At 70.7% G+C, this 46,121-nt stretch carries 37 protein-coding genes and 1 pseudogene; 21 read left to right on the top strand and 17 right to left on the bottom strand.

Features of this window, described 5'->3' with window-relative positions:
• Positions 1-119: 119 nt before the first annotated feature.
• Positions 120-1,031: a rhomboid family intramembrane serine protease gene (locus tag D8M39_RS12860; protein ID WP_238693888.1), complete on the top strand. Its 912-nt coding sequence runs from the start codon at positions 120-122 to the stop codon at positions 1,029-1,031.
• 465 nt (positions 1,032-1,496) lie between these two features.
• Entirely contained in the window at positions 1,497-2,747 is a 1,251-nt protein-coding gene (locus tag D8M39_RS00760; protein WP_055086142.1) for an MFS transporter, read from the top strand.
• A 322-nt stretch (positions 2,748-3,069) separates the two neighbouring features.
• Here D8M39_RS00760 and D8M39_RS00765 read toward each other — a convergent pair whose 3' ends face one another.
• Together D8M39_RS00765 and D8M39_RS00770 are read right to left on the bottom strand one after the other, a co-directional pair.
• Positions 3,070-3,762, bottom strand: coding sequence for a hypothetical protein (locus tag D8M39_RS00765; protein ID WP_055086144.1), 693 nt, complete (start codon positions 3,760-3,762; stop codon positions 3,070-3,072).
• A gap of 16 nt (positions 3,763-3,778) precedes the next feature.
• On the bottom strand, positions 3,779-4,933 hold the full coding sequence (locus D8M39_RS00770; protein WP_126874183.1) for an esterase family protein: 1,155 nt from the start codon (positions 4,931-4,933) through the stop codon (positions 3,779-3,781).
• A 153-nt stretch (positions 4,934-5,086) separates the two neighbouring features.
• Between D8M39_RS00770 and lysX the strand changes: the two genes are divergently transcribed.
• The gene (lysX, locus tag D8M39_RS00775) at positions 5,087-8,422 is read left to right on the top strand and encodes a bifunctional lysylphosphatidylglycerol synthetase/lysine--tRNA ligase LysX (protein ID WP_126874184.1); all 3,336 of its coding nucleotides are present in this window, start codon (positions 5,087-5,089) and stop codon (positions 8,420-8,422) included.
• 64 nt (positions 8,423-8,486) lie between these two features.
• On the top strand, positions 8,487-9,155 hold the full coding sequence (locus D8M39_RS00780) for a DedA family protein (protein WP_238693890.1): 669 nt from the start codon (positions 8,487-8,489) through the stop codon (positions 9,153-9,155).
• Here D8M39_RS00780 and D8M39_RS00785 read toward each other — a convergent pair.
• Positions 9,145-10,146, bottom strand: a complete 1,002-nt coding sequence (locus D8M39_RS00785; RefSeq protein WP_126874185.1) for a zinc-binding dehydrogenase — start codon at positions 10,144-10,146, stop codon at positions 9,145-9,147. The genes D8M39_RS00780 and D8M39_RS00785 overlap by 11 nt on opposite strands.
• Before the next feature lie 101 nt (positions 10,147-10,247).
• On the opposite strand from D8M39_RS00785, the gene D8M39_RS00790 reads away from it, so the two are divergent.
• Complete coding sequence (locus D8M39_RS00790) at positions 10,248-11,501, top strand: MFS transporter (protein ID WP_126874186.1); 1,254 nt, start codon at positions 10,248-10,250, stop codon at positions 11,499-11,501.
• A 100-nt stretch (positions 11,502-11,601) separates the two neighbouring features.
• On the opposite strand, the gene D8M39_RS00795 is transcribed toward D8M39_RS00790, so the two are convergent.
• On the bottom strand, positions 11,602-13,263 hold the full coding sequence (locus D8M39_RS00795; RefSeq protein ID WP_126874187.1) for a thiamine pyrophosphate-dependent enzyme: 1,662 nt from the start codon (positions 13,261-13,263) through the stop codon (positions 11,602-11,604).
• Positions 13,264-13,453: 190 nt separating this feature from the next.
• Positions 13,454-14,884: a sugar porter family MFS transporter gene (locus D8M39_RS00800; protein ID WP_126874188.1), complete on the bottom strand. Its 1,431-nt coding sequence runs from the start codon at positions 14,882-14,884 to the stop codon at positions 13,454-13,456.
• A gap of 400 nt (positions 14,885-15,284) precedes the next feature.
• Here D8M39_RS00800 and D8M39_RS00805 point away from each other — a divergent pair, with 400 nt between their 5' ends.
• Positions 15,285-16,250 carry a phosphatase PAP2 family protein gene (locus D8M39_RS00805; protein ID WP_238693891.1) on the top strand — a complete coding sequence of 322 codons (966 nt, stop codon included), beginning with the start codon at positions 15,285-15,287 and terminating at the stop codon, positions 16,248-16,250.
• A gap of 245 nt (positions 16,251-16,495) precedes the next feature.
• Here D8M39_RS00805 and D8M39_RS00810 read toward each other — a convergent pair whose 3' ends face one another.
• The 4 genes from D8M39_RS00810 to D8M39_RS00825 form a co-directional block, all read right to left on the bottom strand.
• A complete protein-coding gene (locus tag D8M39_RS00810; protein ID WP_126874189.1) occupies positions 16,496-16,906 on the bottom strand; it encodes a universal stress protein in 411 nt (136 codons plus the stop codon).
• Between the two features lie 44 nt (positions 16,907-16,950).
• Positions 16,951-18,453: an APC family permease gene (locus tag D8M39_RS00815; protein WP_126874190.1), complete on the bottom strand. Its 1,503-nt coding sequence runs from the start codon at positions 18,451-18,453 to the stop codon at positions 16,951-16,953.
• Positions 18,454-18,745: 292 nt separating this feature from the next.
• Positions 18,746-20,257, bottom strand: coding sequence for a peptide MFS transporter (locus D8M39_RS00820; protein ID WP_055082872.1), 1,512 nt, complete (start codon positions 20,255-20,257; stop codon positions 18,746-18,748).
• Positions 20,258-20,462: 205 nt separating this feature from the next.
• Positions 20,463-21,293 carry an aldo/keto reductase gene (locus D8M39_RS00825; RefSeq protein WP_055082870.1) on the bottom strand — a complete coding sequence of 277 codons (831 nt, stop codon included), beginning with the start codon at positions 21,291-21,293 and terminating at the stop codon, positions 20,463-20,465.
• Between the two features lie 142 nt (positions 21,294-21,435).
• Here D8M39_RS00825 and D8M39_RS00830 point away from each other — a divergent pair, with 142 nt between their 5' ends.
• A complete protein-coding gene (locus D8M39_RS00830; protein ID WP_083482330.1) occupies positions 21,436-21,789 on the top strand; it encodes a hypothetical protein in 354 nt (117 codons plus the stop codon).
• A gap of 8 nt (positions 21,790-21,797) precedes the next feature.
• Here D8M39_RS00830 and D8M39_RS00835 read toward each other — a convergent pair whose 3' ends face one another.
• The gene (locus D8M39_RS00835; RefSeq protein WP_126874191.1) at positions 21,798-22,592 is read right to left on the bottom strand and encodes a hypothetical protein; all 795 of its coding nucleotides are present in this window, start codon (positions 22,590-22,592) and stop codon (positions 21,798-21,800) included.
• Positions 22,593-22,637: 45 nt separating this feature from the next.
• Here D8M39_RS00835 and D8M39_RS12790 point away from each other — a divergent pair, with 45 nt between their 5' ends.
• The 11 genes from D8M39_RS12790 (at position 22,638) to D8M39_RS00885 (ending at position 34,303) form a co-directional block, all read left to right on the top strand.
• Positions 22,638-22,973 carry an MFS transporter gene (locus tag D8M39_RS12790; protein ID WP_202975510.1) on the top strand — a complete coding sequence of 112 codons (336 nt, stop codon included), beginning with the start codon at positions 22,638-22,640 and terminating at the stop codon, positions 22,971-22,973.
• Positions 22,974-23,954, top strand: a complete 981-nt coding sequence (locus tag D8M39_RS00840) for an MFS transporter (protein WP_202975509.1) — start codon at positions 22,974-22,976, stop codon at positions 23,952-23,954.
• Positions 23,955-24,046: 92 nt separating this feature from the next.
• The gene (locus D8M39_RS00845) at positions 24,047-24,532 is read left to right on the top strand and encodes a MarR family winged helix-turn-helix transcriptional regulator (RefSeq protein WP_055082882.1); all 486 of its coding nucleotides are present in this window, start codon (positions 24,047-24,049) and stop codon (positions 24,530-24,532) included.
• 56 nt (positions 24,533-24,588) lie between these two features.
• Positions 24,589-26,610, top strand: coding sequence for an ABC transporter ATP-binding protein (locus D8M39_RS00850; protein ID WP_371413718.1), 2,022 nt, complete (start codon positions 24,589-24,591; stop codon positions 26,608-26,610).
• On the top strand, positions 26,607-27,248 hold the full coding sequence (locus D8M39_RS00855; protein ID WP_126874192.1) for a DUF421 domain-containing protein: 642 nt from the start codon (positions 26,607-26,609) through the stop codon (positions 27,246-27,248). Before D8M39_RS00850 ends, D8M39_RS00855 begins: the two co-directional genes overlap by 4 nt.
• Before the next feature lie 50 nt (positions 27,249-27,298).
• Positions 27,299-28,510 carry an ABC transporter ATP-binding protein gene (locus D8M39_RS00860; RefSeq protein WP_055083275.1) on the top strand — a complete coding sequence of 404 codons (1,212 nt, stop codon included), beginning with the start codon at positions 27,299-27,301 and terminating at the stop codon, positions 28,508-28,510.
• Positions 28,507-29,265 carry an ABC transporter permease gene (locus D8M39_RS00865; RefSeq protein ID WP_055083277.1) on the top strand — a complete coding sequence of 253 codons (759 nt, stop codon included), beginning with the start codon at positions 28,507-28,509 and terminating at the stop codon, positions 29,263-29,265. Before D8M39_RS00860 ends, D8M39_RS00865 begins: the two co-directional genes overlap by 4 nt.
• Positions 29,262-29,939, top strand: coding sequence for an ABC transporter permease (locus D8M39_RS00870; RefSeq protein ID WP_055083279.1), 678 nt, complete (start codon positions 29,262-29,264; stop codon positions 29,937-29,939). Before D8M39_RS00865 ends, D8M39_RS00870 begins: the two co-directional genes overlap by 4 nt.
• Complete coding sequence (locus tag D8M39_RS00875) at positions 29,936-30,898, top strand: ABC transporter substrate-binding protein (RefSeq protein WP_126874193.1); 963 nt, start codon at positions 29,936-29,938, stop codon at positions 30,896-30,898. The genes D8M39_RS00870 and D8M39_RS00875 overlap by 4 nt, the downstream gene beginning before the upstream one ends.
• A gap of 399 nt (positions 30,899-31,297) precedes the next feature.
• Positions 31,298-33,262 carry an alpha-amylase family protein gene (locus tag D8M39_RS00880; RefSeq protein ID WP_126874194.1) on the top strand — a complete coding sequence of 655 codons (1,965 nt, stop codon included), beginning with the start codon at positions 31,298-31,300 and terminating at the stop codon, positions 33,260-33,262.
• A 429-nt stretch (positions 33,263-33,691) separates the two neighbouring features.
• On the top strand, positions 33,692-34,303 hold the full coding sequence (locus D8M39_RS00885) for a hypothetical protein (protein ID WP_055083285.1): 612 nt from the start codon (positions 33,692-33,694) through the stop codon (positions 34,301-34,303).
• Positions 34,304-34,321: 18 nt separating this feature from the next.
• Here D8M39_RS00885 and D8M39_RS00890 read toward each other — a convergent pair whose 3' ends face one another.
• A complete protein-coding gene (locus tag D8M39_RS00890) occupies positions 34,322-34,876 on the bottom strand; it encodes a GNAT family N-acetyltransferase (protein WP_238693892.1) in 555 nt (184 codons plus the stop codon).
• Positions 34,877-34,994: 118 nt separating this feature from the next.
• On the opposite strand from D8M39_RS00890, the gene D8M39_RS00895 reads away from it, so the two are divergent.
• Both D8M39_RS00895 and D8M39_RS00900 read left to right on the top strand, forming a co-directional pair.
• Positions 34,995-35,615, top strand: a complete 621-nt coding sequence (locus D8M39_RS00895; protein ID WP_094393241.1) for a superoxide dismutase — start codon at positions 34,995-34,997, stop codon at positions 35,613-35,615.
• Positions 35,616-35,825: 210 nt separating this feature from the next.
• A complete protein-coding gene (locus D8M39_RS00900; protein WP_094393240.1) occupies positions 35,826-36,803 on the top strand; it encodes a D-glycerate dehydrogenase in 978 nt (325 codons plus the stop codon).
• 43 nt (positions 36,804-36,846) lie between these two features.
• Here D8M39_RS00900 and D8M39_RS00905 read toward each other — a convergent pair whose 3' ends face one another.
• From D8M39_RS00905 to D8M39_RS00925, 5 genes are read right to left on the bottom strand one after another with little or no spacing between them, the layout of a single operon-like run.
• Positions 36,847-38,016 carry a cysteine desulfurase family protein gene (locus D8M39_RS00905; protein ID WP_126874195.1) on the bottom strand — a complete coding sequence of 390 codons (1,170 nt, stop codon included), beginning with the start codon at positions 38,014-38,016 and terminating at the stop codon, positions 36,847-36,849.
• A 34-nt stretch (positions 38,017-38,050) separates the two neighbouring features.
• Positions 38,051-38,950: a carboxylating nicotinate-nucleotide diphosphorylase gene (gene nadC, locus D8M39_RS00910; protein WP_094393239.1), complete on the bottom strand. Its 900-nt coding sequence runs from the start codon at positions 38,948-38,950 to the stop codon at positions 38,051-38,053.
• Positions 38,928-40,730 (bottom strand): L-aspartate oxidase, encoded by a 1,803-nt coding sequence (gene nadB / locus D8M39_RS00915; RefSeq protein WP_238693893.1) that lies wholly within the window; start codon positions 40,728-40,730, stop codon positions 38,928-38,930. The genes nadC and nadB overlap by 23 nt, the downstream gene beginning before the upstream one ends.
• Entirely contained in the window at positions 40,723-42,054 is a 1,332-nt protein-coding gene (gene nadA, locus D8M39_RS00920; RefSeq protein ID WP_094393238.1) for a quinolinate synthase NadA, read from the bottom strand. The genes nadB and nadA overlap by 8 nt, the downstream gene beginning before the upstream one ends.
• Positions 42,051-42,749 (bottom strand): NUDIX domain-containing protein, encoded by a 699-nt coding sequence (locus D8M39_RS00925; protein WP_055083301.1) that lies wholly within the window; start codon positions 42,747-42,749, stop codon positions 42,051-42,053. Before D8M39_RS00925 ends, nadA begins: the two co-directional genes overlap by 4 nt.
• A 305-nt stretch (positions 42,750-43,054) precedes the next feature.
• Here D8M39_RS00925 and D8M39_RS00930 point away from each other — a divergent pair, with 305 nt between their 5' ends.
• Positions 43,055-44,617: an AbgT family transporter gene (locus tag D8M39_RS00930; protein ID WP_094393237.1), complete on the top strand. Its 1,563-nt coding sequence runs from the start codon at positions 43,055-43,057 to the stop codon at positions 44,615-44,617.
• Between the two features lie 249 nt (positions 44,618-44,866).
• Here D8M39_RS00930 and D8M39_RS12600 read toward each other — a convergent pair.
• Positions 44,867-46,121: pseudogene (locus tag D8M39_RS12600) on the bottom strand (hypothetical protein); the annotation flags it as partial.

Here is a 46,121-nt window from a genome sequence, read left to right on the forward strand (position 1 = left end):
CGCCCCCTCTCATGAAGCCCACCCGGTTCTCCGGGTGGGCTTCACGCGTACCCGGGCCCCTGCGCAGCCTGCAGGATCACCGCAGCCCCGCTCCCACCAGTGAACATGCCGGAGAAAACATGAATCCACACTCACCCGACGAACCCCGCGACGAGACGCCCGCCGACGGCACGCCCCAGGAGCCCACGCCCGCTGACCGTACCCCCTGGGGTGGCGCCTCCTCCGGTGGGGTCCCGCACGAGACGCCGGCGTCCGGTTCCGCTCCCGACGGCGAGCTGCCGGGCGGCGGGCCCGTCCCCGCCCCGCAGTACGGCCAGTACCTCCCGGGCCACGGTGCTGCCGGTCCCCGCGCCGACGGCGAGCCGTACGGAGCGCAGAACCCGTATGGCGTGCAGCGTCCGCAGGGCGTGGCGGCACCGGGACCCCACGATCCGCGCCGCCCCGTGGGGGCCCCGGCGCGGCGTCGTCGTACCGGGATGCCCGTGACCTGGTGGCTCATCGGGATCTGCGTGGGGGTCTGGGGTGCGCAGTGGCTCGTGGCGCTGCTGACGCCCTACAGCCTGGTCAGGGTGCTCGGCTACGTTCCAGCCCTGACCTGGGACGAGCCGTGGCGGATGCTGACGAGCGGTTTCCTCCACTCGATGCCCTCGCCGCTGCACCTGCTGCTGAACATGTACACGCTGTACCTCTTCGGGCGGATGCTCGAGCCGCTGCTCGGCACGTGGCGCATGCTCGTGCTCTTCCTGCTCTCGGTGCTGGGCGGCTCGGTGGGGGTGCTGCTGCTGGGCGATCCGTGGGTGGTCGTGATCGGTGCCTCGGGCGGCATCTTCGGACTCTTCGGGGCGATGTTCGTGTTCATGCGCCACTTCAAGAGCGACATGACACCGATCGTGGTGCTGATCGTGATCAACCTGGTCTTCGGCTTCGTGGTGGGGGGCGTCGCCTGGCAGGCCCACGTGGGTGGTCTGGTGGTGGGCGGTCTCGTGGCGCTCGCCATGCTCCCGGGGCTGCGGCGCAGCCCCCTCGCCTGACTGTCCACAGGGGTTGTCCACACCTGTTAACAACTTACACACCTGTAATTCCACAGCTGTGAACACCCCTGTGGACAGCGGTATCCCGGGCGTCCTGGCCTCATCCGCACACATGTTAATCGAGATATGCACAATCTTCTCCACACCTGTGGAAAACCTTCGTGCACCGCATGGGGAGAACCGGGTTCGCGTGTGACATCCACAACTCGTGTGCGGGAGCGCGAATAAACTGTGCGGCGGGGGCGTTCCATGGATTCAGGCCCCAGGCCAGGCACGCCTCGACGACGCGGCACCCCGGAACCCACCCCTCCCCGACATCCAGCCGGCACGGCAGTGCCGCGGGAGGGCCCAGGCTCCGGTCGGCGTGCACTGCTCAGCCCCTTCCTCAGTGCGCGCCCAGTCCCGATCCCCGCGGCGTCCCGATCGCCCGGGTCACCTCGAGAACCCCGGAAAGGCCGCGTCTCCATGACCCAGCTGACTCCTGCCCGCCGCCGACTCGCCCTCTTCGCCCTCGCACTGGGCGGCTTCGGCATCGGCTGCACGGAATTCGCCTCCATGGGCCTGCTCCCGCAGATCGCCCAGAACCTCCTGCCCGACCTCTACGGATCCTCCCCCGAGACCGGCATTGCCCACGCCGGATGGCTCGTGAGCGCGTACGCGGTGGGCGTGGTGGTGGGTGCCCCCGTGATCTCCTTCCTGGGGGCGAAGTCCTCCCGCACCGTGATGCTGCTCGTGATGGCCTCCGCCCTGCTGGCGGGCAGCCTGGCCTCCGCGCTCGCGCCGTCCTTCGCGGGGCTGCTGGTGATCCGCTTCCTCGCGGGACTGCCCCACGGGGCGTACTTCGGCCTCGCGTCCCTCGTCGCGGCCACCGTGATGGGCCCGGGCAACCAGGCCAAGGGTGTGGCGCTGGCACTGTCGGGCCTCACGGTCGCCAACGTGGTGGGCGTGCCCGTGATGACGGCGATCGGCCAGGCCTACGGCTGGCGCGCCGCGTACGGGGTGGTGAGCGTGGTCTTCGCCGTGACCGTGATCGGCCTGTGGCTGACGGTCCCGCGGCAGGCCCCGCTGCCCGGTGCCACCCGCCGCGGTGAGCTGAAGGCCTTCACCCTCCCCCAGGTCTGGATCGTCATGGGCGTGGCCGGTGTGGGCTTCGGCGGCTTCTTCGCGATCTACAGCTACCTCTCCCAGATGGGCCGCGAGCTCGCGGGACTGCCCGCGGGTGCCATCCCGTGGCTGCTGGCCGTGGTGGGCGTGGGCATGACGATCGGCAACATCGTGGGCGGCATCAGCGCCGACCGCAGCGCCCGCCGCACGATGGCCGTGGGGTTCCCGGCGCTCGCCGTGGTGCTGCTGCTGATGGGCGCGCTGGGCGGCTCGCCCGTGGGGATCTTCGTGGCGGGGTTCCTGATGTCCCTGGTCAACTCCTACATCATGCCGAGCATCCAGAGCTGGCTGATCACCGCCGCACGCGGCGCGCAGCTGATGGGTGCGTCCCTGAACCACGCGGCGTTCAACGTGGCCAACTCGATCGGCGCGCTGCTCGGCGGCGCCGTGATCTCGGCCGGGTTCGGCTACCGCTCCCCGGCGCTCGTCGCGTGCGCGCTGTCGATCGTGGGCGGGCTGCTGGCGCTGGCGGGCGTCCAGCGGCAGAAGCGGGACCGGCGGCGCCGCGTGGAGTCCGGTTTTCCCGTGACCTCCTCGCAGCAAGCGGTCTGAGCAGGTTTGGACGGCGACGCCGCTCGGCCCCCGTGGTCCCGCGCGGCGGGTGACCGGAGGGGCGGGCTACCGCACGGCGGGTGGCCGGAGGGCGGACTTCCGCACGCCGAACGGCGGGTGATCTGACCCCGGGTGGTCGTAGGGGCGGCGGTCGTGTGTGCCCTGGCTGGACGAAGGTCGGCGGCACGCCGGGGGACGGACCAGCGCACGCCGGGCGGCCGCAGGGATAGTGGCCGTGCGCCCGCTGGCCGGACAGAGGGCGGCGGTACGCAGGGGTGACCCCAGGCAGGGTGGCGGCGCGGCGGCGTCGTCGTGACGTGGCTCAGCGGACCAGGAAGTGCCCCGCGAGCAGGTAGGCGCCCGAGTCCAGGGCCATCAGCAGCGCCGCGAGAGCGAGCAGCCACGTGACGAGCAGGTTCACCCACGGGGAGACCGTGTCCCACGCGCGGCGCATGATCCGGGAGAAACGCTCCTGCCTGCCGACCGCCGTGAGCGCCACGAGCAGGGTCAGGGGCAGCTGGCTCAGCAGGGCCCAGACGATCCATCCGACGACTGCCCAGGTGAGCGGACGCGCGGAGGCGACCGCCACGTGGACGTCGAACGGGAGATCGAGGACCACGATGGCCACGAAGACGCACGCCGTGGCGTAGAGGGCCCACAGAGTGGTGGCCGGTTTCTTCTCGGGGGCCTGTGCGCCACGGGCACGACGGCGGGCGAGCGCCCGCCACACGGCGTAGCCACCGACCACGACCGCGAGGCCGAGCTCGATCCTCGCGGAGATGCTGCCCTGCCGGATCAGGTGCCACCAGTCGACCTCCTGCAGCCGCGGGCCCATCACCAGGGTGAGGGTCAGACCCCACGCCGCGGTGCCACCGAGCAGCAGCAACGAGGACCCCACCATGTGCCGGCGCCGGACACCGGCGCCGAGAGCCGCGGCCATGATCACCATGGGTGCTGGGTCGAAGCCGGCCACGGCGGTTCCGAGGACGGTCAGGGTGTATTCCCACACGGTCATATTCGCGGGCCGCCGGTCAGCTCGCCACCGGTGCGAAGGCCGGGGAGGTCTTGCCCAGCCACGTCAGCCCCGGGTCCAGCTGGGCCTCCCACAGGGCCACGCGGTGCCCTCCAGTCTGCGAGATGTTGCTGGAGAGCCCCGTGGGCGCGGAGACGGAGCCCTCAAAGCCGCGGACCGCCTTCACAGAGATCGAGTCCTCGCCGCCCGAGAAGAACCAGATGCCCACGTCTGGCTTCTCGCGCGCCACGACCTTCGCAAGGTCGTACGAGGCGGGGTTCGCCGTCTTCCACTCCTGGCCCCTGGTGTACATGGGCGCGAAGTATCCCGCGAGGTTCACGCTGCGGGACCAGATCTCCGGGTGGCGCACGGTGAACATGGAGGAGCACCAGCCGCCCGCGCTGTAGCCCAGAGTGGCCCACGCGTCCCGGTCCGTGGAGACCCGCAGATTGCCGCGGATCCAGGAGACGACGTCCGTGCTCACGTAGGTCTCCCACTTGCCGTGGGTGCTGTCCACGCACTCGGTGTCGTTGTTGCCGGGGTAGACGTCCGGGATCACGACGATCGACTCTCGCAGGGTGGAGTCGCCCACGTTCGCCTTGATGTGGTGGGCGATGTCCATGGCCTGGGTGTAGGTCCGCACGTCCCCCGGGAAGCCGGTGAACGCCGTGATCACCGGATAGGTTCGCTGGGGCTCATGCATGTAGGAGGGCGGCAGCCACACCGTGGCGTCCTCGGTGATCCCGGACTGCCTGCCTGTGATCTTCAGGTAGGCCCACTGGCCCGAGGTGTTGGAGGGATCCAGCTGGGAACCGAAGGACGCGTTGCGGGTGGGCTGGCTCTGTCCCGTGCTGTAGACCGCGTGCGGGAGCTCCTTGACCGCCTTCACGGCCACCATGGCGGCCCCGGCGTCCGTGGTGGTCACCGGGCCCCCGCCGCTGGAGAGCAGGTCCCCCCAGCTGGAGTACCACTGGTTGTCCATGTTCAGCTTCAGGAAGCAGACTGCGAGCACCAGCAGGCACACGAGCACCAGGCACACGAGCTGCAGGACATACTTGAGGACCCCGGGGCGGCGCTGGCGTGGCAGCACCAGGACGGTGACGGCCACCAGCACCACCGCGACCGCGGTGACCGTGATGAACAGGGGCCACCCGTTCAGTTCGAAGAACGCCATTGCGAAGTGCTCGTTTCCAGTGGTTTCCCACGTATCTTGTCAGCAGTGCCGAGCCGCCGGACGTAGGACGTACTCAGCGGTGCCGGTTCGGCACACAGCATAGGGACAACCGACCCGGCCGGAACGCTCTGCCGGGCCCTCGAAGGGGAGTTGATGGGTAACACCCAGGTGGTACGCGGCAGGCGCACACGGGACGTCAGGACCGCCACGGCCCGGCAGGAGCGCTGGGCACGAATCCTTATCTGGATCTTCGCGCTGGCCACGGCGGCGGGTGTGGTGCTGCTGCTGCTGCACTGGGTCACCCGGGTCAACCCGCTGCCGAGCATCCTCTTCGGAACCCTCAACCTCCCCGTGGCGCCGTCCCTGGTCTCCGTGGTGGTGCTCGGGCTGCTGACGGGCGCGCTCGTGCGGCGCAAGCGGATCGCCCTGGTACTGGTGGGCACCACCCAGGTGGTGGGTGTCACCTGGTCGGTGCTCATGCTGGTGCTGCGCGCCGTGGTCCCGGACCTGCCGCACCACGGCCCCTTCCCGGTGTGGGTCAGTCCCATGCTCGACGCGGTCGCCGTGGCGGTGGGCATCGCCGCACTGGGCCTGCTGTGGTGGCTGCGCCCCGCGTTCCCTGCCCGCACCGAGTCCCGGGGTGCACTCGCCGCGCTGGCGATGCTGGTGGGCGGCGTGGTCCTCACGGTCGCGGCCACGCACGCGCTGCTGCTCGCGACCACCAGCTCGGCCATCGACGACTGGAACGTCCTGGGGGAGGCGCTCGTGCGCAGCCTCGGGTGGGCGGGCCCGCGACGTCGCTACCTCAGCACCGTGCCGCCCTGGCTCCCCGAGCTCACCTCGGCCCTGCTGGCCCTGACCATCGTGCTTGCCGTGCTGATCTTCCTGCGCTCCAGCTCCCGCTCGGCCGCGTGGCGGCCCGAGGACGAGGTGGCGGTGCGCTCGCTGCTGCGCGAGTTCGGGGGTGAGGACTCCCTGGGGTACTTCGCCACGCGGCGGGACAAGTCCGCAGTGTTCTCCGCGGACGGCCGGGCCTGCGTGACGTTCCGGGTAGTCGGGCAGGTCTCGATCGCCTCCGGAGACCCGGTGGGCGATCCCGCGGTGTGGCCGGACGCCATCCGGCGTTGGCTCGACCGTGCCCACCACTACGGTCTGCTGCCCGCGGTCACCTCCGCCTCGGAACGTGCGGCACGGGCATATGCGGAAGCGGGCCTCAGCGTGCTCGTCATGGGGGACGAGGCCGTCCTGCACCCGGACCGCTACTCCCTGGCCAACTCGTCCATGACGCCGGTGCGCCGGGCCGTTCGGCGAGCGCGCCGTGCCGGGCTGGTCACGGAGATCGCCCGCCACCAGGACTTCCCGCCGGAGGAGCTGACGCGGCTGGGTGTGCTCGCGGACCAGTGGCGTGGCGATGAGCCGGACCGCGGGTTCTCCATGGCCCTGAACAGGTGGGGGGATCCGGCTGACGGGCAGTGCCTGCTGGTGGTGGCCCGGGACGAGCACGGGGCCGAGCAGGGGCTGCTCTCCTTCGTGCCGTGGGGCCGCGGCGGGCTGTCCCTGGACGTGATGCGCCGGGCACCGCACACCCCGAACGGCGTCACCGAGCTGATGGTCACGGACCTGATGGAGCACTGCGCATCGCACGGGATCAGACGGGTCTCCCTGAACTTCGCGATGTTCCGCGGGGTCTTCGAGGACTCCGAGAAACTGGGTGCGGGCGTGATCACCCGGTTCAACTCCTCGGTGCTGGGCTACATGGACCGCTTCTTCCAGCTGGAGAGCCTCTACCGCTCCAACGCCAAGTACCTGCCCGAGTGGGTACCGCGCTACGCGTGCTTCGACGGTGTCCTGGCCCTGCCCCGCATGGCCGTGGCGACCGCCCAGGTGGAGGGCTTCCTGCCCGCGGTGTTCGTGCGCACGCCCCCGCAGCCGGAGCTCGACGCGGGGACGCTCGAGCAGATCCTGGAGATCCAGCACGAGCCGGCGCCCATGCGGGTGCTCGCGCCCCGGCGCTCGCAGCAGACGCGCCACCGCATGCGCCACGCCCGTGCCCTGGCCCGCGACGGGGTCAACCCGTACCCCGTGGGGCTGGCCCCTGCGGAGACCGTCGCGCACACGCAGGCCGCGCGCCTGCGAGGCGACGCGGCGTCGTCGTCGGAGGTGCGGACCAGCGGGCGGGTGCGGCGGTTCCGCGACTTCGGCGGCGTGGGCTTCGTGGACCTCACCGACGGCGGCGTGACCGTCCAGGTGCTCGTGGACCGCGCACGCGTGGACTCCACGTGGTCCACGATCCGGCGCAACCTGGACGTGGGGGACCTCCTGGTGGTGGACGGTCGGTGGGGGAACTCTCGCACGGGGACGGAGTCCATTCTCGCGCGGCGCGTGACCGTGGCGGCGAAGGCCCTGCAACCGGTGCCCTACAGCGGTTTCGAGAACCCCGAGCAGCGGCTGCGCAGACGCTCCCTGGACCTGCTGGTGCACCCGCACGGGATGGACCTGCTGCGGCAGCGCTCGCAGGCCGTGGACACCGTCCGCCGGCTGCTGCAGGAGGAGGGGTACCGGGAGGTCGAGACGCCCGTGCTGAACACCGTGCACGGCGGCGCCTCCGCCCGGCCGTTCCGCACGTTCATCAACGCGTACGGCATGGACCTCACACTGCGCATCGCCCCGGAGCTGTACCTGAAGCGGCTGCTCGTGGCGGGAAGCGGGCCGATCTTCGAGGTGGCCCGCAACTTCCGCAACGAGGGCGCGGACGCCACCCACAACCCCGAGTTCACGGCGCTGGAGGCGTACCACCCGTACGCGGACTACACGGTCATGCGGCAGCTGACCGAGCGCCTGGTCAAGGCCGTGGCCACGGCACTGCACGGTGCGCCCGTACTGCCGCTGCGGGACGTCCACGCCCCGGACGCCGAGCCCACCCCCACGGACGTCTCCGGGCCGTGGCCCGTGGTCACCGTGACGGACGCCGTGAGCCGGGCCGTGGGGCGCGAGATCTCGATCCGAACGGACTTCGAGGTGCTGCTGCAGGCGGCGGCGGCGCATGACGTGGAGATCGGCCCGGGCATGGGTCCCGGCGCCGTGCTCGAGGCCCTCTACGAGGAGCTCGTGGAGCCGCTCACGGTGTTCCCCACGTTCTACTGCGACTTCCCCGAGGAGACCTCGCCGCTGACCGCGCCGCACCGCAGCGAGCCGGGGCTCGTGGAGCGCTGGGACCTGGTGGTCAACGGGATGGAGCTGGGCACCGCGTACTCGGAGCTGACCGACCCCGTGGTGCAGCGCCACCGGCTCACGGAGCAGTCCCTCAAGGCCACGGCGGGGGATCCGGAGGCCATGGAGGTGGACGACGACTTCCTGGACGCCCTCGAGGTGGGCATGCCACCCGCCGGCGGGCTGGGGATCGGACTAGACCGGCTGGTCATGCTCATGACGGCCACCTCCATCCGGGAGGTGCTGGGGTTCCCGTTCGTGAAGCCGCAGAAGAACTGAGGGATCCTGCGTGCGGGGGCGACTCACCCGCACGGCCCGGCGAGGGAAGGCATACTAGGACACCATGACCCCTGAACTGATGCACACGGCGGGGCTGCTCACCCCGGAACTGCTCCCCCTGGGGGATCCAGCCCAGCTGCTCGAACAACTGGGCCCGTGGGCGCTCGCGGGGACTGCCCTGATGGTGTTCATCGAGTCCGGCCTGCTGTTCCCCTTCCTGCCCGGCGACTCGCTGCTCTTCGCGTGCGGGCTGCTGCACCAGGCGCTGCACATCCCGCTGTGGCTCATGATCCTCGTGCCGTTCCTCGCGGCCGTGGCCGGTGACCAGGTGGGCTACTACCTGGGCCACAGGTTCGGACGGCGGTTCTTCTCCGACGACGCCCGGTTCCTGAAGACCAAGTACCTCACCCAGACCGAGGACTTCTTCCTGAAGTACGGCGGCCGGGCGATCGTGCTCGCGCGCTTCGTGCCGATCGTGCGCACGTACGTCCCCCTGGTGGCCGGCACCGCGCGGCACCCGTACCGCCAGTTCGTGGGGTGGAACATCCTGGGAGGCTTCCTGTGGGTGACCATCATGGTGGTGGCCGGCTCCCTGCTGGGCGGCTTCCCCTTCATCCGGGACAACGTGGACCTGATCGCCGTGCTGATCGTGGCGCTGTCCCTGATCCCGGTGGGGCTGCAGATCCTCACGAGCCTGCGGGAGCGGCGTCGGGAGCAGGACGCTACGGAGTGATCGTGAACTTCACGTTCCCGTCACCGCCGCGCTCCGCGATCCGCAGCACCTGGCCCGTCTCCTCGAGGGTGTGCACGGGGCCCAGGCAGTAGTCCACGTCCACCTCGCCGTCCCGGATGCGGCGCACGGCCTCGTGGAAGGACACCAGTCCGGGCTCGGACTGAGCCGCGACCGAGCCCTGCAGGCGCACGCACTTGCGGAAGACCTCGTAGATGGGGACGGGGGCGGGATCGAAGTTCTCGTACAGCCCGAACCACCCCACGATGCCGCGGTGGGCAACGACCTCCACAGCCTCCGCCCGCAGCGCGTCCGACCCTACGGCCTCGATCACGAGGTCCGCCCCCGCGTTGCCAGTGAGCTCGGAGACGACCTCCGGCAGGCTCTCGTCCGGCACCAGGACCGTGCGGGCGCCGAGTCGGCGGGCGATGTCCAGGCGGTGCTGCTGGGTGTCCGAGACGATCACCTGCTCGAAGCCGCGCAGCAGGGCGTCCTGCAGGAAGAAGAGGCCGGCCGAGCCCGCGCCCATGATCACGCACGTGCCCGCGTGGCGCTCGGGGACCTCGCGGGGCCAGTAGAGGTTCATCGCGTAGAGGCACGTGCCCATCTGCTGCGCCATCATGTACCGGCGCATGGTGGTGAGGTCCTCCGGGTCCACCTCCGGGGGCAGCGCGACCGCGTGGTCCTCGTCCAGCAGGATGAACTCGGCGAATGTGCCGCCCAGCTCACCCGGCGGCACGCACAGCACCGGTGTGCCCACGGGGAACTTCTCCGAACGGGAGGACACGACCACGCCCACCCCTTCGTGGCCGGGATAGCCCGCGAGCTCCGGGCCGCGGGGGTGCAGTGTCCCGTGCAGGGCGGAGTGCAGGTCCGAGCCGCACACAGAGGCCGCCACCACGCGGGCCACGAACTCTCCGTCCCGCGTGGCCTCCGGTTCGGGCCACTGTTCGACGTTGACAATCCCGGTGGCCGGGACATGGGTTGCGCGCACGGTGTGCTCCTCGGGGCAGTGGGGCGGGTTCTCGGTCCCACGGTAGGCCATGGTGTGGGCCCTGCCCACGAGGTGCCGCGCCCGGCCGGTAGCCTGTGATGGTGCCTCTGCCCCGAGCCCTCAGACCATTCTCCTCCCGGGCCTACACCGTGCTGGTGCTGGCCATGTGCGTGAGCGTCTTCGGCTCCGGGCTCTGGGCCGTGGCACTCGTGGCCCGCGTGATGGCCCTCGGGGGCTCGGCGGTGGACCTCTCCCTCGTCACCTCGGCCGGTGCGGTCGGTGCGGTGGTCTTCGTGCTCGTGGGCGGGGTGGCCGCGGACCGCTTCCCGCTGCCCGTGATCCTGCGCTGCGTGGAGCTCGCCAACCTCACCACCGCCCTGGCCATCGTCGTGCTGACCTGGACTGACACCCTCGCCCTGTGGCACCTGGCGCTCGCCGCGTTCGTGTTCTCGGGCGCCGTGGGCTTCTTCTACCCCGCCTACTCGGCCGCCCTTCCCCGCGTCCTGCCCCCGGAGCAGCTGCTCGCGGCCAACGGTGTGGAGGGCACAGCCCGCCCGCTGCTGCAGCTCGCCGCTGGCCCCGCGGTGGGCGGAGTCCTCACGGGGCTCGCCCTGCCGGGTGCCCCGGTGCTGGCGATCGCGGTGGCCCACGGGATCGCGCTCTTCTTCATGCTGCGGCTCCGGCTCCCGGAGCGCGACGTCGCTCCCGTGGACGACGGCGCGCCCGCCCGGTCCTCCGCCCTGCGGGACCTCGTGGAGGGGTTCCGCTACTGCCTGCGCACGCCCTGGCTGCTGTGGACGCTGCTGTGGGCCATGAGCGCCGTGTTCCTCTTCACGGGCCCCCTGGAGGTGCTCGTGCCGTTCCTGGTGGTGGATCGCCTGGGCGGCACGGTGGCGGGCTACGGTGCGATGCTCGGGCTCTACGGGGTCTCCACGGCCGTGGGCGCGAGCATCATGGCGTCCTTCCAGCTGCCGCGCAAGTACCTGACCACCATGATCTGGCTCTGGGGCTTCGGCACGCTGCCGTTCGGACTCGTGGGCAGCACGCACTCGTGGTGGGTCATGGCACTCGCGCTGTGCGTGTTCGGGGCCACCGGTGGAGCGGGCCAGGTGATCTGGGGGACACTGCTGCAGCGCCGGGTTCCGGGGCACATGCTGGGTCGAATCTCCTCCCTGGACTTCTTCGTCTCGCTCTCCCTCATGCCGGTCTCCATGGCCTTGGCCGGCCCGGTGTCCCAGGTGCTGCCGCCCGAGGCGGTGTTCTGGGGCGTCGCGGTGCTCACCCCCGCGCTGGGTGTTGCCGCGGTGCTGGTGGGGCGCATGCATCGGGACCAGCTCGAGCACCCCCTGCGCTGAGGCCGCGCCCCTTCCCAGGGACGACGACATCGCGGTGCCCCTCCCGTCGAAGGGGGCGCCGCGGCGGCGTCATCGTCCGGGATGAACCCAACACGAACAGTCAGTATGCTTTGCGGCGCTGCTCCACAATGAGGTGGATCAGGGCGAAGATGTGCTCCTCGTCGATCGCGCGGCAGGCCTGCTCGAGGGCCGCGGGGATCTCCGACTCCCGCTCCACGCGCACCCCGAAGCCGTGGAAGGCGCGGGCCATGGCTGCGAAGTCCGGGTTCTTCAGCTGCGTGCCGGAGACGTGCCCCGGGTACTGCACCTCCTGGTGGGTGCGGATGGTGCCGTACTCCTGGTTGTCCATCACGATCACGAGCGGGGTGGCACCGTACTGCGCGGCGGTAGCGATCTCCTGGCCGTTCATCAGGAACTCCCCGTCCCCGGCGATCGAGACCACCCGGCGCCCGGGGTGGTTGAGGGAGGCGGCGACTGCGGAGGGTATCGAGTAGCCCATGGAACCATTGCGGGCCGAGATCATCGACGCGTAGCCGTTGGTGGGGAAGTAGCGGTGCGCCCAGTTGGTGTGCTCACCTGCCCCGAACGTGACCATGGCATCCTCGGGAAGCGTGGCCACGAGGTTCGCCATCATGGTGTCCATCCTGGCCGGGCCGTCCTCGGGGTGGGTCTCGGTGGGCGCGGAGAACTTCTCCTGCTGGCGCCGCATACGGGAGCACCAGTCCCGCCACACGTCCTTGACCGGCAGCTCCATGCGCACGAGGTCTCGCACGAAGACATCCGGTTTGGCCACGATCTGGTAGGTCACGGGCCCGGACCGGCCGCGCATGGAGGGGTCCATGGTCACGATGAAGTTGTGCTTGGACCAGTCCTGGCGCACCAGGAAGCCGTTCGTGATCACGTCGCCGGGGACGGTTCCCACGAAGACCAGCAGGTCCGTCTCCTCCAGGAGGTCCACGGTGGGCTTGGGGCGCCCGTAGCCGATCGGCCCCACGTAGGAGGGGGAGCCGAACGGCACGGTCCCCTCGCAGCGCCACTCCGCGGCGGCCGGGATGTGGTGCTGCTCCAGCCAACCGGTGAACTTCTCCGCGCCCTCCGTGGTCCAGTCGTTGCCGCCGAAGACGAACAGCGGCTTGCTGGACTCCTGGAGGGCCGTCTCCAGGGCCTTCCAGTCCTCCACGGTCATGCCCCCGCCCGCCACGGGGATCTCGGGGTGCAGCGCAGGGTCGATCTTCCGAGTGATGATGTCCTCCGGCAGCCCCACCACCACGGGTCCGGGGCGTCCGGAGCGCGCCGCGAACATGGCCTCCGCCACGTACTCGGACGCGCGCTCCGCGTGGTCCAGGACCATCACCCGCTTGGCGCCGGACGCGAACCACGAGTGGGGGTCGAATTCCTGGAAGGCCTCCTTCTCCCGGTGCTCGAACGGGATGAGACCCACGAAGAGCACCATGGGGGTGGAGTCCTGCCACGCCGTGTGCAGCCCCACGTGCGCGTTGGCCGCACCCGGGCCGCGGGTCACCATGGCCACGCCCGGCACGGTGTTCATCTTCCCGTCCGCCTCCGCCATGTACGCGGCACCGCCCTCCTGGCGGCACACCACCGTCTCGATGGGTGAATTGTGCAGCCCGTCCAGCACGTCCAGATAGCTCTCGCCCGGGACCACGTAGGCCCGCTGCACCCCGTGGGCTGCGAGGGAGTCGACGATCACGTGGCCCGCGGACTTGCGGTCCGTGGAACGTGTGGCTGTGGGATGCGTCATGGGATGCTCTCTTTTCGCCGTTGAAGTTCGAGTGATCACCACGGGGGCGATCCCTGTGAGGTGTGTCTCATGAGATGTGTCTCGAAAATACCCGAACCCGGCGGTAACTACGTCATTGTGGCGCCGCCCATGACGATGCCCCGGTCCGCGTGGCGGATCCGGGGCATCGTGGTGGTGCTGGGGAAGGGGATCAGGCCCGCATGTCCTCGAGCTCCACGTTGTTGGTCTCCCGCACCATCTTCACGGTGAAGACCAGGGACACCAGCGCGAAGAACGCGTAGATGCCGTAGGTCAGGCCCAGCGAGTAGTTGGACAGGGACGGGAAGGAGACAGTGACGCCCCAGTTGGCGATCCACTGCACGGCCCCTGCGACCGCCAGGGCGGCACCGCGGATGTGGTTGGGGAACATCTCGCCCAGCAGGACCCACATGAGCGGACCCCACGAGACGCCGAAGAACACCACGAAGAGGTTGGCGGCGATCAGCGCGAGCGGGCCGGCCACGGGGCCGAGGTCCGGGGTGAGCTGGCCGTCCACCATGACCTTGTTGGCCGTGGCGAAGACGACCGCGAGGACCGCCAGGGAGGCGGTCATCCCGGCCGAGCCCACGAGCAGCAGGGGACGGCGGCCGATGCGGTCGACCAGGAAGATGGCCACGATCGTGACCAGCACGTTGACCACGGAGGTGGCCACCGAGATGGTGAAGGAGTCCGACTCCTTGAAGCCCACGGACTCCCACAGCACGTTGGAGTAGTAGAAGATCACGTTGATGCCCACGAACTGCTGCAGCGCGGCGAGGCCGATGCCCACCCACACCACGGGCTTGAGCCCGGCCAGGGAACCGCGCAGGTCCGCGAAGCGGGGCTTGCGCTCGTTGTTGACGGTGCTCTCGATCTTCGCCACTCGGGAGTCCACGGCCTCGTCGCCGTGGATGCGGGAGAGAACGGCGCGCGCCTCGTCCGGGCGGCCCGCGGAGACCAGGTACCGCGGGGACTCGGGGATCATGAACGCACCCACGCCGTAGCCGACGGCGGGCACGGCCATGATGAGGAACATCCAGCGCCACGCGGCCAGGCCGAACCACAGCTCCTGGGCGGCGCCGCCGGCCCAGTTGGCGAGCAGGGCGTCGATCAGCAGGGACAGGAAGATGCCGAGCACGATCCCCATCTGCTGCAGGGAGCCGAGGCGGCCGCGCAGGTGGGCCGGTGCGACCTCGGCGATGTACGCCGGGGCGATCACGGAGGCCACGCCCACGCCGATGCCGCCCACCACTCGCCAGAAGACGAGCCACTCGATGGACTGGGTGAGGGCGCAGCCGATCGCGGAGAGCAGGAACAGCAGCGCCGCGACCTTCATGATCGGGATGCGCCCCGTGCGGTCTGCGATGCGCGAGCCGAAGAACGCGCAGACCGCCGCACCCAGCAGGGCTGCGGCGACCGCGAAGCCGAGGGGGCCGGGGCCGACGTCGAACGTGGACTGGATGGAGGAGACCGCGCAGTTGATCACGGCGGAGTCGTACCCGAAGAGGAGACCACCGAAGGCGGCCACGGTCGTGATGCGGATGACCGCGCCGGTGTTCGTCTGGTGACGTTCCGGCAGATGTGCTTGCCCTGGATGACTCATCCCGCAGCTCCCTTGCTGTGCAGTGTCGAACCCTCTGAGAGTCCCACGCCCGGGAAGACGCCGAGCCTCCGGAGAGTCACCGGGGGCAGGGGCGCGTCGCTGCGGGTCTCCCGGGCCCGGTGGACCCGGGTGGAGCGGCTGCCGGGGAAGGACAGTGCCCCAAGAGTAGGACGGGCACAGGGGAAAGTAAACGAACCCTGCGGTGGGTCCTCGGCGTGGCGTGCGCGGCATGCTCGACACCTGAACTGATGACATTCCAAAACGGATATAAAACCGTTTTGATCTGTTTTCTCAGTCTTCGTTTCACGTGAAACATCATGTCGCTTCATGTTTTTGTTCCCTGCGCGTCACGACACGCCGGGATCAGGATTCACTCGGTGTCCCGTGTCACCATGGGGTCATGACCACTCCGGCGCAGTACACTTCCCCCTCGCCGGGCGGGTCCCCGTGGCAGTTGCCGCAGTTGCGACACCGCGTGGCCGTTCCCCTCGTCACCGTGCTCCTCACGGCGACGATCGGTCGGTTGCTGGTGTTGTCACCGCAGGTCACCGACGCGGAGACCGCACTGCTCGAGGGGCTGTCCCAGCATCGCAACGCCCTCCTGGACGCCCTGGCCTCGGCGGTGCAGCTCGCACTGTCCAACGGCGCAGTCGTCCTCGTCGTGGCCGCCGTCATCGGCTGGCTTGCAGTCGTGAGACGACGCCCCCTGGACGCCACGGGATTCGGCATCCTCGCCCTCGCGGGTTGGGGAGCGGTGGGCCTCGTGAAGGTCCTCGTGGATCGTCCGCGTCCCACCTTCCTCACGGGCGACCCCCTGAGCCCGGTGTCCGGTTCCCTGTCCTTCCCCTCCTCGCACACGGGTGCGGCGGTGGCGATCGTCCTGGCACTGAGCCTGGTCGCGTCGAGCCGTCGTGCCCGGCGCAGCATCCTGCTGTGGGGAACGCTCGCCACGGTGCTCGTGGGCGCAGCCCGCGTCTACTCCGGGGCGCACTACCCCCTGGACGTCCTCGCGGCGCTGCCGGTGGCCGCCGTGGGCGTGATGGTCGGGGCCAGCGTGGCCAACACCGTGGTTCCCGCCCTCGCCTTCGGGTTCTCCTGGCAGCAGGCCGGGGTCACGCCGCGGCTGCCCGCCACGGCGGATGCGGCGGCTCGGAAATCCGCTGGCGGAACCCGGTCCGCCCAGGCTCCGGCGGCCCGCTCCACGGCGGCACGAACCACCCGCTCCACGGCGGCCACGGCGCGCGCACAGGCTGAGACCCGGCGCGGCACCCGCTCCACGGAGGAGCAGCCGGCGGCGCCCGCCGCCCGCACGGCCCCCTACGACGTCGCGGCTCACACCGGTCACCGCTCCGACCGCGCGGCCTGAGACTTCTTCTACCCCCCCAGCCACGAACGACGGCGGGCCGGACCTTTCGAGGTCCGGCCCGCCGTCGTTCATGAGGACCCGTCGTTCACGGGGCCCGTCGTTCCTGGGAACCTATCGTTCGTGGGGATGGTCGTCAGTGGCGGAGTGCGCCGTCGCCCGGCGGCGCGAGAACCGCGGGGGCGACGGCGTGCATCACCCGGCGGGGACGCCGCGGGGTGCGGGGCCCGCCGCCCTCGGCCTCCCGCTCAGTCGGTGCCGTAGTCGGCCTTCACGCACAGGACGGGGCAGCCCGCCTCGAGCAGCAGGCGCTGCGTGGTGGGCGCCATGATCAGCTTGCCCACGGGCGTGCGCCTGCGGGTGCCGATCACGAGCAGCTGGGTGTGGGTGCGGTCCGTGACGTCCAGGATGATGTCCGCGGGGTCGGCGTCGTCGGCCACGGGCACGAGCTCGTACGGGACCCCGCTCTCGTCCAGAGCGGCGCGGTCCTCGGTGAGTGCCGACTGGGTGTCCTCGGGGCTCGTGTGCCTGCCCCACCGCTTCGTGTGGTGCCCCTGGACGACCACGAGCTCCGCGGAGCGCAGGGACGCCTCCGCGATGCCGGCGCGCAGGGCGGCCCGGCCAGCGGGGGTGGGAAGGTATCCGACAACAATCTTCATGGCGTCTCCTGGTCGTGTGGGGTCTTCGGCGGGGGTCTGCGCGCTCACCGGTCGATGTCCTCGAGGTGCGCGATGTCCTCCGGGTGCTGGAAGCGCGTGCGGCGCCCGGTGACCAGGCGGCCGTAGAGGAAGTTCACGAGCCACAGCACCACGCCCAGCGCGAGCAGCACGAGCGCGATCTGGTACTCGATGGTGTCCTGCGCCCACGGTCCCAGCAGGAACGCGCACGTGACGGCACCCAGGTAGGGCAGGATGCGCGGGGCGTGGAAGTACTTGTGGCCCTCCTGGGAGTGGTCACGGCGCAGGATGATCGCGGCGATGTTGACCACCGTGAACACCCCCAGCAGCAGCAGCGCGGTGGTGCCGCCGAGCGCGGACGCGGTGCCCTTGCCCATGGCGTTGTTGACCAGGATGATCAGCACCATTCCGAGCGCGGTGGTGAAGATGATGGCCGTCCACGGGGTCCGGCGGCCCGGGAGGACCTTGCCCAGGAACCCGGGGATCACGCCCTGCTTGGCCATGCCGTACAGCAGGCGCGAGGCCATGAGCATGTTGATCAGCGCCGTGTTCGCCACCGCGAAGATGGTGAGGAACGGGTAGATGGTGTCGATGGGAACGCCCGGCGCACCGATCCGCACCACGTCCAGCAGCGGGGTGGTGGACTCGCCGAGCTCCCCGATGGGGACGATCGCCACGGTGAACAGGGACACCACGACGTAGATGACACCGGTGATGCACAGGCCGATGAGCATCACGCGCGGGAAGTTGCGGGTGGGGTCCTTGGTCTCCTCCACCATGTTGACGGAGTCCTCGAAGCCCACGAAGGAGAAGAACGCCAGAGAGGTCACGGCGGTCAGGGCCATGAACATGCCCTTGTCGTCAGAGGTCTCGAAGACCACGGTGCGGCTGAAGTCCGCGTTGCCCTGGAACGCGGCCCAGAAACCCACGAGGATCACGATGAGCAGGCCGGTGAGCTCGATGACCGTGAGCACCACGTTGAGCTTCACGGACCCGGACACCCCGCGCAGGTTGATCAGTGCCAGCAGCGCCATGAACGTCACCGCCACCACGGTGATGCCCAGCGGGCTCATGTCCAGGTGGAAGCCCTTGGCGAAGTTGGACGCCACGGTGCTGGAGGCGGTGGCCGCGGACGTGAGCCCGGAGCACAGCACCGCGAAGGTCACCAGGAACGTGAGGAAGTGCAGCCCGAAGGCCTTGTGCGTGTAGAGCGCCGCACCGGAGGCCCCGGGGTACTTGGTCACCAGCTCCAGGTAGGAGAAGGCGGTGATCGTGGCGACCACGAAGGCCACGAGGATCGGGGCCCACGCGGCGCCGCCGATCTCCCCGGCGATGTTTCCCGTGAGGGCATACACGCCCGTGCCCAGGATGTCTCCCACGATGAACAGCAGCAGCAGGCCCGGGCCCATGACCCGCTTGAGCTCGTGGCTCTGCCCGCTGGAGTCGGTGGTGTCGCCTGCTCCCGCCGTCGTGGTGCTTGTGTCCTTCGAGGCCGAGGTGGCGCCCCGCGAGGGTGATGGATCGCTCATGGTCTCCTCCACGGAGGGGCCCTGTGGGATCCACTCCGGATGTCTGGTCCGGTCACACGCGCGTGTGACCTGCGGCTCATGCGTACAGGCAACCATAAGGGATGGGGAGTAGTGGCGGGAGCATCGGCGCGGAGCCGGGCGTGCGGCGTCGTCGCCCCGGAGGAGGGACGGCGTCGTCCAGGGAGAGAAGCGGTGCCGTCGTCCGGGACGGGAGCGGGCGACGTCGTCGAGGAAGGAGACGCGCCCCGCACCGTGGAAACGGTGCGGGGCGCGCTGGTGCGGGAAGAGACGGTCAGCGGATGCCGCGCATCAGCTTCAGGATGGGCTTGGACACGAGGAGCATGACGACGCCGAGCACGATGGTGATCGCGCCCATGGTGCCGAAGTACCCCACTTCGTTCTCCGCGGAGTAGAACTCCGCGAGCGAGCCCGACAGGGCGGTGCCCAGGGCCACGGAGAGGTTGTACAGCGCGATCATCTGCACGGGGAACTTCCGCGGCGCGAGCTTGGTGGCCAGGGAGAGGCCCACCGGGGAGAGGAACAGCTCGCCCAGGGTCGCGAAGAACAGCACGAGCACGATCCACCCGATGAACACGGAGGGCGTGTGCGCCTGCGTGATGAAGGTCAGGAACGCCACGCCGATCAGCAGCAGCGCCACCCCGAACTTCACGGGGGTGCTCGGCTGACGGGTGCCCAGCTTGGTCCACGCCGCCGCGAACACCATGCCCAGCAGGACGATGAACACGGGGTTGATGGACTGGGTCAGGGAGGGCTTGAACTCGAAGCCCCACAGGTTGAGGTTCAGTCGGGTGTCCGCGTAGATGGCGAGCACGGTGAACTGCTGCTGGAACAGCGAGAAGAATGCCGCGGTGGCAATGAACAGGGGGATGAAGGCGATCACCCGGGAGTGCTCGTCCGGGGAGAGGTCCTTGTCCCGCAGCATGGTGGTGAAGAGGATGACGGCGGCCACCACGACCACCAGGATCACGGCGTCGGAGAGGTTGCCCGGGTTCAGGATCCCGGTGAAGACCAGGACGAGGACGACGGCCACGAAGGCCAGTGCGATGCCGATCCACGTGCCGTACTGCGAGCGGGGCAGCGGGTTGGCCACGGTGTGCACCGTGGCGGGCAGGCCCTTGCGGGTGAGGAGGTACTGGGTCAGGCCGAAGGCCATGAAGATCGCGGCGAGGCCGAAGCCCATGTGGAAGCCCCACTTGGCCCACGCGAAGCCGGTGAGCAGGGGCCCGAACAGGCCACCGATGTTCACGCCCATGTAGTAGATGGAGAAGCCCGCGTCACGGCGGGGGTCGTCACGCTCGTAGAGGGTTCCGACCAGGTTCACGCACGTGGTCTTCAGACCGCCGGAGCCCACCGCGATGCACAGCAGACCGATGGTCAGGCCGGTCACGCCCGGGACCAGCGCCAGGGCGATGTGGCCAGCCATGATGAGCACGGCCGAGGCGAGCATGGTGCGCTCCGAGCCCAGCAGCCGGTCCGCGATCCAGCCACCCAGGATCGAGCACAGGTACACCGTGCCGCCGTAGGCACCCACGATGCCGGCGGCCACGCCCTCGTCGATGCCCAGGCCGCCGTCCGCGGTGGCGTAGTACATGTAGTACAGGACCAGGGCCTGCATGCCGTAGAAGGAGAAGCGCTCCCACATCTCCACGGAGAAGAGGTTGGCCAGCATTCCGGGCTGGCCGAAGAAGGTTTTCCTGCCCGCGGGATTGTGCGGGTCGATGGCTGGCTGGGGTGTGGCCGCCGCGGTGTTCGCGCGGCTGCCGTCCGGGCTGTTCTGACTCATAACAGTCCATGATGCACCCCCGGGCGGGGTGCTCGGACCCGCGACGCACCACGGGAACGGCCCCGGGGCCCTCGTGCGAGGGCCCCGGGGCCGTTGGTCAGCACCGCGCCGAGCGGCGTGGTCAGCGCGTCAGACGCTAGCGCCGGACGGGGGTGCCGACGACGCCGCGCCGCGTGGGCGGTGCTGGGCCGTCGGTGCTCGCCGGTCAGTCGTTGAAGTCCGCCGGGTCCGGGCCGAGCCGGCCGTCCTCGCGGGTGAGGCCGTTGATCTGCTCGATCTCCTCCGCCGTGAGGGTGAGCTCCTGGGCATCCCAGTTCTGCTGGATGCGCTCCGGGGTCACGGACTTGGGGAAGACCACGTTGCCGATGGCCAGGTGCCACGCGATGATGACCTGCGCCGGGGTGGCCCCGTGCGCCTCGGCGATCCGGCCGATGGTCTCGTCCTGCAGCTCCTCCTTGCCCTGGCCCAGCGGGGACCAGGCCTCGGTGAGAATGCCGTTGCGGGCATCGATCTCGCGCATGCGCTGCTGGTTGAAGGAGGGGTGCAGCTCGATCTGGTGCACGGCCGGGACCACGCCGGTGTCCACGACGTCCTGCAGGGCCTTCTCCGTGAAGTTGGAGACGCCGATCGAGCGGGCCTTGCCGGACTCCTTGATCTCCTGGAACGCCTTCCAGGTCTCCAGGTACTTGCCCTTCTCCGGCTGCGACCAGTGGATGAGGTACAGGTCCACGTAGTCCAGGCCGAGCCGCTCGAGGGACGCGTCGATGGCCTGGAGGGCGGAGTCGTGGCCCTGGTCGTCGTTCCACAGCTTGGTGGTCACGAAGAGCTCCTCGCGGGGGATGCCGCTCTTGGCGATCGCGCGGCCCACGCCCTCCTCGTTGCCGTAGATCTTGGCGGTGTCGATGTGGCGGAAGCCCACCTGCAGGGCCTTGGCCACCACGTCCTCCGCGACGTCGGACTCCACCTGCCACACGCCGAAGCCGAGCTGGGGGATGGAGTGGCCGTCGTTGAGCTGAAGTGTCTGGTTCTTGGACATCCTGTTGGATCCTTTCTGTGACAACTACTCCCAGTCAACTGCCGCGCCGAGGATCTGACAAGCCGTTAAGTTCTCGGTGAAGTCCCTGGCCGGGCCCGGATCCCGCGCGGAGCAGCGGGGGAAACATGATGGAATGGGGGACATGAAGTTCAACTTCCGGCGTGCCAAGACCCCCGCTTATCTCACGTCCCTCGCGCTCATCGTGCTCGGCCTGATCTTCGCTGTGGCCTCGGTGGGCGTGCTCGCCTGGATCCTCACGATCCTGGGCGTGGCGCTCAACGTGATGGCCGTGAGCATCACGGCGATCGACGAGTCCCCCTCCCGTGCCCGGAGCACCGGGACGCGCGTGGTCGAGGAACCGGAAGCCGACACCGAGCAGCACGACGCCGTTCCCGCCGCCGGTTCCCGCCGGGTGGGCTCTTCCCCGCTGCGTCGTCCAGAGGATCGTCGTGCGGAGGACCGGGTGCACGCGGCGCGGGAGTCCTCCACCCGCTGAGGGGCTGATCAGTTCATGGCGGCGGCGCGGTAGATCTGCTGGACGCGCTGCTCGTCCAGGCGGGTCTCGATGCTCACGGTGTGCTCCGGGTCCGAGCGCAGGTAGCGCACCGGCCCGTGCGATCCCACGGCGAGCTTCTCCGCGTCCGCCAGTGCGTAGACCGCGTCCAGGGCGGCCGTGAACGCCGGGCCCTGCGTGGGGTTCACGCGCAGGGTGAGGTGGGCGGTCACCGTGTCCGAGACACCGTTCTCGTCGAACGGGGACTCCACGTCCAGCTCGCGCACGATGCCCACGCCGTGACCGACCACACCCGGAAGTCGCACGGCCAGGTGCCGTTGCGCCCTCGCGAAGCTGCGTCGCAGCACGGAGACCCAGGACAGTGCGGCCAGCACCAGCACCACCGCGATGAGCCCGAGCCACCAGCCGTTGCCGGTGTCCGCGAAGCGCAGGGCACTGAGCACCACCACGAGCGCGGAGACCAGGGGGATCACGAGCAGCAGGGACGCCGTGAGGCGCTCCCGCAGGGTGGGCCGGCTCGCGGCCGCGGACTCCCCGGTGGCCGTACGTTCCCCGGTGGCGGCGCGCTCGCCGGCGGGATCGGCGTCGTCGTCCGGAGCGCCGGAGGCGTCCTGCGAGGCGGAGGCCTCCTGGACACCGGGCCCGGCCGTCTCGGGGGAGCCGCCCGCCCGCTCGTCCGCGGGAGCACCGGCCGCGGGCTTCCTGCCCAGCTGACGCAGCACCGCGGCGTCGAACCCGCGGTCGTCGGAGGTCACGGGCGCGGGCCAGATGTCGAGGGAGTCCATGGCCCCCATTATGGTGGCAGGACGTCGTCGAAAGGTGGTCGCCCCGTGTCCGCTGCCCGTGCCAGCACGCCTCCCTCCACCGTCGGGAGGGGCCCGCGAGCCGGGCTGCTGCTGGTGGGGGTGCTGCTGCTGGGCGCCAACCTGCGGGCGGGCATCACCGCGGTGGGGCCCGTGATGCCGCAGATCGAGGAGCAGGTGGGGCTCAGCGCGTTCCAGGCGTCGCTGCTCGTGAGCCTGCCGCTCGTGGCGTTCGCCGCGGTCTCGCCCTTCGCGCCGCGGCTGGCGGAGGCGCTCGGGCTCGAACGGACCCTGGGCAGCGCGCTCGCCGTCCTCGCGGTGGGCATCGTGGTGCGCTCCATCCCGGGCCCCGGACTCATCTAGGTGGGGACGCTGCTGCTCGGCGCCGCGATCGCCGTGCTCAACGTGCTCATCCCGTCCCTCATCAAACGCGACTGGCCGCAGCGGATCGGCCCCATGACGGGCGTCTACCAGTCCGTCACGGCGCTGACCGCGGCCCTCGCGTCCGGGCTGGTGGTGCCCATCGCGGGCGCGGTGCCCTCCGGGTGGCGCTTCGCCCTGGGCATCTGGGCGGGCCTCGCGGTGATCGGCGTGGCCGTCCTGCTCCCCTGGATCCTGGGCACCGCCTCCGTCCGTGCGGCGACCCCGACGACGAACCCGACGTCGTCCTCCGCGGCGACCCCGACGGCGGCCGCCCCCTCCCCCGCCCCCGCGCCCGGGCGCGACGCCGCGGCGTCGCCCTCCGCGCCCGCGGCACGCCCCGACCGTGCGCAGCTGCCCCTGCGTTCACCGCTCGCGTGGCAGGTGAGCCTGTTCATGGGGCTGCAGTCCACCATCTACTACACGATGGTCACGTGGCTTCCGGCCATCCAGATCGCCAACGGGGCGAGCGCCGTGCAGGCCGGCTGGTTCCACTTCGCGTTCCAGGCGTGCGGGCTGGCCGGCACCCTGTTCTCCGCGTTCATGATCCCCCGGCTGCGGGCCCAGTCAGGACTGGGGATCCTGCTCGCGGGCGCAGGGCTGGTGGGTGTGCTGGGGCTGCTGCTCCTGCCCGGGCTGTCCCTGCTCTGGGCCCTGTGCGCGGGTTTCTGCACCGGTGGGGCGATCGTGCTGGCGATGGCCCTCTTCGGGCTGCGCACCGCCGACTACCACCAGGCGGCGGGGCTGTCCTCCATGGCCCAGAGCCTGGGCTACGTGCTCGCGGCGCTCGGACCGGTGGTGATCGGCCTGGTCAAGGACGCCACCGGCTCGTGGACGCTGCCGCTGCTGCTGCTCGCCGGGGTCGCGGTGGCGCAGGGGGTCTTCGTGGCGCTCGCCGGGCGGCCGCGCACGATCGGCGGCTGAGGTGCAGGGGCCGCCCGCAGGGCTCTCCACCCGTGTTCGCCCAGGGCCAGAAACATTTGCCGCGTCAATATATGCTGTCTACACTGCTGGGCATGAGTGAGACGAACTGGCTGTCATCCGAGGAGCGGGAGGCCTGGCTCGCGCTCGTGTCCATCATGTTCCGGCTGCCGGGCGCCATCGAGGGGCAGCTGCGCTCCGAGGAAGACATGTCTCTGGCGGAATACCTGGTGCTGGCCATGCTGAGCGAAGCTCCGGACCACCGGCACAAGATGTCTGCCCTGGCCACGGCCACCAACACCTCCCAGTCCCGGCTCTCGCGCATCGTCGCGCGCATGGAGAAGGACGGCCTGGTCACCCGGGAGGGTCGCCAGGACGACCGCCGCGTGGTGATCGCGGAGATCACCCCCGCCGGGCTGCAGCGCGTGGAGGAGGCCGCACCGGCCCACGTGCGCCACGTCCGCGAGATCGTCTTCGACCGCCTCAGCGAGGAGCAGGTGGGCCAGCTGCGGGAGATCGGCAGGGCACTGAACTGCGGCTCCAACGCCCGGGCCGCCCTCGGGATGGACTACCCGGTCTGACACCCCGCCCCCTGCGGCCCCTGTGAGGGTCTGACGCCGGGTCTACAGTGACGGGCGTGAGTATGCAGAGCGCCCAGATGGCCATGTGGCGGACCATGAAGGGGCAGGAGAACAAGGGCCGGAAGATCAGCCGGGACACCGTCCGGCGGATCGTGGACTTCGGCCGGCCGCACGGCAGGGCGATCCTCGCGTTCGTCCTGGTCTCCGTGGTCCTCGCCGTGCTGGGCGTGATCACCCCGGTGCTGGCCGGGCGCGTGGTCAACGCGATCACCGGCGGGCACGACGTCGCGGTGGTGGTCTGGCTCGCCGTCGCCATCGCGGCGGTGGCCGTGGTGGACGCGGGGCTCTCCCTGCTGAGCCGCTGGCAGTCCTCGCGGATCGGCGAGGGGCTGATCTACGACCTGCGCACGGCGGTCTACGACCACGTCCAGACCATGCCCCTGGCGTTCTTCACGCGCACCCGCACGGGCGCCCTGGTCTCGCGCCTGAACACGGACGTGATCGGTGCGCAGCGGGCCTTCGCGGGAACGCTCTCCGGGGTGGTCTCCAACCTGGTCTCCCTGCTGCTGACCGTGGGCGTGATGGCCACCATCTCGTGGCAGGTCACGGCACTGTCCCTGCTGCTGCTCCCCATCTTCCTGATCCCGGCGCGCGCCATGGGCGGCAGGCTGGCCGCACTGCAGCACCGCTCCGCGCAGTACAACGCGCAGATGTCCACGCGCATGACGGAGCGCTTCTCCGCCGGCGGCGCCACCCTGGTCAAGCTCTACGGGGACCCGGTCCAGGAGTCCCGGGAGTTCGCCGCCCGGGCGGCGGACGTCCGCGGCGTCGGCATCCGCGCCACGATGCTCCAGACCACGTTCGTCACGGCCCTGACCCTGGTCTCCGCGCTGGCCCTCGCCCTGGTCTACGGGGTGGGCGGCACACAGGCGCTGCTCGGCCACCTGGACGCCGGGTCCGTGGTGGCACTGGGCATGCTCCTCACACGGCTCTACACGCCCCTGACCATGCTCGCCAACGCCCACATGGACATCATGAGCGCGGTGGTGAGCTTCGAGCGCGTCTTCGAGGTGCTGGACATCAAGCCCCTGATCCTCGAGAGCCCCACCGCCCGGGCCCTGCCGGAGGGGCCGGTGGCCGTGGAGTTCGAGCACGTGGACTTCGCCTACCCCTCGGCGGAGCAGGTCTCCCTCGCGTCCCTGGAGGACGTGGCGGTGCTGGACTCCCGGGGCGGGGAACAGGTGCTGCACGACGTCGACTTCCGGGCCGAGCCCGGACACACGGTGGCGCTGGTGGGCTCCTCCGGTGCGGGCAAGTCCACGATCGCGCAGCTCGTGGCGCGGCTGTACGACGTCGACTCCGGCGCCGTGCGCATCGGCGGCCAGGACGTGCGCGAGACCACGTTCGAGTCCCTGCGCCACACGGTGGGCATGGTCATGCAGGACGGTCACCTCTTCCACGACACCATCCGCGCGAACCTGGGCGTGGCGCGGGAGGGCGTCACGGACGCCGAGCTGTGGGACGCCCTGGAGCGCTCCCGCCTGCGGCACGTGATCGAGTCCCTGCCGGACGGGCTGGACACCGTGGTGGGCGAGCGCGGCTACCGGCTCTCGGGTGGTGAGCGGCAACGCCTGACCATCGCCCGGCTGCTGATCGCCCACCCGCGCGTGGTGATCCTGGACGAGGCCACCTCCGCCCTCGACTCCACCAACGAGGCGCACGTGCAGGCCGCCCTGGACGAGGCCATGAACGGGCGCACCGCCGTGGTGATCGCCCACCGCCTGTCCACCATCCGCCGGGCGGACCAGATCCTGGTGATCGAGGCCGGGCGGATCGTGGAGCGCGGAACCCATGCGGAGCTGCTGGCTCGCGGCGGGCGGTACGCGGAGCTGCACGAGACGCAGTTCGCTCCCCACGAGACGCCATCGGTGACGACGCCGTCGGCCGGGTCCTGCGACGCGTGCGGGCATCTCGATGCCCGGGGTGAGCGGGAGGACGGAGGCGATCCCACGGGGTGGGGGCCGGAGCGGACGGAAGCGGGGCGGGCCGCCGACCGCGGAGCGGAAGGTCACGCGTGAGCGGGTGGGAGGAGCTGTGGTCCGAGCTGGGCATCAGCGCGCCGCACGCCCTGGCCGTGGTGCTCTCCGCGGTGGGCATCTACCTGGTCTTCCTGGTCTTCGTGCGGCTGCTCGGCCAGCGGGTGCTCTCGGCCATGTCCACGTTCGACGTGGTGATCACGGTGATGCTGGGCGCCGTGGCGGGGCGCGTGATTCTGGGCCACCCGCCCACGTTCGCGAGCGGCGTCGTGGGCCTGAGCACCCTGTTCCTGCTGGAGGTGGTCTTCGGAAGCCTGGGGGCCCGGGACCGCTGGCGGAGAGTGCTCAACGCGCCAGCGCGCGTGCTCATGGCCGGTGACAGGGTGGATCCGAAGGCCCTGCGGCGGGCCCACATCACCCGCTCGGAGCTCAACGGCGCCCTGCGCAGGGCGGGGGTGCGCTCAGTGTCCGAGGTCGCGTGCGTGGTGCACGAGTCCGGCGGCGGGCTGAGCGTGCTGCGGCGGGGCGTCCCCATCGACCCTGAGCTGCTGTGGGACGTGGCGGGGGCGGAGGACATCCCGGCGGAGTTCCTGGCGGCACCGGAGGCAGCCGAGCGGGATCCGCACGGTGCGTCCCCGGACGAGGGCCCGTCACGCGACGAAAGAAAGCGCGCTCACTGATAGTTGCGGACGGCTAGAATATTCCCACGCCAACGAAGGGACTCGGACGCATGACCGACATGGCCATCCTGTACCGCGGAGTCAGCAAGGTCTACCCGGACGGCACCACGGCCGTGGACCACCTGGACCTGGACATCCCGGCGGGCTCCCTCACGGTCTTCGTGGGCCCTTCCGGCTGCGGCAAGACCACCTCCCTGCGCATGCTCAACCGCATGGTGGAACCCACGTCCGGCACGGTGGAGATCAACGGGCAGGACGTCTCGAGCATCCCCGCCGCCAAGCTGCGGCGCTCCATGGGCTACGTGATGCAGCAGTCCGGTCTGCTGCCGCACAGGACGGTCGAGGACAACATCGCCACCGTGCCGCGCCTGAACGGTGTCTCCAAGCGCACCGCTCGCGCGGACGCCCGCCAGCTGCTCGCCTCCGTGGGCCTGGACGAGTCCCTGGCCACCCGCTACCCCGCCCAGCTCTCCGGTGGTCAGCAGCAGCGCGTGGGCGTGGCCCGGGCGCTCGCCGCGGACCCCCCGATCCTGCTGATGGACGAGCCGTTCTCCGCCGTGGACCCCGTGGTGCGCCAGGACCTGCAACGGGAGCTGCTGGACCTGCAGAAGCGGCTGCACCGCACCATCGTCTTCGTGACCCACGACATCGACGAGGCGGTGCTGCTGGGCAACCGCGTGGCGGTCTTCGCGCGCGGCGGCCGACTGGCCCAGTACGCGACCCCGGAGGAGCTGCTGCGCGCCCCGGCGGACGACTTCGTGGCGGACTTCATCGGCCGTGACCGCGGCTTCCGCTCCCTGGGATTCGACAGCGCCACCGTGGCCCTGCAGCCCGTGGCGGCGATCGTCTCCGGCACGGGGGAGCGCATCCTGCTGGGGCCGGGCATGCGGGACGGCGCCACGAGCGACGGCGGCACGGGCGACGACGGCGCGGCACCCGGCCGCCCGGCCCCGTGGCAGTCCGCCGCCGGGGACCCGGACTGGCTGCTGGTGGTGGACGACCGCCGCCACCCCCTGGGCTGGCTGCCCGTCTCTGCCTCGGGGGAGCCCGCTCCCAGCGACCAGCTGCGCGTGGGCGGCACCCTGTGGCACGACGGCGACTCGCTGCGCACCGCGCTCGACGCCGCCCTCTCCTCCCCCTCGGGGCAGGCCGTGGCCGTGCACGGAGACGGCTCCGTGGCCGGAGTGGTGCCCGGCGGGGACGTCATGCGCGCCATCGAGGAGCAGCGCTCCGCGCGCTACGACCGCCCGGAGCACCCGTGAACTGGCTGACGAACAACTGGCACACCGTCCTGGACCTCGCCGGGGCGCACCTCGTGCAGTCCGTGCTCCCCGTGGTGCTGGGGCTGCTGGTCAGCGTGCCCCTGGCCCGGCTGGCGGCGGGCAGCCGCTGGCTGCGCCCGCTGCTCGTCACGGGCTCCTCGCTGCTGTACACGATCCCCTCGCTGACCCTTTTCGTGGTGCTTCCCCTGGTCCTGGGGACCAGGATGACCTCGGTGGTCAACGTGATCGTGGCACTGACCCTGTACGTGGTGGCCATCCTCGTGCGCTCGTGCGTGGACGCCTTCGAGTCCCTGGACCGGGACGTCCTGCAGGCCGCCACGGCCATGGGGTACCGGCCCGCGCGGCGCTTCTTCGGGGTGGAGCTGCCCCTGGCGGTGCCCGTGATGGTCGCCGGCCTGCGGGTGGCCACCGTCTCGAACATCTCCATGGTCTCGGTGGGCGCGGTGATCGGCATCCAGTCGCTGGGCACCCTGTTCACGGACGGGCTGCGCCGCTCGATCGTCGCGGAGATCCTCGTGGGCATCGTGGCCACCGTGCTGATCGCCGTGGTGCTGGACCAGCTGCTGCGGCTGCTGGGACAGGTGCTCACCCGCTGGCAGCGCCCGGGGACGGGCGCGCGGGAGGCCGGCGGGCGGCGTCGTCGTGACACCCACGGCCGCGGCCGCACCGCGGGCGGCGCGCGTGACGCGACCGGAGCCCTGGCCGCCGTGGAGTCTGGGGGTGCCCGCGCATGAGTCTCGTTGCCGACGCCGCACAGTTCCTCACGGACCCCGCCAACTGGAGCGGGCCCTCCGGCATCCCCCAGCGCCTGCTCGAGCACGTGGGCTACAGCGCGCTGACCATGGTGATCGCGCTGGCCGTGGCCGTGCCGCTGGGTCTGTGGGTGGGGCACACCCGCCGCGGGGGCGGCGTGGTCGTGGGTGTGGCCGGTGCCCTGCGCGCCCTGCCCACGCTGGGCCTGCTGACCCTGTTCACGCTGCTCATGGGTCTGGGGCTGCTGCCGCCGATCCTCGCGCTGGTGCTGCTGGCCGTGCCGCCCATCCTCTCGGGGACGTACTCGGGGATCGCGGCGGTCTCGCCAGCGCTCGTGGACGCGGCCCGGTCCATGGGGATGACGGAGCGCCAGGTCCTCACGCGCGTCGAGATTCCCGTGGCGCTGCCCGTGATCCTGGGCGGGATCCGCAACGCCGCGCTGCAGGTGCTGGCCACGGTGACCATCGTGGCGTACATCAACCTGGGCGGCCTCGGCCGCTACCTGATCGACGGGCTCGCGGTGCGCGACTACGCGCGCATGCTCGGGTCCGTGGTGCTCGTGGCCGTGCTCGCACTGGCCGCGGACGCAGTGCTCGCCCTCGTACAACGCCTGGTGACGTCACCGGGTCTCGCAACGGCAGGAGATCGACCATGACCACCCCCACCTCCACCCGCCACGCAACCTGGCGCCCCGCAGCATGGGTCGCCGTGGCCTCCACGGCACTGCTCGCCCTCACCGCGTGCGGCGGCTCGGACCCCCTGGGCGGGGGCGACGACGCCGCGAGCGGCTCCTCCGACACCGTCACCGTGGGTTCGGCCGACTTCCCGGAGTCTCAGATCGTGGCGGAGCTCTACGCCGGCGTGCTGCGGGACGCCGGGGTCTCCGTGGAGACCAAGCCGGGCATCGGGGCCCGCGAGGCCTACGTGGGAGCGGTCAAGGACGGCTCCGTGGACGTTGTCCCGGACTACTCCGGCAACCTGCTGCTCTTCGCGGACAAGAACGCCACGGCCGCCTCCGCCGAGGACATCGTGAAGGCGCTGCCGGCAGCGCTCGAGGACCAGAAGCTCTCCGTGCTGGACGCCTCGAAGGCCGAGGACAAGGACGCCCTCGTGATCACGCAGGCCACCGCGGACAAGTACGGCCTGAAGAGCATCGAGGACCTCTCCTCGGTGTGCGGGGAGCTGGTCATGGCGGGGCCCCCGGAGTTCCAGGAGCGCGCCTACGGCACGAGCGGGCTCAAGAAGAAGTACGACTGCTCCTTCAAGTCCTTCCAGCCCATCAACGACGGCGGCGGGCCGCTCACCGTCCAGGCACTGACCAAGGGCGACGCCCAGGTGGCGGACATCTTCACCACCACCCCGGCCATCAAGGACCAGAAGCTCGTGGTGCTGGAGGACCCCAAGGACAACTTCATTGCCCAGCAGGTGCTACCGCTCACCGCCCCGGACCGGCTGCCGCAGAAGGCGGTGGACGCGCTCAACGAGTTCTCGTCCAAGCTGACCACGGAGGACCTCATCGACCTCAACCGCAAGGTCAGCGGGGACGAGCAGCAGAACCCCGCGGACGCCGCCAAGCAGTGGCTGGGCGACCACGGGTACGACAAGGCCTCCTGACCCGTCCTCCCTTCTCGCGCCGTTCACGTACCACCGGGTACGTGGACGGCGCGGACCTGGTGGGAGGAGTTCTGCACAGGGTTGTCCACATACGGTGAGGATTTTCCCCACCGGCCTCTGACCTGCGGTGACACCGGTGTTTCCCCCGGTGGGGGCACCGGGGACACGCCGTGGTTTCCACACCTGTGGATAACTCTGTGCACAACCTGTGGGGTTAACGCCCGGTGCCGCCCGGGTCATCTGGCGGTCACCTCCAGGTCACCGCACTGCGCGTGTCTATGCTTGACGGGATCGTCCGCCGCCGCGCGGTGGCGGTCGGACAGAGCCCGGCATCAAGGGGGATCCCGGGCACCATGACTCCCCACGGTCGTGATGCGTGCCAACCGAGGAGGCCTCCACATGCAGCATGAGCACTCGATCCCCCAGGGCCTCGACGGTCAGGAGCAGGTGCTCCAGTTCGTCAGGGAGCACCTTCTGCGGGACACCCGGGTGGACCCCGAGGACCGCGCCGTGTTCACGGGCCGCCTCACCACCCACGTGCACCGCCTGGTCACCTCCCTCTACGCCGTCTACGGCTCGGGGCCGGGGTTCTGGGACACCGTGGCCCAGGCAGTGCTGACCGCGTGGGAGGCGTTCGTGGCCCGCCCTCGGGACCTCAAGGATCTCGACCGGCGCCGCGAGGACGCCCAGCCGTGGTTCACCTCCCGGGACGCCGTGGGCGGGGTCTGCTACGTGGACCGCTTCGGCGGGGACCTTGCCGGGCTGCGGGAGCGGATCCCGTACTTCAGGGAGCTCGGGCTCACCTACCTGCACCTGATGCCCCTCTACGAGGCCCCGGAAGGCAACTCGGACGGCGGGTACGCGGTCTCCTCCTACCGGCACGTGGACCCCGCACTGGGGACCATGGCGGAGCTCGCAGAGTTCGCCGCCCTGCTGCGGGCGCAGGGGATCGCGCTGGTGCTGGACTTCGTCTTCAACCACACGTCCAACGAGCACGCATGGGCCCGGGCTGCCGCCGCGGGGGACCCGTTCTACGAGCGCTTCTACTGGATCTACCCGGACCGCACCATGCCGGACGAGTTCGAGCTCACCGCGCGCGAGATCTTCCCGGACGACCACCCGGGGGTGTTCACCCGTGTGGACAGTACCGAGGTGGGTCGCACGCTGAGCCCGCTGCACCCGGATCCCCGCTGGGTGTGGACCACGTTCCACCGTTTCCAGTGGGACCTGAACTACTCCAACCCCCACGTCTTCCACGCGATGGCCGCGGAGATGCTCTTCCTGGCCAACCACGGCGCCCAGGTGCTGCGCCTGGATGCCGTCGCCTTCATCTGGAAGCAGCTGGGCACCTCCTGCGAGTCGCAGCCCCAGGTGCACGACCTGCTGCGCGCGTTCAACGTCGTCATGGCACTGGCCGCGCCCGCGGTGGAGTTCAAGTCCGAGGCCATCGTGCACCCGGACGAGGTCATCCGCTACATCCAGCCGGACCAGTGCGCCCTGTCCTACAACCCGCTGCAGATGGCGCTCACCTGGGATGCCCTGGCCACGCGGGACGTGCGGATGCTCTCAGCAGCGCTCGCGGAGCGCCACGCCACTCCGGAGGGCACCGCCTGGGTGAACTACGTGCGCAGCCACGACGACATCGGCTGGACCTTCTCGGACGAGGACGCCGCGCGGCTGGGGATCGCCGGCCACGACCACCGCCGCTTCCTCAACGCCTTCTACACCGGCCGCCACCCGGGCAGCTTCGCCCACGGCGTCGCCTTCCAGGACAACCCCCGCACCGGCGACTGCCGCATCTGCGGGACCACGGCGTCCCTGCTGGGCCTGGAGACCGAGCCTGGCCCAGCGGTGGACCGGATTTTGCTGGCCTACTCCCTGGCCATGAGCACGGGTGGCCTGCCGCTGATCTACCTGGGGGACGAGGTGGGCCAGCTCAACGACGCCCACTGGCAGGAGAACCCGGACAATGCGCACGATGCCCGGTGGGTGCACCGACCCCTGTACTCGGAGGCGGACTACGAGCGCCGTCACGACCTCTTCTCCGTCCAGGGGCGGATCTTCGGCGGGATCCGGGGGATGATCACGGTCCGTCGCAGCACCCCGGAGTTCGACGGCACCACCCTGATCCCGTTCGACACGCACAACGACCACGTGCTGGGCTACCAGCGCCCCGGTGGGCACAGCGTGGTGCTGTGCCTGGCCAACGTGAGCGACTGGTCCCAGTTCGTCACGGGCGAGACGCTGAGCGGGTTCCTGCCCACGGCCACGTCCCTGGGCGACGACGAACGGGTGGACCTGCGCGCCGGGATCCTCCTGGAGGCCCATGGCTTCCGGTGGCTGCGAGTGCTCCCCGCGGTCTAGGAACCGGTCCGGAAACGCCCCTCCACCCCTGTCCCCCCAAAAGGGGGTAGGTCTCCGCAGATGGGTGGACAACGCCGGTTATCCACATGATTTGTCCACAGCGTGGATAAGTCACACGAGTGGGATTCGATCCGCTGTCCATACGTTTATCTGGTATCTCCCCTGGTGAGAGCGGGGTGCATCCCTGGGATGCGGCAGGGTGGCTCAGGACGTCGAAAACCTGTTCGAAAAACCCACAGCTTTTTCCACCCCTGTGGACAACTTTTATCCACCCCTGTGCACGCGTCATATGACCCCGCAGAGGGTGACGTGTCCACAAGTTTGCATCAGACTGGAAGTGCCTGGTCATCCAGGCGCACTGTCACAAGCGTGTGTCGCTGCTCGGTGGGACGAGCGGCGTGGGGAGAGGCACGCACCAAGGGGGGAAACATGTCTGCACACATCACGCGCCTGGAGAAGGACGCGCACGGATTCACCATGCTGGCCGAGCAGGACGTCCCCGTGGAGGGCGACGTCGTGGACGAGGCACTCAGCCGGCCGGCCGCACTGGGCAGGTGGTTCGATGTCCACTACGAGTGGCCAACGAGCATCGACGAGCCCCTGAACGTGGGGGCGGCACTGGAGTTCACCGCGGCCGTCGGGCCGCTGCGCTACGAGTTCATCATGATCGTGGCGGACCGCGTACCCGGGGAGTCGCTCATGCTGCGCACCACCAAGGGTCCGACCGACGCCACCGTGGAGATCACGTGGACAGAGGCCGACGGCGGTGTCCACGTGATCTTCGAGGGTGACTTCCGGCTGCGGGGTTCCCTGTGGTGGAAGTCGCCGTGGTCCCAGATGCTGGCCAGGCGCGCCGTGACCCGTGGTCTGGAGCGGATGCGGAAGGACCTGCTCTCGCATGCGCAGACACCCACGCCCGCCCTCCTCGGAAGGGCCGGCGGTGCTGCGGCCACGCCGCCGGCGGCGCAGGGCGGGTGCGTGGGGCGTGGCCGCGCGGCGCACAGGAAGCCGAGCGGGCGTCGTCGGGCGCAGAGCGTCTGAGGACACGAGCCGAGAGGCTCAGGGCAGCGGGCGTTCCATGCGCTGGACCGTGACCCAGAAGTCCGGGCCGGGCACGTGGAACGTGGCGGTGCCGCGCGGGGTGTACCCGAGGCCGGAGTAGAAGCGCTTGAGCGCGGGGTTGTTGTCGTCGCAGTCCAGGCGCGAGATGCGCCGGCCCGACGCCGCGATCACGGTCTCAGCCGCATGCAGCAGGCGTGTGCCCGTGCCGGTGCCGGTGAGGCTGCGGTCCACCGCCACGCCGTGGATGTACCCGGCGGGTTCGGGCTGCTCGCCCCAGATCTCCGGGTCCTCCCAGATCACGCGCACGCTGCCCAGCACCTCGCCGGGGCGGTCCTCGGGCTCCACGACCCACCACTCGCCGGCGGCGATCTCCCGTTCGACCTGCGCCGGGGTGAACTCGCCCTCACGCCACTGGTCGATGCCGCGGGCCTGCATCCACCGTGCCAACTCGTCGCGCAGCGCCACGATGCCCGCGGCGTGCGCGGGGGTGGCCGGAACGACGTCGGCCACGGAGGGGACGGGGGCGGCGGAGGTGCTCTGAGCGCGGTTCATGACCCCAGCGTAGGGCGCTGCGTCATGGACGTACGCTGGTGGCTGAACGTCCTTGACCCCTCTCCGGGGCCGGACGGACAGTTGAAGCATCAGGAATCCCCAGAAAGGATGATTCACCGTGGCTGAAAAGTTCACTCTCCCCGATCTTCCGTACGACTACGCAGCGCTCGAGCCGTACATCTCGGCGCAGATCATGCAGCTGCACCACGACAAGCACCACAACACGTACGTGACCGGTGCGAACACCGCGCTCGAGAAGATGGAGGAGGCTCGCGCCAACGGTGACGCCGCCGGTGCCGCGAAGCTCTCCAAGGACCTCCAGTTCAACCTGGGTGGCCACATCAACCACTCCATCTTCTGGAAGAACATGTCCCCGGACGGCGGCGACAAGCCCACCGGCGAGCTCGCCGCGGCGATCGACGAGTACTTCGGCTCGTTCGACAACTTCCGTGACCAGTTCACGGCCGTTGCCACCACCATCCAGGGCTCGGGCTGGGCCATCCTGGCGTACGAGCCGATCGAGGGGAACCTCGTGATCGAGCAGATGTACGACCAGCAGAACGGTGTCCCCGTGGCCACCATCCCGCTGCTGCAGCTGGACATGTGGGAGCACGCCTTCTACCTCGACTACCAGAACGTGAAGGCGGACTACGTCAAGGCGTTCTGGAACATCGTGAACTGGGCGGACGTCGCCGAGCGCTTCGAGAAGGCTCGCGCCGGGGCCAAGTCCCTCATCTGATCCACCCGTGATGCGCTGCTCCGTAGCGCGCACGACCCACGAAACCCCGCTCGGCCTGCGCCGCGCGGGGTTTCGTGCTTCACGTCTCTCGCCACGACGACACCGCTCTGCCGCCTGCGTGCCCCGCCGCCCCGTTGCGGGCGCTCGCCTGCCGGGCATCCCCAGGCGCCGGGCGGCGTCGTCCGTGCCCCACACCCCGAGGAGTTGTCCATGAGCACGCCCCGTTTTCTGGTGACCCAGGAGATCCCCGAGCCCGGTCCGAGCATTCTGCGCGAGGCGGGTGAGGTGGACGTGCGGCAGGGCATGAGTGCGGAGGAACTGGCGGCCGCGGTCACGAGCGGGGACTACGACGTCGTGCTGGCGCAGGTCTCCGACCGCTTCGACGCCCAGCTGCTCGCCGAGGCCCGGATCAAGGGGATCGCCAACTACGCGGTGGGCTACAACAACGTGGACGTGCCCGCCGCCGCCGAGCACGGGATTGCGGTGGGCAACACCCCGGACGTGCTCAACGACGCCACCGCGAACGTGGCCATGCTGCTGCTCCTGGGCGCCGGTCGGCGGGCGCACGAGGCGTCCGAGTACCTGCGGGAAGGGCGGTTCACGGGTCTTCACCCGGACCTGCTCGTGGGCCAGGACGTCACGGGAGCCACCCTCGGGATCGCCGGGATGGGGCGGATCGGCAAGGCCGTGGCACACAGGGCCCTCGGCTTCGGGATGCGCGTGGTTTTCACTCAGCGCCCGCCGCGCGACCGCGAGGTCTCCCAGGACGAGCTCGGGGACCTGGCGGGCAGGGTGACCCAGGTGCCGTGGGACGAGCTCGTGGAGACGAGCGACTTCCTGTCCCTGCACGTGCCGCTCACCGAGGACACCACCCATCTGGTCGATGCGGACGTGCTGCGCCGCATGAAGTCCACGGCGGTGCTCGTGAACACCGCCCGCGGGCCCGTGGTGGACGAGAAGGCCCTGGCCCACGCCCTGCGCGAGGGCGAGATCTTCGCCGCCGGCCTGGACGTCTTCGAGAACGAGCCCGCCGTGGAGCCCGAGCTGCTCGAGCTGCCCAACGCGTTCCTGCTCCCGCACGTGGGCTCGGCGGAGGTCGGCACGCGCGCCGGAATGGCGCGGATGGCCGCGGAGAACGCCGTCGCCATGGCCCGGGGAGAGAAGCCGCCGTACCCGGTGGAGGCGTAGGGGCTCTGCCCAGGAGGGTGGCGACGGCGTCGCACCCTGCCGGTCAGGTGCCGCGCAGCAGCGCTCCGACGACGTCGGCGGTCGCGGCCACGGCAGTGTCCACGTCCTGCTCGGTCGTGTCCCTGCCCAGGCTGAAGCGCACCGCCGTGCCCGCGATCTCCGGGGAGAGGCCGAGGGCCGTGAGCACGTGGGACGGCTCCGTGGAGCCCGCCGAGCACGCGGAGCCGGACGAGACCAGCACACCCCGGTTCTCCAGGTCCACGAGCACCGTCTCCCCGTTGACCCCGGGGAAGCAGAAGCTTGCGTTCGTGGCCAGGCGTGAGCCGCCGGCCAGGGGGTCCGGACCGGTGAGCAGGGCGCCCGGTACGGCGCTCAGGACGCCTCGGATCAGCCGGTCCTGGAGGGCGACGGCGCGGCGCCCGTAGTCCTCGCGCTCCGCCTCCGCGCGTTCCAGGGCCACGGCGAGACCCACCGCACCGGCCACGGTCGAGGTTCCCGAGCGGCGGCCGCGCTCGTGTCCGCCACCGCTGAGCAGCGGGCGCAGCGGCGTGCCGCGTCGGAGCCACAGCAGTCCAATGCCGGGTGGTGTCCCGATCTTGTGACCGGCGAGCGACAGCGCGCTCACCCCGAGGGCCCGCACGTCCAGGGGCAGCGTCCCCGCGGCCTGAACCGCGTCCGTGTGGAGGGGGACGTCGTGCTCCGCGGCGATCTCCGCCAGGGCGGCGACGTCCTGCACCGTTCCGACCTCGTTGTTGGCGAGCATCACGGAGGTCACGGCCACGTCGTCGTCCTCGCTGAGGACCGCGTGGAAGGCGTCCGGTGTGACCGTGCCGTCCGCGTCCACCGGGACCTGCTGCGCGGTGAAGCGGTCGTAGCGGGCGAGGTCTGCAGCGGAGTCCAGGACGGCGTGGTGCTCGACGGCGCTCGTGACCACGCGGGTCCGCGTCGTGCGTCTCTCCCGGCGGGCCAGGGCGATCCCCTTGACCGCGAGGTTGTCCGCCTCCGTGCCTCCGGACGTGAAGACGATCTCCCCGGGGTGGGCGTGCAGCACGGCGGCCACCCGCTCGCGGGCATCCTCCAGGGCCGCGGCCGCGCGGCGGCCCCGTTCGTGGTGGCTGGACGCGTTGCCGAACTCGGAGGTCAGCCACGGCCACATGGCCTCGATGACCTCCCGCCGGGGAGCGGCGGTGGCCGCGTGGTCCAGGTAGATCATGGGATGCCTTTCACGATGGGGCGGCCGTGCCGGGTCAGTCGACGGCGATGTCCAGGCCCAGGTCCAGCGCGCGGACCGAGTGGGTCAGGGCGCCCACCGAGATGACGTCCACGCCGGTGGCCGCCACGTCCCCGATGGTCTCCAGGGTGATGCCGCCGGAGGCCTCCACGGCGGCCCGGCCGTCGATCATCGCCACACCGCTGACGAGGTCCGCGCGGGAGAAGTTGTCCAGCATGACCACGTCCGCGCCCCCGGCGAGAACGTCCTCGATCTGGTCCAGACGGTCGACCTCCACCTCCATGCATGCCGTGTGGGGCATCTTCCGGCGCAGCTCCCGCAGGGCGTGGGGCAGCGAGGCCCCGCCGGCCGTGAGGACCGCCAGGTGGTTGTCCTTGAGCATCACGGCGTCCGAGAGCCCGAAGCGGTGGTTGTGGCCGCCGCCGCAGGTCACGGCGTGCTTCTCGAGCGCGCGCAGCCCCGGGGTGGTCTTGCGGGTGTCGCACACGCGGGTTCGCGTGATCGTCCCGGTGGGGAGCTTGTTGGCCCGTTCGACCTCGGCGACCGTCTTCTCCACCTCCGCGACGTAGCGCGCGGTGGTCGTTGCGATCCCGGACATGCGCTGCACCAGGTTCAGCACGGTGCGCTCGGCGCTCAGCAGGGGCCGGACGGGTCCGGAGACCGTGGCCACCACAGTCCCGGGTTCGAGGACGTCCCCGTCCGCCACGTGCAGCTGGACGGTGAGCGCGGGATCCGCAACCGCGAAGCCCGTGCGGATCACCTCCTCCCCGGCGAACACGCCGCTCTCGCGGGAGGTCACCGTGGCGGTGGCGTGCGCGTCCGCGGGAAGGGCGAGGTCCGAGGTGAGGTCACCCCACGGGGCGTCCTCCGCGAGTCCGGCGCGGATCACGGCCTCAACGGCTGAGCGGTGCAGCATGTGCTGTCCTTTCCTGGTGGTCTTCGAGTGCCGATGCGTGTGCGGCGTGAGGTGTTCCTGCGTGCGTTTCCGCGGCGTCCGCCCGGTGGTGCGCGCCGCAGGACTCCGTGCGCAGCCGCGCGGCACGGACCACCTCTCGGCCCACGGTGAGCAGGTTGTGGTCCTCGTACTCGGCCAGGGTGGCCGGGCGGCTGCCGTGCGGTCGGGGGGCGGCGCCGGGATCCTTCGCCCCTGCCTCTGAATCTGCCCTTGCGTCTGCCGCTCCCGTTGCCACCGTTGACGACGACGCCGCGAGCCACTCCTCCAGCAGCCGCTGGGACGCAGCCAGCTCGGCCTCGGCGCGGACCACTCCGGCCCCGCGCCACATGGTGGCCTGCAGGGCGGCGCGGCTGAACGGAATGTCGGGAGACCCGTCCATTCCCTGGGAGACATGCGTGGGTTCGGTGTCATGCAGCGGCGAACGCATGGTGTTCTCGACCGGCCACGAACGGGCGGAGGAGCCCTGGGCGACGAGACGTCCGGCGCGTTCACCAAACACCACCGCCTCCAGCAGGGAGTTGGAGGCCAGCCGGTTGGCTCCGTGCAGCCCGGTGGCGGCGCACTCGCCGGCCGCCCACAGCCCCGGGACGTTCGTGCGCCCGGAGGCATCTGTCAGCACACCGCCCATGAGGTAGTGGGCCGCGGGGCTCACGGGCACGAGCTCCCGGGACCACTCGATCCCGTGCTCCCGCAGCGCGGCGTCGATGGTGGGGAAGCGCCGGGCAAGGAAACCGACCCTGTCCTCGCCGTCCGGCACGGGGATCCCCGTGCAGTCGAGAAAGACCCCGGCCCCGGGTTCGGCGGAGCGCTCGGCGGCGATGGCGCGGGCCACGACGTCACGGGGTGCGAGCTCGCCGCGGGGGTCCACGCGGAGCATGAACCGCTCACCACAGTGGTTGCGCAGCACGGCACCCTCGCCCCGCACGGCCTCGGAGATCAGGAAGGACCCCGGGGTGGCCAGCGCGGTGGGGTGGAACTGCACGAACTCCATCCCCCGCACCTCCGCTCCGGCGCGCAGCGCGAGGGCGATGCCGTCCCCGGCGGCCACCGCGGGGTTCGTGGTGAACGGGTACAGCTGGCCCACGCCCCCGGTGGCGAGCACCACGTGGTTGGCGGGCAGGTCGCGGGGTTCCCCGAGGAGTCCGTCCGCGTCGACGGGCTGCACGGTCAGGCCGGTGATCTGGCCGTCGCTCAGCCGCAGTTCTGTGACCACGGTGTATTCCAATAGGGTGATGTCTCCGCGAGACGCAGCTTCCGTCGCCCGCGCGGTCAGCGCCGCCTGGATGGCGTGCCCGGTGGCGTCCCCTCCCGCGTGCAGGATGCGGGGAACGCTGTGGGCGCCCTCCAGGCCCTGCACCCAGTCAGAGGTGGGCCCGGCCACCCGGTCGAAGCGGACCCCTGCATCGGTGAGCGCGGTGATGGCTTCGGGGGAGTCCGCGACGACGCCGCGCACCACCTCTGCGTCGCAGCGCCCCGCTCCCGCGGCGAGGGTGTCGTGGACGTGCAGCTCCGGGGTGTCCTGCGACTGACCCCCGGGCAGGTCCCGCGTCATCGCGGCGATCCCGCCCTGGGCGCGGTCCGTGGCGGTGTCCGCGAGCGCGGACTTGGTCACCACGGTGACCCGGGCGCCCTCCGCCGCCGCCCGCAGCGCGGCGGTGAGCCCCGCGGCACCGGAACCCACGACGACCACGCGCGGTGCGGCGTCGTCGTGCCCGGTGGTGGGCAGCGGCGCGTCACGCACACGGCACCGCGGCGAGCATCCGCTCGAGGGCCACGGAGGCGTCCTCGGCCACGTCGGACTGCACGCTCACCTGGTTCACCACGCGCCCCTCGACCAGCTCCTCCAGGACCCACGCGAGGTAGCCCGGGTGGATCCGGTACATCGTGGAGCACGGGCAGATCACCGGGTCCAGGCAGAAGATGGTGTGCTCGGGGTGCTCGGCGGCCAGCCGGTTGACCATGTTGATCTCGGTGCCGATCGCGAAGGTCTGCCCGGGTTCCGCCGCCGCCACGGCCTTGCGGATGTGGTCCGTGGAGCCTGCGGAGTCCGCGGCGTCCACTACCTCCATGGGGCACTCCGGGTGCACGACGACGGTGCAGCCCGGGTGCTCGGCACGCGCCTGCTCGATCTGCGCCACGGTGAAGCGGCGGTGCACGGAGCAGAAGCCGTGCCACAGGATCACGCGGGCGTCCCGCAGCTGCTCGGCGGAATTGCCGCCCAGGGGCTTCCGCGGGTTCCACAGGGGCATCTGCGCGAGCGGCACGCCCATGGCCTTGGCGGTGTTGCGCCCCAGGTGCTGGTCCGGGAAGAAGAGGACGCGCTGCCCGCGCGCGAACGCCCACTTCAGGACGGTGGCGGCGTTCGAGGAGGTGCACACGATCCCGCCGTTGCGCCCGCAGAACGCCTTCAGCGCCGCCGAGGAGTTCATGTAGGTCACGGGGATGACGGAGGCGAGGGGCTCGCCGTGCTCGTCCGTGAGCACGGTGCCGTCCTCGGCCGTGGCGTGGGGACCGAGCGTGTCCACGAGGTCCGCCCAGCACTCCTCCACCGAGTCCTCGTCCGCCATGTCCGCCATGGAGCAGCCCGCGGCGGGGTTGGGCAGGATCACGGCCTGCTCGGCGGTGGAGAGGATGTCCGCGGTCTCCGCCATGAAGTGCACGCCGCAGAACACGATCGCCTCCGCTTCCGGGTGCGCCTTCGCCTGTTGCGCGAGCTGGAACGAGTCCCCGATGAAGTCCGCGTGCGCCACGATCTCGTCCCGCTGGTAGAAGTGGCCCATCACCACCGTGCGCTCGCCGAGGCTCTGCTTCGCGGCGCGGATCATGGCGTCCAGCTGCTCCGGGGTGGCGTCCCGGTAGCGCTGCGGGATGGTGGGCTGCGCGGGGGAGCCGGCCGGCACGGCGTCCTCCTGGGACGCACCGGGACCGTAGCCCTGCGCGAGCGGGGCGGGAAAGTCCCACGGCTGCTCGGCCAGCGCCGAGCTGCACGAGGCGCCCTGGGGTGACGACGTCGTGGCGTCCGGTCGGGAGGCCAGCAGGGTCAGACGGGTGGCGACGGAGGTCATGGTGTCTCCTCGGTGGAGCGGGATCGGAAGAACTCGGGAGCATCTGCGGTGGTGAAGCGGTACAGGGCCGGCGGGCGGTGCGGGGTGCCGGCCACGCGTTTGCCGGTGTCCTCCAGGCGCCCCGAGCGCAGCACGTGGCGGCGGAAGTTCGGGGGGTCCACCTCGTGACCGAGGATGGCCTCGTGGACCTCCCTGAGCTGGGCGATGGTGAACGCGGCGGGCAGGAACGAGCGGGCGACGGTGGGGTCCGCGATCCGGTCCCGCAGGCGCTCCAGGGCGTGGGAGACGATCAACGAGTGGTCAAAGGCCAGCGGCGGGAGATCGGTGGCCCGCAGCCAGGTGACGTTGAGGTCCCCGTCCCCGGAGGCGGCGTCGTGAGTGGGCAGGGCGGCCCAGTAGACCACGGTGACCACGCGCTCGTCGGCACCCTCGGAACGGGTGAGGCCCCCGAACGTGGCGAGCTGCTCGAGGTGCGCGGCGGTGAGGCCCGTGGTCAGGTGCAGGTAGCTCGCGGCCGCCGTCTCGAGGTCCTGGTCCTCGCCCAACGGGCCGCCCGGCAGCGCCCACATCTGGCGGTAGGGCTCGCGGACGCGGCGCACCAGCGGCAGCCACAGCTCGTGGCGGCCGTCCGGGCCGGTGGGGCGCACCGTGAAGATCACCGTGGACACGGCGATGCTCGTGCACGCAGTGCTCATGGCAGCCGCCCATCGCCGAGAAGTCCGGGGGACCCCCGGTAAGTGTCACGGTGACTCTAACATGTAAATGTCAAAGTGACACTAAGTGGTGGCGCACGACCACGCGTCCGTCGGCGTGACCTGTTGGGAACCCGGCCCCTCGCGGGCCGGGCCGAACGCGCGGTCCCGCGGCACGACGTCGTGCCCCCGGACCGCGCGCCACATTCGCGGCCCACCCGTGTCCTGACCACCGCGGGCCCCGGGGTTGCGTACCTTGGGCTGAACCCTGCTCCGCCGTCAGCATCGCCGTCAGAACGGAACATGCCATGTCCTCGAACGCGCCCAGCGCCCGCCCGCACGGCACCGAGAAGAGGGGAACCGGCGCGCTGCTCCGGGTCCTGAACTGGATCGAGTGGGTGGGCAACAAGCTCCCCGACCCGTTCTGGCTGTTCCTGATGCTCGCCGGGATCGTGATCCTGCTCAGCTGGATCCTCTCCGCAGTGGGCCTCAGCGCCGTCAACCCGGCCACGGGGGAGGCCGTGGCGGTCACGAACCTGCTGGCCCCGGACGGGCTGCGCAAGATCGTGGCCGAGGCCGTGACCAACTTCGTGGAGTTCCCGCCGCTCGGTCTGGTGGTCGTGATCCTGCTCGGCGTGGCCGTGGCCGAGCAGTCCGGGATGCTCTCGGCGGCGCTGCGCGGCTCCGTGGCGCGGGTGGGGCCAAAGTGGCTCACCTTCGTGCTGGCGCTGACCGGCATCACCGGCTCCATCGCCTCGGACGCCATGTACGTGGTGCTCATCCCCCTGGGCGCGCTCGCGTTCAAGGCCGCCGGGCGCTCGCCGGTGGTGGGGCTCATCGTGGCGTTCTGCTCAGTGGCGGCCGGGTTCAACGCGTCCCTGCTGCCCACGGCGTCGGACGCGCTGCTCGGCGGCATCACCACGGCGGCGGCCGGGCTGATCGACAAGAGCGTGATCGTCACCCCGGTGTCCAACTACTTCTTCACGTTCGTCTCCTCCCTGGTGCTCGCGGCGATCATCACCGTGGTCACCGAGACGGTGCTGGCCAAGCGCGGCGAGGCCATCGAGGAGGACACCGACACCAGGCAGCAGAACATGGGCGACTTCGAGGACATGCGCCTGAAGCCCCGCGAGAAGCGCGGTCTGCGCAACGCCGGGATCGCCTTTGCACTGATGATGGTGGTCTACCTCCTGGCCCTGCTCATCCCCGGCTCCCCGCTGCGCGCGGAGGACGGCACCGTGCTGATGTCCCCGCTGCTGATCAACGTGGGCATCGTGATCGCGGTGATGTTCGCCGTCGTCGGCTGGGTCTACGGCCGCGCCGCCGGGACCATGACCCGCGCCCGCCAGGTGCCCGAGGCCATGGCCGAGGGCCTCACCAGCGTGACCCCGGTGCTCGTCCTGTTCTTCGCCGCCGCCCAGTTCACCGCGTACTTCCAGTGGTCTGGGATCGGGCCCGTGCTGGCCGTCTACGGCGCGGACTTCATCGGCTCCCTGGGGCTGCCGCCGGTGCTGACTTTCACGGGGATCGTGCTGATCGTGGCAGTGATGAACCTGCTCATCACCTCCGGCTCCGCCCAGTGGACGCTGCTCGCGCCGGTGATGGTGCCCATGCTCATGCTGCTCAACGTCTCACCGGAGATGACGCAGGCGCTGTTCCGTATCGGCGACTCGCCCACCAACGTGATCAGCCCCGTCAGCCCTTACTTCGCCCTGGTGCTGGGCTACCTGCGGCGCTACCAGAAGAACGCCGGCGTGGGCACGCTGATCTCGCTGGTGCTCCCGCTGTCCATCGCGATGCTCGTGGGCTGGTTCCTGCTCTTCGTCGCCTGGTACCTGCTGGGCCTGCCCCTGGGTCCGCAGGACCTCTGAGCGCCCGGCGGGGTTTGCCGGGGACGACGCCGCCGCGCTGCCGCCGTCGCGCGGCAGGTCGCCTTCGCCCGGCACGCCGCCCCTCGCGGGGCGCGCTGCTCTGGGATGCCCGGTCAAGGACGGCGAGCCCCCACCGGAAACGACGAACGCCCCTCCCCGCCCGGTGACCAGGTCACTGAGCGGGGAGAGGCGTTCTCGCTGTTCCCCGGTACCGGATTCCGTCACCGGGCCCGACACCGGGGGAGCGGGTCAGTCGTTGGAGTCCACGGTGATCTTGTCCCCGGACACCGTCACGGTGCCGGAGGTGGAGATGCTCGTGGTGGTGTCCTCGTCGGACCAGTCGGCGGGCTCGTCGTCGTCGTACTCCTCGTTGTGCTGGTAGTCGAGACGCGCCTCCCCGGACTTGCTCGTGGAGAACGAGATCTCACCGTTGCTGAACGGGGAGCGGGACACCGTGTAGGTGGGGTAGCTCTCGATGCTCCACACCGGGTTCCGGTAGTCCTTCTTGTCCCCGAAGATCGAGTACCCGAAGGGGCAGCCGTCCGGCTCGAACTCGCCGGACTTGGCGCAGGTGTCGAGTTTGGCGTTGAGCTGCTTGGTGAGGTCCTGCTCCAGTGCCGGGGTGAAGGACTGGCTGAAGGACATGCCCGAGTCCATCGACTCCGCCCCGGCGCGGATCTGCGCCACCTGGTTGCCGCCGTAGGTCACGTACTTGCTCGCGGAGGACACGCCCACGGCGTAGTCGCCCGGGAGCACGGTGAACTCCTGGGTGTGGGAGTCGTTCTGCTTCTCCACCGTGACCTTCTGGTCGTTCACGGTCAGCTCGTCCACTCCCGCGGGAACCTCCACGCTGAACGTCTGGTAGAGCGAGGAGCCGGCCGCGGTCTCGTCGACGCGCCAGGACTTGAACAGCCCGTTGCGCGAGTCGCTGACCATGGGCAGCGAGACCGGGGTGGTCACGCCGTCCTGGGCCACGGTGGCGTTGACCGTGGCGTGGTCGCCGTCGATCTGCGTGTCCTTGATCTCGTACGAGGACACCCGGTTTTCGGCGGCGCCGTAGATCTCGTCCGTGAGCAGGGCGCGCTCGCCGGTGGCCACGTTCGGGTCTGCGGCCTTCGCCACGGCGGTGGCCTTGCCGTCCTGCACGGACTGCAGCAGCTCCTCGGCCTGGTTGTCCGGGCCGAAGACGGTGCGGCTGAGCACCGAGAACACGATCACCGCGGCCACGGCCAGCAGGACGACGGCGCCCACGATGATCGCGATGAGCCGGATCCGCTTCTTCTTCGCGGGGTCCATCGGCGTGCGCTCGGGCTGCGCGGCGGCGGCCGGGCGGGCGTCGTCGTAGCTGGGCAGCACGCGGGTCTGCTCACCGGGCGCGAGGCCGGCGGTGTCACCGCGCTGAGCGGTCACCGTGTCCTCGGCGGGGTAGGCCGCGGGGGACGACGTCGCCGCGGTGGTCGCGGACGTCGTCGTCCCCGGCGCGGTGGCAGCGCTGTGCCCGGCG

The organism is Kocuria sp. HSID17590, from assembly GCF_003989485.1.
GTDB classification, from domain to species: Bacteria; Actinomycetota; Actinomycetes; order Actinomycetales; family Micrococcaceae; genus Kocuria; species Kocuria salsicia.

Bases quoted from the DNA above. Each gene is read 5' to 3' on its own strand.
- D8M39_RS00890 (WP_238693892.1), bottom strand. From the start codon at position 34,876: ATGAACCGCGCTCAGAGCACCTCCGCCGCCCCCGTCCCCTCCGTGGCC.
- D8M39_RS00810 (WP_126874189.1), bottom strand. From the start codon at position 16,906: ATGAAGATTGTTGTCGGATACCTTCCCACCCCCGCTGGCCGGGCCGCC.
- D8M39_RS00930 (WP_094393237.1), top strand. From the start codon at position 43,055: ATGTCCTCGAACGCGCCCAGCGCCCGCCCGCACGGCACCGAGAAGAGG.
- nadC (WP_094393239.1), bottom strand. From the start codon at position 38,950: ATGCTGCACCGCTCAGCCGTTGAGGCCGTGATCCGCGCCGGACTCGCG.
- D8M39_RS00905 (WP_126874195.1), bottom strand. From the start codon at position 38,016: ATGATCTACCTGGACCACGCGGCCACCGCCGCTCCCCGGCGGGAGGTC.
- D8M39_RS00805 (WP_238693891.1), top strand. From the start codon at position 15,285: ATGACCACTCCGGCGCAGTACACTTCCCCCTCGCCGGGCGGGTCCCCG.
- D8M39_RS00925 (WP_055083301.1), bottom strand. From the start codon at position 42,749: ATGAGCACTGCGTGCACGAGCATCGCCGTGTCCACGGTGATCTTCACG.
- D8M39_RS00880 (WP_126874194.1), top strand. From the start codon at position 31,298: ATGCAGCATGAGCACTCGATCCCCCAGGGCCTCGACGGTCAGGAGCAG.
- D8M39_RS00800 (WP_126874188.1), bottom strand. From the start codon at position 14,884: ATGAGTCATCCAGGGCAAGCACATCTGCCGGAACGTCACCAGACGAAC.
- D8M39_RS00825 (WP_055082870.1), bottom strand. From the start codon at position 21,293: ATGTCCAAGAACCAGACACTTCAGCTCAACGACGGCCACTCCATCCCC.
- D8M39_RS00885 (WP_055083285.1), top strand. From the start codon at position 33,692: ATGTCTGCACACATCACGCGCCTGGAGAAGGACGCGCACGGATTCACC.
- D8M39_RS12860 (WP_238693888.1), top strand. From the start codon at position 120: ATGAATCCACACTCACCCGACGAACCCCGCGACGAGACGCCCGCCGAC.
- D8M39_RS00815 (WP_126874190.1), bottom strand. From the start codon at position 18,453: ATGAGCGATCCATCACCCTCGCGGGGCGCCACCTCGGCCTCGAAGGAC.
- D8M39_RS00845 (WP_055082882.1), top strand. From the start codon at position 24,047: ATGAGTGAGACGAACTGGCTGTCATCCGAGGAGCGGGAGGCCTGGCTC.
- D8M39_RS00860 (WP_055083275.1), top strand. From the start codon at position 27,299: ATGACCGACATGGCCATCCTGTACCGCGGAGTCAGCAAGGTCTACCCG.
- D8M39_RS00820 (WP_055082872.1), bottom strand. From the start codon at position 20,257: ATGAGTCAGAACAGCCCGGACGGCAGCCGCGCGAACACCGCGGCGGCC.
- D8M39_RS00760 (WP_055086142.1), top strand. From the start codon at position 1,497: ATGACCCAGCTGACTCCTGCCCGCCGCCGACTCGCCCTCTTCGCCCTC.
- D8M39_RS00875 (WP_126874193.1), top strand. From the start codon at position 29,936: ATGACCACCCCCACCTCCACCCGCCACGCAACCTGGCGCCCCGCAGCA.
- D8M39_RS00780 (WP_238693890.1), top strand. From the start codon at position 8,487: ATGACCCCTGAACTGATGCACACGGCGGGGCTGCTCACCCCGGAACTG.
- D8M39_RS00830 (WP_083482330.1), top strand. From the start codon at position 21,436: ATGAAGTTCAACTTCCGGCGTGCCAAGACCCCCGCTTATCTCACGTCC.
- D8M39_RS00870 (WP_055083279.1), top strand. From the start codon at position 29,262: ATGAGTCTCGTTGCCGACGCCGCACAGTTCCTCACGGACCCCGCCAAC.
- lysX (WP_126874184.1), top strand. From the start codon at position 5,087: ATGGGTAACACCCAGGTGGTACGCGGCAGGCGCACACGGGACGTCAGG.
- D8M39_RS00900 (WP_094393240.1), top strand. From the start codon at position 35,826: ATGAGCACGCCCCGTTTTCTGGTGACCCAGGAGATCCCCGAGCCCGGT.
- D8M39_RS00835 (WP_126874191.1), bottom strand. From the start codon at position 22,592: ATGGACTCCCTCGACATCTGGCCCGCGCCCGTGACCTCCGACGACCGC.
- D8M39_RS00795 (WP_126874187.1), bottom strand. From the start codon at position 13,263: ATGACGCATCCCACAGCCACACGTTCCACGGACCGCAAGTCCGCGGGC.
- nadA (WP_094393238.1), bottom strand. From the start codon at position 42,054: ATGACCTCCGTCGCCACCCGTCTGACCCTGCTGGCCTCCCGACCGGAC.
- D8M39_RS00765 (WP_055086144.1), bottom strand. From the start codon at position 3,762: ATGACCGTGTGGGAATACACCCTGACCGTCCTCGGAACCGCCGTGGCC.
- D8M39_RS00770 (WP_126874183.1), bottom strand. From the start codon at position 4,933: ATGGCGTTCTTCGAACTGAACGGGTGGCCCCTGTTCATCACGGTCACC.